53 protein-coding genes and 2 pseudogenes are annotated in these 57,446 nt (G+C 57.3%); 39 read left to right on the plus strand and 16 right to left on the minus strand.

The genetic code is table 11. The annotated features are described in order from the left end of the window. Nucleotides 1-628: 628 nt before the first annotated feature. Nucleotides 629-1,654 carry a LacI family DNA-binding transcriptional regulator gene (locus tag PMI11_RS00860; RefSeq protein ID WP_007812303.1) on the minus strand — a complete coding sequence of 342 codons (1,026 nt, stop codon included), beginning with the start codon at nt 1,652-1,654 and terminating at the stop codon, nt 629-631. Nucleotides 1,655-1,849: 195 nt separating this feature from the next. Here PMI11_RS00860 and PMI11_RS00865 point away from each other — a divergent pair, with 195 nt between their 5' ends. From PMI11_RS00865 to PMI11_RS35905, 6 genes are all read left to right on the plus strand, one after another. Next, the gene (locus PMI11_RS00865) at nt 1,850-4,144 is read left to right on the plus strand and encodes an alpha-L-rhamnosidase (RefSeq protein WP_244430519.1); all 2,295 of its coding nucleotides are present in this window, start codon (nt 1,850-1,852) and stop codon (nt 4,142-4,144) included. 37 nt (nt 4,145-4,181) lie between these two features. Then, nucleotides 4,182-5,477 carry an ABC transporter substrate-binding protein gene (locus tag PMI11_RS00870; protein ID WP_007812308.1) on the plus strand — a complete coding sequence of 432 codons (1,296 nt, stop codon included), beginning with the start codon at nt 4,182-4,184 and terminating at the stop codon, nt 5,475-5,477. A gap of 62 nt (nt 5,478-5,539) precedes the next feature. Next, nucleotides 5,540-6,454 carry a carbohydrate ABC transporter permease gene (locus PMI11_RS00875; protein ID WP_007812310.1) on the plus strand — a complete coding sequence of 305 codons (915 nt, stop codon included), beginning with the start codon at nt 5,540-5,542 and terminating at the stop codon, nt 6,452-6,454. After that, nucleotides 6,451-7,278, plus strand: a complete 828-nt coding sequence (locus tag PMI11_RS00880; protein WP_007812312.1) for a carbohydrate ABC transporter permease — start codon at nt 6,451-6,453, stop codon at nt 7,276-7,278. Before PMI11_RS00875 ends, PMI11_RS00880 begins: the two co-directional genes overlap by 4 nt. Before the next feature lie 3 nt (nt 7,279-7,281). Continuing rightward, the gene (gene ugpC / locus PMI11_RS00885) at nt 7,282-8,373 is read left to right on the plus strand and encodes an ABC transporter ATP-binding protein (RefSeq protein WP_007812314.1); all 1,092 of its coding nucleotides are present in this window, start codon (nt 7,282-7,284) and stop codon (nt 8,371-8,373) included. A 40-nt stretch (nt 8,374-8,413) separates the two neighbouring features. Continuing rightward, nucleotides 8,414-9,367, plus strand: a complete 954-nt coding sequence (locus tag PMI11_RS35905) for an aldo/keto reductase (RefSeq protein ID WP_007812316.1) — start codon at nt 8,414-8,416, stop codon at nt 9,365-9,367. Between the two features lie 76 nt (nt 9,368-9,443). Here the strand turns inward: PMI11_RS35905 and PMI11_RS00895 are convergent. Next, nucleotides 9,444-9,734: pseudogene (locus tag PMI11_RS00895) on the minus strand (IS110 family transposase); the annotation flags it as partial. A gap of 128 nt (nt 9,735-9,862) precedes the next feature. On the opposite strand from PMI11_RS00895, the gene PMI11_RS00900 reads away from it, so the two are divergent. Further along, the gene (locus PMI11_RS00900; RefSeq protein WP_007812319.1) at nt 9,863-10,888 is read left to right on the plus strand and encodes an IS110 family transposase; all 1,026 of its coding nucleotides are present in this window, start codon (nt 9,863-9,865) and stop codon (nt 10,886-10,888) included. A gap of 300 nt (nt 10,889-11,188) precedes the next feature. Here PMI11_RS00900 and PMI11_RS36140 read toward each other — a convergent pair whose 3' ends face one another. The 9 genes from PMI11_RS36140 to PMI11_RS00940 form a co-directional block, all read right to left on the minus strand. Further along, the gene (locus PMI11_RS36140) at nt 11,189-12,832 is read right to left on the minus strand and encodes a carboxylesterase/lipase family protein (protein WP_007812321.1); all 1,644 of its coding nucleotides are present in this window, start codon (nt 12,830-12,832) and stop codon (nt 11,189-11,191) included. A 32-nt stretch (nt 12,833-12,864) separates the two neighbouring features. Continuing rightward, nucleotides 12,865-13,506: a 3-isopropylmalate dehydratase small subunit gene (leuD, locus tag PMI11_RS00910; RefSeq protein WP_007812323.1), complete on the minus strand. Its 642-nt coding sequence runs from the start codon at nt 13,504-13,506 to the stop codon at nt 12,865-12,867. Beyond that, on the minus strand, nt 13,503-14,936 hold the full coding sequence (leuC, locus tag PMI11_RS00915) for a 3-isopropylmalate dehydratase large subunit (RefSeq protein WP_007812326.1): 1,434 nt from the start codon (nt 14,934-14,936) through the stop codon (nt 13,503-13,505). The genes leuD and leuC overlap by 4 nt, the downstream gene beginning before the upstream one ends. Then, entirely contained in the window at nt 14,933-15,793 is an 861-nt protein-coding gene (locus PMI11_RS00920) for an isocitrate lyase/PEP mutase family protein (RefSeq protein WP_007812329.1), read from the minus strand. Before PMI11_RS00920 ends, leuC begins: the two co-directional genes overlap by 4 nt. 153 nt (nt 15,794-15,946) lie before the next feature. Further along, nucleotides 15,947-16,495, minus strand: coding sequence for a flavin reductase family protein (locus PMI11_RS00925; protein WP_007812331.1), 549 nt, complete (start codon nt 16,493-16,495; stop codon nt 15,947-15,949). After that, the gene (locus PMI11_RS37175; protein ID WP_157179569.1) at nt 16,470-16,751 is read right to left on the minus strand and encodes a hypothetical protein; all 282 of its coding nucleotides are present in this window, start codon (nt 16,749-16,751) and stop codon (nt 16,470-16,472) included. The genes PMI11_RS00925 and PMI11_RS37175 overlap by 26 nt, the downstream gene beginning before the upstream one ends. A 55-nt stretch (nt 16,752-16,806) precedes the next feature. Continuing rightward, nucleotides 16,807-18,129: an LLM class flavin-dependent oxidoreductase gene (locus tag PMI11_RS00930; RefSeq protein WP_007812333.1), complete on the minus strand. Its 1,323-nt coding sequence runs from the start codon at nt 18,127-18,129 to the stop codon at nt 16,807-16,809. Between the two features lie 106 nt (nt 18,130-18,235). Then, on the minus strand, nt 18,236-19,063 hold the full coding sequence (locus PMI11_RS00935) for an amino acid ABC transporter ATP-binding protein (protein WP_007812334.1): 828 nt from the start codon (nt 19,061-19,063) through the stop codon (nt 18,236-18,238). A gap of 1 nt (nt 19,064) precedes the next feature. Then, complete coding sequence (locus PMI11_RS00940; protein ID WP_007812336.1) at nt 19,065-19,961, minus strand: amino acid ABC transporter permease; 897 nt, start codon at nt 19,959-19,961, stop codon at nt 19,065-19,067. A 446-nt stretch (nt 19,962-20,407) separates the two neighbouring features. Here PMI11_RS00940 and PMI11_RS00945 point away from each other — a divergent pair, with 446 nt between their 5' ends. The 23 genes from PMI11_RS00945 (at nt 20,408) to PMI11_RS01055 (ending at nt 45,100) form a co-directional block, all read left to right on the plus strand. Then, nucleotides 20,408-20,860, plus strand: coding sequence for an SRPBCC family protein (locus PMI11_RS00945; protein ID WP_007812337.1), 453 nt, complete (start codon nt 20,408-20,410; stop codon nt 20,858-20,860). A gap of 218 nt (nt 20,861-21,078) precedes the next feature. Next, nucleotides 21,079-21,405 (plus strand): XdhC family protein, encoded by a 327-nt coding sequence (locus PMI11_RS00950; protein ID WP_007812339.1) that lies wholly within the window; start codon nt 21,079-21,081, stop codon nt 21,403-21,405. Then, nucleotides 21,405-22,103 (plus strand): XdhC family protein, encoded by a 699-nt coding sequence (locus PMI11_RS00955; protein WP_007812342.1) that lies wholly within the window; start codon nt 21,405-21,407, stop codon nt 22,101-22,103. The genes PMI11_RS00950 and PMI11_RS00955 overlap by 1 nt, the downstream gene beginning before the upstream one ends. Further along, complete coding sequence (locus PMI11_RS00960) at nt 22,103-23,728, plus strand: NTP transferase domain-containing protein (RefSeq protein WP_007812344.1); 1,626 nt, start codon at nt 22,103-22,105, stop codon at nt 23,726-23,728. Before PMI11_RS00955 ends, PMI11_RS00960 begins: the two co-directional genes overlap by 1 nt. Before the next feature lie 273 nt (nt 23,729-24,001). Further along, nucleotides 24,002-25,024: a 2,5-dihydroxypyridine 5,6-dioxygenase gene (locus PMI11_RS00965; protein ID WP_280110095.1), complete on the plus strand. Its 1,023-nt coding sequence runs from the start codon at nt 24,002-24,004 to the stop codon at nt 25,022-25,024. A gap of 21 nt (nt 25,025-25,045) precedes the next feature. After that, nucleotides 25,046-25,702, plus strand: a complete 657-nt coding sequence (locus PMI11_RS00970) for an isochorismatase family protein (RefSeq protein ID WP_007812348.1) — start codon at nt 25,046-25,048, stop codon at nt 25,700-25,702. A 31-nt stretch (nt 25,703-25,733) separates the two neighbouring features. Then, nucleotides 25,734-26,936 carry an FAD-dependent oxidoreductase gene (locus tag PMI11_RS00975; RefSeq protein WP_051034522.1) on the plus strand — a complete coding sequence of 401 codons (1,203 nt, stop codon included), beginning with the start codon at nt 25,734-25,736 and terminating at the stop codon, nt 26,934-26,936. A 19-nt stretch (nt 26,937-26,955) separates the two neighbouring features. Beyond that, nucleotides 26,956-27,993: an alpha/beta fold hydrolase gene (locus PMI11_RS00980; RefSeq protein WP_007812352.1), complete on the plus strand. Its 1,038-nt coding sequence runs from the start codon at nt 26,956-26,958 to the stop codon at nt 27,991-27,993. Then, nucleotides 27,974-28,849, plus strand: coding sequence for an FAD binding domain-containing protein (locus PMI11_RS00985; RefSeq protein ID WP_007812354.1), 876 nt, complete (start codon nt 27,974-27,976; stop codon nt 28,847-28,849). Before PMI11_RS00980 ends, PMI11_RS00985 begins: the two co-directional genes overlap by 20 nt. Next, nucleotides 28,846-29,334: a (2Fe-2S)-binding protein gene (locus tag PMI11_RS00990; protein ID WP_007812357.1), complete on the plus strand. Its 489-nt coding sequence runs from the start codon at nt 28,846-28,848 to the stop codon at nt 29,332-29,334. The genes PMI11_RS00985 and PMI11_RS00990 overlap by 4 nt, the downstream gene beginning before the upstream one ends. Nucleotides 29,335-29,485: 151 nt before the next feature. Beyond that, a complete protein-coding gene (locus PMI11_RS00995) occupies nt 29,486-30,697 on the plus strand; it encodes an ABC transporter substrate-binding protein (RefSeq protein WP_007812359.1) in 1,212 nt (403 codons plus the stop codon). A gap of 56 nt (nt 30,698-30,753) precedes the next feature. Then, nucleotides 30,754-32,634: an ABC transporter permease gene (locus PMI11_RS01000; RefSeq protein ID WP_162137066.1), complete on the plus strand. Its 1,881-nt coding sequence runs from the start codon at nt 30,754-30,756 to the stop codon at nt 32,632-32,634. Beyond that, nucleotides 32,631-33,383, plus strand: a complete 753-nt coding sequence (locus PMI11_RS01005) for an ABC transporter ATP-binding protein (RefSeq protein ID WP_007812363.1) — start codon at nt 32,631-32,633, stop codon at nt 33,381-33,383. The genes PMI11_RS01000 and PMI11_RS01005 overlap by 4 nt, the downstream gene beginning before the upstream one ends. After that, the gene (locus PMI11_RS01010; RefSeq protein ID WP_007812366.1) at nt 33,380-34,096 is read left to right on the plus strand and encodes an ABC transporter ATP-binding protein; all 717 of its coding nucleotides are present in this window, start codon (nt 33,380-33,382) and stop codon (nt 34,094-34,096) included. The genes PMI11_RS01005 and PMI11_RS01010 overlap by 4 nt, the downstream gene beginning before the upstream one ends. Before the next feature lie 151 nt (nt 34,097-34,247). Then, the gene (locus PMI11_RS01015; RefSeq protein WP_007812368.1) at nt 34,248-34,997 is read left to right on the plus strand and encodes a GntR family transcriptional regulator; all 750 of its coding nucleotides are present in this window, start codon (nt 34,248-34,250) and stop codon (nt 34,995-34,997) included. A 245-nt stretch (nt 34,998-35,242) separates the two neighbouring features. Continuing rightward, nucleotides 35,243-36,121, plus strand: a complete 879-nt coding sequence (locus PMI11_RS01020) for a transporter substrate-binding domain-containing protein (protein WP_007812370.1) — start codon at nt 35,243-35,245, stop codon at nt 36,119-36,121. A gap of 31 nt (nt 36,122-36,152) precedes the next feature. Further along, entirely contained in the window at nt 36,153-36,998 is an 846-nt protein-coding gene (locus PMI11_RS01025) for a GntR family transcriptional regulator (RefSeq protein WP_202803138.1), read from the plus strand. Nucleotides 36,999-37,113: 115 nt separating this feature from the next. Then, complete coding sequence (locus tag PMI11_RS01030; protein ID WP_007812373.1) at nt 37,114-39,480, plus strand: xanthine dehydrogenase family protein molybdopterin-binding subunit; 2,367 nt, start codon at nt 37,114-37,116, stop codon at nt 39,478-39,480. Nucleotides 39,481-39,760: 280 nt separating this feature from the next. Continuing rightward, nucleotides 39,761-41,068, plus strand: coding sequence for an LLM class flavin-dependent oxidoreductase (locus PMI11_RS01035; RefSeq protein ID WP_007812375.1), 1,308 nt, complete (start codon nt 39,761-39,763; stop codon nt 41,066-41,068). Between the two features lie 68 nt (nt 41,069-41,136). Then, nucleotides 41,137-42,189 (plus strand): ABC transporter substrate-binding protein, encoded by a 1,053-nt coding sequence (locus PMI11_RS01040; protein ID WP_007812377.1) that lies wholly within the window; start codon nt 41,137-41,139, stop codon nt 42,187-42,189. Beyond that, nucleotides 42,174-43,142, plus strand: coding sequence for an ABC transporter permease (locus tag PMI11_RS01045; RefSeq protein WP_007812379.1), 969 nt, complete (start codon nt 42,174-42,176; stop codon nt 43,140-43,142). The genes PMI11_RS01040 and PMI11_RS01045 overlap by 16 nt, the downstream gene beginning before the upstream one ends. Before the next feature lie 19 nt (nt 43,143-43,161). Beyond that, a complete protein-coding gene (locus PMI11_RS01050) occupies nt 43,162-43,959 on the plus strand; it encodes an ABC transporter permease (protein WP_007812382.1) in 798 nt (265 codons plus the stop codon). Between the two features lie 49 nt (nt 43,960-44,008). Further along, nucleotides 44,009-45,100: an ABC transporter ATP-binding protein gene (locus tag PMI11_RS01055; RefSeq protein ID WP_007812384.1), complete on the plus strand. Its 1,092-nt coding sequence runs from the start codon at nt 44,009-44,011 to the stop codon at nt 45,098-45,100. Nucleotides 45,101-45,217: 117 nt separating this feature from the next. Here the strand turns inward: PMI11_RS01055 and PMI11_RS36200 are convergent, their stop codons facing one another. Next, nucleotides 45,218-45,793 (minus strand): NAD(P)/FAD-dependent oxidoreductase, encoded by a 576-nt coding sequence (locus tag PMI11_RS36200; protein ID WP_007812386.1) that lies wholly within the window; start codon nt 45,791-45,793, stop codon nt 45,218-45,220. A gap of 54 nt (nt 45,794-45,847) precedes the next feature. Continuing rightward, on the minus strand, nt 45,848-45,940 hold the full coding sequence (locus tag PMI11_RS37945) for a hypothetical protein (RefSeq protein ID WP_244430520.1): 93 nt from the start codon (nt 45,938-45,940) through the stop codon (nt 45,848-45,850). Between the two features lie 301 nt (nt 45,941-46,241). Here PMI11_RS37945 and PMI11_RS01065 point away from each other — a divergent pair. Next, a pseudogene (locus tag PMI11_RS01065) lies at nt 46,242-46,756 on the plus strand (aldehyde dehydrogenase family protein); the annotation flags it as partial. Here PMI11_RS01065 and PMI11_RS01070 read toward each other — a convergent pair. After that, complete coding sequence (locus PMI11_RS01070; protein WP_037070508.1) at nt 46,752-47,768, minus strand: substrate-binding domain-containing protein; 1,017 nt, start codon at nt 47,766-47,768, stop codon at nt 46,752-46,754. The pseudogene PMI11_RS01065 and the gene PMI11_RS01070 sit on opposite strands and share 5 nt — an antisense overlap. A 248-nt stretch (nt 47,769-48,016) precedes the next feature. Here PMI11_RS01070 and PMI11_RS01075 point away from each other — a divergent pair, with 248 nt between their 5' ends. From PMI11_RS01075 to PMI11_RS37180, 8 genes are all read left to right on the plus strand, one after another. Further along, a complete protein-coding gene (locus PMI11_RS01075) occupies nt 48,017-48,880 on the plus strand; it encodes a carbohydrate ABC transporter permease (protein ID WP_007812392.1) in 864 nt (287 codons plus the stop codon). Further along, the gene (locus tag PMI11_RS01080) at nt 48,877-49,977 is read left to right on the plus strand and encodes an ABC transporter ATP-binding protein (RefSeq protein ID WP_007812395.1); all 1,101 of its coding nucleotides are present in this window, start codon (nt 48,877-48,879) and stop codon (nt 49,975-49,977) included. The genes PMI11_RS01075 and PMI11_RS01080 overlap by 4 nt, the downstream gene beginning before the upstream one ends. A gap of 93 nt (nt 49,978-50,070) precedes the next feature. Further along, on the plus strand, nt 50,071-50,763 hold the full coding sequence (locus PMI11_RS01085; RefSeq protein WP_051034523.1) for a sugar phosphate isomerase/epimerase family protein: 693 nt from the start codon (nt 50,071-50,073) through the stop codon (nt 50,761-50,763). A gap of 10 nt (nt 50,764-50,773) precedes the next feature. Beyond that, nucleotides 50,774-51,943 (plus strand): Gfo/Idh/MocA family protein, encoded by a 1,170-nt coding sequence (locus PMI11_RS01090; RefSeq protein ID WP_007812399.1) that lies wholly within the window; start codon nt 50,774-50,776, stop codon nt 51,941-51,943. 133 nt (nt 51,944-52,076) lie between these two features. Next, nucleotides 52,077-53,225 (plus strand): ABC transporter substrate-binding protein, encoded by a 1,149-nt coding sequence (locus PMI11_RS01095; RefSeq protein ID WP_157179570.1) that lies wholly within the window; start codon nt 52,077-52,079, stop codon nt 53,223-53,225. Between the two features lie 45 nt (nt 53,226-53,270). Next, the gene (locus PMI11_RS01100) at nt 53,271-54,158 is read left to right on the plus strand and encodes a carbohydrate ABC transporter permease (RefSeq protein WP_007812402.1); all 888 of its coding nucleotides are present in this window, start codon (nt 53,271-53,273) and stop codon (nt 54,156-54,158) included. 436 nt (nt 54,159-54,594) lie between these two features. Beyond that, on the plus strand, nt 54,595-55,512 hold the full coding sequence (locus tag PMI11_RS01105; protein ID WP_007812405.1) for a TolB family protein: 918 nt from the start codon (nt 54,595-54,597) through the stop codon (nt 55,510-55,512). Nucleotides 55,513-56,421: 909 nt separating this feature from the next. Continuing rightward, on the plus strand, nt 56,422-56,577 hold the full coding sequence (locus PMI11_RS37180) for a hypothetical protein (protein ID WP_157179572.1): 156 nt from the start codon (nt 56,422-56,424) through the stop codon (nt 56,575-56,577). A gap of 7 nt (nt 56,578-56,584) precedes the next feature. Here the strand turns inward: PMI11_RS37180 and PMI11_RS01115 are convergent, their stop codons facing one another. Together PMI11_RS01115 and PMI11_RS01120 are read right to left on the minus strand one after the other, a co-directional pair. Beyond that, nucleotides 56,585-57,070, minus strand: a complete 486-nt coding sequence (locus PMI11_RS01115) for a cytochrome P460 family protein (protein WP_007812409.1) — start codon at nt 57,068-57,070, stop codon at nt 56,585-56,587. A 118-nt stretch (nt 57,071-57,188) separates the two neighbouring features. Further along, complete coding sequence (locus PMI11_RS01120) at nt 57,189-57,377, minus strand: hypothetical protein (protein ID WP_162137067.1); 189 nt, start codon at nt 57,375-57,377, stop codon at nt 57,189-57,191. Nucleotides 57,378-57,446: the final 69 nt, after the last annotated feature.

Raw genomic sequence — 57,446 nt, forward strand, 5'->3', positions numbered from 1 at the left:
GGGTGTCGCGATGTGCTTCGAGAAATTTTGAAACCGGTCGCGATCCTCAGATCGACCAAAAGATAAACACCAGACGAGACTTGGCGATGCAATACCTGAAAGGACCGGATGACAGTTACATTTCCATTGAGCGCAGACCGAAGTGTTGCCGAGTTGGTCGAACACTTGAGATCTTATAACCTCACTTATCCCGGAAACTGCTCCGTTTCCGTCAAAGCCTATGTCGCACACGTGTCTTCCGCTCACACATTTGCACTCGGTTCTGCCAGGACCGCTTGGTAACCGGATGCTCGGTGGGTCGGCTTTTGAGCCGAAGCGGGCAGACCGAAGGCGACGGGCTTGGCGAAAAAGTTCGGTTTCGTTATGGATTCCAATTGGCAAGCAGGCGCCGGTCTGCGGTCTCAACACGGTTGAAATCAAGTCAAGGTCCGCGCTTCCGCGGACCTAGCCTGCGTCGCTCACACTTCGCCTCGTCCCGATCTTATGGCCTCTTCCAATCTCCAAGCGAGCCGCCAGGTCGTAGTCAATATCGTCCTTGAAGGGTGGGGGATGCAGGGCCGGGTCTTCATGTCTATGACGCGGTGCCTCCGTGCCTCTCAGCAAAAGATGATAAGGATAAAGGATAGGGTTACTCGTGGCTCTTGGAAGCCACCGCACTACTTCGCCGGCCGACTAGACGAGGATGAACGGTAAAATGCTCTGTCTTCTGTCGTCCCTCGATGCGTTCGATGAGGAGACGGGCCGCCTGCAAGCCAAGCTGCTCGCCTGACTGATCAATGCTTGTCAGGCTGTTTTGCCGGAAGTCGCAGTAGATGGTGTTGTCATGCCCGACGATCGCGAGGTCGGACGGGATTGCAAGTCCCGCGTTTTGTGCCACGCTGATGACTTCAAGTGCGACGAAATCCGTCCAGCAGAAGATCGCGTCCGGACGATCAGGCGATCCCAAGATCGCCTTGGCGGCGACCTGGATCTCGCGCAGAGACTGTGAGACCCTCACCACCCGAATTTCATCGTGCAGACCAGCATTTTCCATTTCCGCCCGGTAGCCCGCCTCGCGACGCTCGATCACGGTGCCGTTTTCCGTATCAAGGCTCAGCATCAGGATCTTGCGATACCCTTGTGCGACCAGGTGACCGACCACCAGTCTGCCACTGATCTCATCGTCGTTATTGACGGTGTCAAAGCCCTTTATGTCAGGGAGGTGATGACCGATTGCGACGAGGGGTTTTTTCTGTCCAATCGTTGAAAGAAAGTCAGCGCTGGCTGTGCTGCCAACGAGGATAAGGCCGTCCATCTGCATGTCGATCATCGACTGGATGAGAGAAGCCTCGGTTGAGTGGCGGGCGATGCCTTGAACGGACTGGTAGGAGGTACGCTCCAGTGCAGCGCTGATCCCCGCGAGAATGTCGGCAAAGAATGGGTTGCGCATGTCGGGAAAAATGACGCCGATCACAAAGGTTCGGCCTCTCATCGCGCGCGCGGCCGTATTCGGCGTATAGCCGAGCTTCTCGATCGAAGCGTTGACTTTTGTGCGTAGGGCATCACTGACCCCATAGGCATTGCGGACAACTTTCGATACCGCCGCAAACGAGACATCGGCGTCCCTGGCAACGTCGAGGATCGTGATGCGCTTCTGCTTTTGTTGCTTGGTCACCTGGCGCTCCTGGGGTGGATGATCGTGCAATATCATCAGCCCGAGATTTTTCAAAAAGATTCAGTTGCAACGGCATGGAGAATGTACAACATTGCACGTACAATGTTGTACACGGCGAGGAGGCTGATATCCGTGGATCAATACGTGCATCGCAACAATGCGGGTCCGCAGTCTTCTCCGGCGTGGGATGCAAAAATGATCAGGCCGTTGTCAGACCAAGGCGTCGGCGGCCCCGGCTCTTTCGTCCAGAAAAAATTCGAGGTTGAGAGACTTTCAGGGGCAGAAACGCTGCGTATTTCTGCCCTAGGTCTCTACCGAGCATTTATCAATGGTCGCCGTGTCGGCGATGATCAGCTGACCCCCGGCTGGACCAGCTATGATCGCCGTCTTTCCTATCAGATGTACGATGTCGCCGAGCTTCTGACAGAGGGCGAAAACACCATCGAGATCTGGCTTGGAGACGGATGGCTGCGCTCGCCGCTCATGTGGACCGGCTTTGGCAAGGCAAACGTTTGGGGTGATCATATCGCAGCGATTGCTGAATTGCGCGCGCGTCCTGATGGCCATGTCATTGCCGCGACTGACGAAACTTGGCGGAGCGGGGAGATCCCGGTGCGCAAGTCGGGCATCTATTTCGGGGAGACCTACGACGCGCGGGTTGTCCCCGACGTAAGCGCCGCCGTTGTTGCCATGGTATTCGACCATTCGACACTTGTTGCGCATGAATGCGGGCCTGTGCGGGAGCTGGGCGCCTTGGCCCCTATCAAGTCGTGGGTTGACGACGAGGGGCGTACGATCTTCGACTTTGGCCAGAATGTCGGTGGCTACGTAGCCTTCACCGCCACGGGCGACGCCGGCGCGGTCATCCTCGTCGAACACGCCGAGATCCTCGATCAGCAAGGTCGCTTCTACAACGTCAACTATCGCAGCGCGGAGGCGAGGATCGAATATACGCTAGCTGGCAAGCGTGAGGAGCATTATCGCCCTTGCTTCACGTTTCAAGGCTACCGCTATGCCCGGGTGACAGTCACCGGTGCTGCCAAGCTCAACACAATTGCGTCCATCCCGATCACGTCGGTCCCCGAGCCTAAAGCCACATTCTCCTGCGCCAATGCGCTTGTGAATCGCCTGGTCGAAAACACGATCTGGTCACAAAGAGCAAACTTCATCGAGGTTCCGACCGATTGCCCGCAGCGCGACGAGCGCCTGGGATGGACCGGAGATGCCCAGGTTTTCGCTGCGACGGCCTGCTATCTTGCAGACAGTAGGGGAATTCTGACGAAGTTCGTGCGCGATATGATGGTCGACCAGGCAGACGACGGTTCGATTGCGCATGTTTCGCCCAACCCCTTGCGCCTCAAGCCGTCGCCCGAGTTCAACACTTGGACCGGTTCCACCGGGTGGGGGGACGCCATCAGCGTGATCCCCTGGACACTTTACCTTCATTACGGCGATGCCACGATCCTCGGAGAAGCTTTCGAGGCCATGACGCGCTGGAATGACTTCGTTTGGTCGATCAGCGAGGGACCGATCGTCCGCCCTCCCGCAAAATGGGACGGCCGAGGCTTCACATTCGGTGACTGGCTGCAGCCGCAAAACGACTTTCTGAAGGCCGTACCCACGATGGGCGACGATGCGGCGGCGACCATCTATCTTTATATTTCCTGCACGCAGATTGCTGAGATCGCCCGCCATATTGGCAGAGCCAAGGAAGCGGAAAAGTTCAACGAGCGCGCAAGGGCAGTCCGGGATGCCTTCCAGCAGGAATTCATCACGCCAGCGGGGCGCCTCCTCTACGACGACCAGAGTTCATATGCGCTGGCCTTCCTGCACGACCTCATCCCGAAAGAGCATATCCAGGCCGCAAAAGCCTATTTCAAAGCGGCGATCGAGCGATCGCACGGCCGGATTGGCACCGGCTTCATCGGCACCCCCGCCTTGCTACCGGCGCTGGTCAAGGTCGGCGAGCCAGCTCTGGCCGCAAGTGTTTTCCTTCAGGAGGAGGTACCCGGCTGGCTGGCGCAGGTCAAACGTGGCGCAACGACAATCTGGGAACGTTGGGATGGGATCAAGGCTGATGGATCGATTTTCGAGCCAGCAATGAACTCCTACAACCACTATGCCTACGGCGCGGTTTGCCAGTGGCTCTTCGAAGCGATCGCAGGCTTTCGTCCAGATCCGGGTGCGCCAGGATTCAGGCACATCATATTCGAGCCGACCATTGTTCCGTCCCTGTCGCCAATCGTTGCAAGCCACGATGCAGTCGTCGGCCGTGTTGAGGCCGGGTGGACTGTAAATGGAGATGCCGTTGAATACACGGTCACGGTTCCCGAACTGACGGAAGGCGCGTTGGTGATGGCAGAAACCTACACGGACATCACGGTCGATGGCGAACCGCTTTCCGACAGGACGTCCGAAGGAAAGGCGCGCTGCCGGCTCGCGCCTGGAACGCACAAGGTGACGTTCCGCATCAGCCGGACTAACGACTGATCCGCACCCGCGGGACACGAAACTCGGGAGGAATTTTATGTCTCAAACAGTCAAAACCACGCGTTATGCGATGATGGCCGCTCTTCTTGTCATGACCGCCCTCGCTACGCCGGCGAACGCCGAACAGACGACGATTACTTTCTTCACTGGCAACGATGCCGCCACCGTGGCGATCTCCGAAGGCCTCGCAAAGGACTTCGAGGCGGCAAATCCGGATGTCAAAGTCGAAGTTGAAGTCGGTCCCGGCGGTACCGAACGCGACAATCTCGTTAGGTCTCGCCTGGCTACTCAATCCATGAACGATGTGTTCTTGTACAATTCCGGTTCACAATATCAGGCTCTCAATCCGACCCAGACGCTTGTTGACCTTTCGAATGAACCCTGGCAAGCCGATATCGACCCCGCGTTTAAACAGGTCGTTACCGCCTCCGACGGATCGGTTCGCGGCGCGCCCATTCAGACTGCCATGGGCGGCGGCTTTTTCTACAATATTCCGCTCTACAAAGAGCTCGGTCTTTCGGTTCCAAAGACCTGGAACGAGTTCATGGCCAATAATGCGAAGATCAAGGCGGCTGGAAAGGTCCCCGTCGTGCAGACCTATCGCGATACCTGGACGAGCCAGATGATGGTTTTGGCCGACAACTTCAACGTTCTCGCAAACACACCGGACTTCGCATCACAATACACCGCCGGAAAGGCCAAATTTGCCTCGACGGCTTCGGCGTTGCGCAGTTTTGAAAAACTCGCTGAGCTTCACGCTGCCGGCTATCTCAACGACGACTTCGGTGCCGCTACGCTCGAGGACGGGCTAAACATGGTCGCGACGGGCGAGGGGGCACACTATCCGATGCTGAGCTTCGCCTTCGGATCGATCGGGCAAACGGATCCCGACCATCTCAACGATGTCGGTTTCTTCGCAATCCCAGGAGACGATGCCTCCAAGAACGGGCTGACGATCTGGCTCCCGAACGGCATCTATGTTTCCGCCGCGAACCCACATGTCGATATCGCAAAACGCTTCGTGGCGTTTGTTGCAAGCGTCAAAGGTTGTGAATCACAGAGCAGGGCGGCGGCGGTCACCGGGCCTTATCTGGTAAAGGGTTGCGTTCTTCCCGCCGATGTTCCGCGCGGCGTTGCGGACATGCTTCCCTATTTCAATGACCAGAGCAAGAGAGCACCTGCGCTCGAATTCCTATCGCCGGTCAAGGGGCCATCGCTGGAACAGATTACGGTCGAAGTCGGCTCAGGCACGCGGGCCGCGGCAGATGGTGCGGCTCTCTATGATGAGGACGTGCGCAAGCAGGCACAGCAACTCGGCCTACCAGGCTGGTAACAGGCGCCAGCTGATCCGGGCGCCTCCTTGCCCGGATCGGTCCCTCATCCGGAGAAACTATTATGTCCGTCAGCCCCCAAAGTCTGGCGTTGGGCAGCACCGGTTCTACCCGTAAGCCTCGCCGACGATCTGCCTATCCCATGTGGTTCTTCCTGCCGGCTGCTATCATTTACGGCTTGCTGTTTCTGGCCCCGACCTGCGCGTCGCTCTATTTCAGTTTGACACGCTGGACATTGTTTAGCGCAACGTTCATCGGATTTGACAACTTTTTGCAATTCTTCCGCGAGCCTTTTCTCATCCAGGGCCTGGTCAACACCGTCATCTACGCCACAGTGACATCCGCGGCCAAGGTCGTGCTCGGGATGTTGCTAGCTCTCCTTCTGACCAGCCAGATCATCGGCCGCGGCTATCTGCGTTCTGTGATCTTCTTCCCCGTCCTCGTCTCGACCGTCGGCGTCGGAATCACCTTCACGGTGCTGATGCATCCGACGCAGGGCATGATCAACGAAGGTCTCGCGCTGCTTGGCATCAAGGGTCCGGGTTGGCTGACGGATCCGAAACTGGCGCTGCTTTCGGTTGCTTTGGTCGACGTCTGGAAGGGCCTGGGGCTTGCCACCGTTATCTATATTGCAGGGGTCGTCTCCATCCCAAAAGATTATTTCGAGGCTGCGCGCATTGATGGGGCAACGAAAATCCAGAATTTCGTCTATGTGACACTGCCGCTTTTAAGGCCCGCCACAAACACCGTCATCGTCCTGAGTTTCATAGGCGGGCTGCGCACGTTCGACCTGATCTGGGCGATGACCAAGGGCGGGCCGGGCTTTGCCTCCGACACCATCGCGTCGGTGATCTACAAGCAATACCAGGCGGGTTTCTATGGCCTCTCTACCGCCGGCAACGTCGTGCTCTTCCTCTTGATCGGCATTCTTGTAGTACCGCTCACGATGTTTCTCAACCGCCGCGAGGGACATGAATGACCGTCATCCGCAAATATGGCTCGAGCGTTCTGGCGATCGCCCTTTCAGCGATTGTCTTTCTGGTGCCGTTCGCCTTCATCATACTGATGGCATTCAAGGACCGACGACAGGCCTCGCGTATCGACTTTTCCTGGCCGGAGGGAAACCACCTCTGGGAGAATGTCGTCGCCGTTGTGACGACACGGAACTGGATGCTGCTGGGTGCCTTTGTCAACTCGACGATCATCACCGTTGCAAGCGTCACCCTTCTGGTGATCTTCGCCGCCATGGTCGGCTTTGTCCTGCAGCGCCGAAAAACGCGGTTCAACGGCCTTATCGAATTTCTGATCCTCACCGGCCTGATGATCCCGCCGGCTGTGGTCCCGACCATCTGGTTGCTCCAGGGGCTCGGCCTGTTCGGAAAGCTGCATGGTCTCGTCTTCATCGAGGTTGCCTACGGGCTCCCATTCTCGATCCTGCTCTATCGGGCTTTCATCTCCACGATTCCGCGTGAGCTGGATGAGGCGGCGATCATCGATGGAGCTCGACCGCTTGATATTTTCTTCCGGGTGATCCTTCCACTCCTTTGGCCGGTGACGGTGACCAACATTGTCGTCCAGTCGGTTGGCATCTTCAACGATTTTACCAATCCGCTCTATTACTTGCCGGGCAACCAGAACGCGACGGTTCAGCTGACGCTCTTCAACTTTCAAAGCCAGTTCAGCACATCCTATAACTTGCTCTTCACTAACATTCTCCTGATCACCATTCCGCCGCTGATCGTCTTTCTGTTCTTCAATCGCCAGATCGTCGCGGGAATGACTTCAGGTGCCGTCAAAGGATAAACAATGGCCGGCCTTACCCTAAAAGCGCTTCGCAAGACCTACGGTGCACTTGAGGTCATCAAGGGCGTCGACCTCGACATCGATCATGGTCAGTTTGTCGTCTTCGTTGGCCCCTCGGGCTGCGGAAAATCGACGCTGCTGCGAATGATTGCCGGATTGGAAGAGATCACGGGCGGCGATCTCTATATTGGAGACAAGCTGTGCAACGGCGTGGAGCCGCGCGATCGAGGCATTGCCATGGTGTTCCAGAATTACGCACTTTACCCCCACATGACCGTCTACGACAATGTAGGCTTCGGCTTGAAACTCGCGCGCACGCCCCACACCGAGCGCGATCGCAAGATCAGGGATGCGGCCAGGACTCTGCAGATGGAACATTTGCTCGAGCGCAAGCCCAGTCAATTATCCGGCGGACAACGTCAGCGGGTTGCGATCGGCCGGGCGATTGTTCGCAAACCGGAAGTCTTCCTATTCGATGAACCGCTTTCCAACCTCGACGCTGCACTCCGGGTCGATATGCGTATGGAACTGGCCCGCCTTCATCAAGATCTCGGCGCGACCATGATTTACGTCACCCACGACCAGGTCGAGGCCATGACGCTTGCCGACAAGATCGTGGTCCTGAACGGCGGCGTGGTGCAGCAAATCGGGTCGCCGATTGAACTATATCAGCGACCAGCGAATCTATTCGTGGCGGGCTTCATCGGGTCGCCGAAAATGAACTTCATCGAGGTAACGATCGAGGCCATGGATCCACAACATGTCATCGTTGCCGGCACAGATCTCGTGTCCAGAAAAGTTCGCGCCGAGACAACGGGGCTGAAAATTGGCGACAAGCTCACCCTTGGCGTCCGCCCTCACGGGCTGACGCCGGGTTCTGGCGCTGGGATTTCTGGCAGAGTTTCCCTTATCGAGCGCCTCGGCAACGAGACGAATGTCAGCCTTACCTTACCATCCGGACGTCCCTTTCTCGCTGTACTCGAAGGCGATCACGAGCTTCAAATCAGCTCGGATTTGACAATGGATTTCGGCCGCGACCAGGGGCGCGTCTTCGATAAGGCGGGTATGGCTAGATATCCGGGCCCGTCTCTTTGATGAATTGTCGCAGCCCACTCAAAGAAGACAAAGGTCTGACATGGCCCGAAACGACAAACAGCGCATCGTCCTCGGATCAAGCCATCTTGGTCTGGACGGTGGCACGGAGCACGCATTTCGCCTGCTTGACGCCTTCGTAGCGCTTGGGGGAACAATCATCGATACGGCGGCGGTCTACTCGGATTGGATCCCCGGAGAAAAGGGACGAAGCGAACGCATCATCGGAGACTGGCTGCAGTCACGGCCGAGACCACCCGAACTCCAGATAGCGACGAAAGGTGGGCATCCCTTTCTCGATTCAATGTCGACATCCCGGCTCGATGCGAACTCGATTTTGTCCGACATAGAGGGAAGTCTGCGCAGGCTGCGCGTTGACGAGATCGATCTCTACTACCTTCATCGTGACGATGAAGGTCGACCGGTGGAGGAGATCCTGAAACCGCTCGCGGACGCTCGCAGTCAGGGCAAGATCGTCGAGGTCGGTCTGAGCAATTGGAGACCCGCGCGAATTCTGGCAGCAATCGAGTCAGACCTCATTCCGATCGCAAGCAACCAGTTGTTCGGGAACGCCCTGAGTTTTGTCGCCGGGCCGCTCGCGGATGCCTCGATCATTCGACTGGATGGAGCTGCCTACCAGCAAGCGCGCCGACATTCGCTGTCTATGATGCTGTTTTCTTCACAATGCCAGGGCTTTTTCAACCGATGGAAAACCCGGCCGGACGAAGTCCCGTCTCATTATGGCAATCCTGAATGCCTCCGGGTGGCGAAGGACATTGCTGACGTTGCTGATGGATTGGATGCCGATCCCACGACGATAGCATTGGCTTTTCTTCTAAACTTTTCACCCCTTCTGTTTCCAGTCGTCGGTCCAAAATCCTCAGAACAACTTGAGGCGACACTCCAAGCAAGCGCCGTTCACCTGGATGACCAAACCTTAACCGCCCTCCGGTCTGTCACGGGTTACGACAAATTGCTCACAAACTCAGTTTTTTGATCACGACCGGGTTCCACAATCTTGACTAGGCTGCGCCTCAACGTATTGAGAAGCAATCGAAGCCACAAAAGGGTGAGCCGGCCTCGCAGCAGAAATACACGCGGTCAAACTTAGCAGCTATCCGCTGGATGATGCGGCGCATGCTGGTATCAGACGCATCCACCTCACCCCAAAAGCGGATCTCTCCCTCCCGACCGGATTCAGCGACGGCAATCGCATTCTTCAGTTTGGCGACGTCGATTCCAACAAAAGCTTCTCTATAATCTGCCACGGCTCGTCCTCCTGTGATGAGGATCGGCTCGGCCTGTCCGAGCAACCCTCGGAAGACCAGTGTAGGGCGAACCACCTCAGCCACGAAGACGGACATACATGGTGTAATCGCGGGCACGAGGCCCCTCCGGATCCGATCATGATCTTGGAAGGTGGCTGCTCCCCGATATGATGAGATACGGGCTCTCGACTGGACGCCGGGCCCAGCATCAATGGAGAACAGCCATGACAGAGTATATCGGTCTCGACGTATCAATGAAAGAGACAGCAATTTCGATCCGTCGCGCGGGCAAGCGGATCTGGCGCGGGAAGTGCACCTCTGATCCCGCCGCAATCGCCGAACTTGTCCGCATGCGAGCGCCAAATGCGGAGCGCGTGGTGTTCGAAACAGGCCCTCTCTCGGTATGGTTCTATCATGTGCTACGTGCCGAGGGATTGCCTGCCCTTTGCGTCGATGCGCGTCACGCCAAAGCGGCGCTCGACATGGCCGCGAACAAAACCGATGCCAACGACGCCGACGGGCTCGCGCATCTGGCAGAGGTCGGCTTCTTCCGCGAAGTCCGAGTAAAGGCCTTCGACAGCATGCTTTCTCGGACATTGGTCGCGGCTCGCACGAAACTGATGCGGACGACACTGGACGTTGCGAACCAGATTCGGGGATTGATGAAAACGTTCGGCCTTATCGTTCCGTGCAGTATGGGTGGCAAGTTTGAGGTGCACGTTCGCTCCCTCCTGGCCGACAACGCCGGTCTTTCGAGGATAATCCTGCCTTTACTCGAAGCGTGGCGTAGTCTGCGCCTCCAGGCGGCTACGTTGGGGAAGCAGCTTCTCGCCGAAGCACGTAGAAACCAGCAATGTCAGTTGCTGATGTCGATCCCCGGCGTTGGCGCGATCACAGCTACTGCCTACCTAACAGCCGTCGAGGATCCCGCGAACTTTAAGCGATCGCGCTCGGTAGGCGCATGGCTGGGGTTGACGACGCGGCGCTATCAGTCAGGCGAAGTAGATTATGACGGCCATATCTCCCGACGCGGTGACGCCCATGTGCGTTCGCTTCTCTATGAAGCGGCGGTGGTGATCCTGACCCGCAGCCGGGCCGACAGCGATCTGCGTAGATGGGGTATACAACTACGCGAGAAGATTGGCTTCAAACGCTCCGCGGTCGCTGTCGCCCGCAAACTCGCCGTCATCATGCATGCGATGCTGCGCTCCGGTGAGCTCTTCAACAGCAGGGCGACAGCCACCACCTAACCCTCAAGCTCTGTAACGCTCATGGCGTGAAGAGGCGTCCCTGCCGGGACCGAGGCTGGTCCATTCCGTTAAGACCGTTGCACCGCGAGTTTGCTCGGAGCGTGCGAGACATACATTGGAAGGACTGTCCCGCGAAGCACCATAATGCGGCGACCCAATGTCGACCGCGTAGACGACCATGCTCCCGGCAAACAGCCTCTCACACCTAAAAAGACACTTGCAAATCTCGCTATTAGACGACGGTCTTACCCTAAGCTAGATGGATCAACGTCAGCTTCGATTTTCGATACAACCGCTGCGTCACTCAACAGGCCGCCATCCGCGAATGGAGTTCCAGAAATCGCATTTATGAGCCTTAGCGAAATCGTTGAGCACTTTGATGCCGGCGGGTTCAAGTGAGATGACCAGATCATGATCTCTTGTCGTTGCCGGCAATTCTGACGGGAGTGAGCCGTTTCTCGCAAAGCTCGCCCAAACCTTCCGCATCTCAATGGAAAGCTCTGTCTGCGCTGGCGAAAAGTTCGGAACCTTGCCCTGGTAAACTCCTCTCCATCCAGCAAAGATATATTGGATTTCGTGTGTATGTGAGGCCAGAAGCTTGAAGGAGACGGCGGGCAAAATACCTGGCGAGTTTGGGTCGTTGAATTCGGCGGTATAGACCGGGACGAATTTTGATGCGTCGATGTTGAAACTGCGTGGCTGGCAGATCGCCCCGTAGTCGCTGCTTACGGCGGCCAATGCTTCGTCAGCGGACCCGAAATTGTTGAGCGGATAGGTTTGTTCGATGGCTTGAGCTTTATCACCATAAGCGGCCACGAGCGATGCCTGATACTCCTTCGCCTTTACCGGGGGCTTGCCGCTGGCTTCACCAAAGAAAGCTTGAAACCAGCGATTTTCATCATGATCGGTCACACCAAGAATGGGAACCTGATTGAAATGACCTGACCGGATGGCATCATATATGCTCATCGTAAGGATCTGGCCGTCATCGATGGGCAACATCGCACAACAATCGCCGCCGAATGATCCTTGTGCTGCAAGGATTACCTCGACGGGGAGCCCCCTGAGGCAATCGGCCGTCTGAGAGGCGCAGCCAACTGCTGCTGCAAATGCTTTACCTTTTTCTTCCGCGTCAGCTAACGGGACCAGCGGAGAGAAATAGCGTGCCGGGCTTTGGAGAATTGCGCGGTGGAAAAGGCCCTTGGCGCGAGGCGAGATGAGATGAAAGAGAACATCTGTTGCGCCGGTCGATTCTCCGAAGATGGTGACATTGTTCGGATCGCCTCCGAAGTTATGAATGTTGTTGCGGACCCATTGCATCGCGAATTGCTGGTCACGCAATCCATAGTGTGTGGTTGCGCCTTGTCCATCCAGTGCGGGATGCACAAGCGCACCCAAAGCACCCAATCGATAGTTGATTGTGACAACGACAACCTTCTGTTCGCGCACGAGAGCACTTGCGTCATAACTGTCACTCATTCCCGTCGTGGCGCCGCCATGGATCCAAAACATGACTGGATGTCCCTGACCGCTGTCAGGTGCAAAGACGTTCAGATAAAGACAATCTTCATCAACGCTGGAATTCGCGAAGTCGCCCAGTTCCTTTATCTGCGCGCAGAATTTTCCATATCTCCTCGTCTCTCTGACACCTGTCCAAGGATCCGGAGCGACCGGGTTTCTCCACCTCAGCTCTCCGACGGGTGGTTTCGCGTAAGGAATTCCGAGAAATTTCTCTATGCCATCCTGGTGCAAACCACCGACCAAACCCGCTTCGCTTTTCACAATAGGGGCATCCTGCGCGAGAAGCGGCACAGACAGGGCAAGAAGAGTAATCGCAGCTGTAGCGAACACAAAAAATGCAACTAAAGGATCGGGGAGGCTCCACGTCTTTCCAGCCGCAAGTTCCGGATCAAAGACAGGGCATATGGACGATCGTGAAAACATAAAAGCATCCTTTTAGTGGGGGGACTGACGATTTACGGCATGCCTTTAAATCGGCCACTATCCTCCCCAAAAAGCCAAGGTTGACGTTGCCGATGGAAGCGCTCAAATTCCGAAATCCGAGCCGTTTCCGTGTTGAGAATGACATCCATCTCATCCCAGCCGTTGGCGTAAGCTTTCAGAGCTGCGTCCGTCAGATCAAATTCGCAGAGTTCTTGCCCATCAATCGAGATCCGGCGGGTTAACAGATCGATCTTGAAAACGCGCCCGCTGTCGGCATGGACGGCTAGCCTTGCCAGGGTCTCTGAGTCCGTTCGAATGAGCAGCATGCCGTTCTTCGGGGCGTTGCCAGCAAAGATATCGCCAAAATCAGTCCCGATGATTACGCGAATGCCGTAATCCACCAACGCCCACACGGCCTGTTCCCGCGAGGAACCGCAGCCGAAAGCCGGGCCTGCGATGATGATCCTCGAACCTTCATAGCCTTCCCTGTTCAATGGAAAATCAGGGTTGATCGTGCCATCCTGGTGAAAGCGACGATCATGGAACAGACATTCGCCCATACCGTCACGGTCGATTTTCAGCAGATAGCGTGCAGGAAAAATGATATCCGTGTCGATATTTGCGTCAGAGAGGACGACTGCACGCGAATGGACCTGTACGAGTGGCTCGATCATTCGAGGATCTCCTTCAGTTTGCGCGGATCGGTCAGATGACCTGACACAGCTGCTGCAGCCGCCAAGGCCGGCGAGACGAGATGGGTTCGACCGCCCCGACCCTGACGGCCTTCGAAATTGCGGTTGGAGGTTGAGGCACAGCGTTGTCCTGGCTGAATGGTATCGCCATTCATCGCGACACACATCGAACAGCCGGCGTCTCGCCACTCGAAGCCGGCCTCCAGAAATACCCTATCGAGGCCGGCGTCTTCAGCCGCCTTCTTCACTGTGCCCGAACCAGGAACGACAATTGCACGGACATTTTCGTGAACGTGGCGGCCTCTAAGGATTTCGGCTGCGGCTGCGAGATCCTCCAGCCTGCCGTTGGTACAAGAGCCGATGAACACGACGTCGATTGGCGTGCCCTCCAATGTCTGACCAGGGTGCAGACCCATGTAATCCAGGGCTCGCGCCATTCGGGCCTTGCGTTTCGGTTCCGTCAGCGTTTCCGGGTCGGGAATTGCAGCGTCAATGGCGATCGCCTCTTCGGGCGACGTACCCCAGGTCACATGCGGCGCAATGCGACTGATATCCAACACGACGGCCCGGTCATATTCGGCGCCCTCGTCGCTGGGCAATGTTTTCCAGTAGGCAAGGGCCTTTGCCCACATGTCTCCGGTCGGCGCCATAGGCCGGCCCCTGATCCAGTCGAATGTTGTCTGATCGGGAGAGACAAGCGCAATGCGGGCACCGGCTTCGATGGCCATGTTGCAAAGCGTCATTCGCGCCTCCATCGAGAAGCGGCGGATCGCCTGACCGGTGTATTCGATCGCATGTCCGGCTGCGCCATTTGCGCCGACTTTGGCAATGAAAGCGAGCGCGACATCCTTTGCAGATACGCCCGACTCCGGCTCGCCTTCGAGCCTCACTTCCAACGTGCGGGCCTTTTGTTGAACCAGAACCTGCGTCGCCAAAACGATTCCGCATTCGGAAGCGCCGATGCCGAAGGCAAGCGCACCAAATGCGCCATGGGTCGATGTGTGGCTGTCACCGCAGACCAGCGTTATTCCGGGAAGCGTAAAGCCCTGATCAGGTCCGACCACATGCACGATACCCTGACGAACATCGTCAAGCGGGATGTACGGGATGCCATGCCGATCGACGTTTTCGGCCAGCCGGGCGGTCTGCGCCCGTGCTTGCGGATCCGCGATCAATTGATCGCGGTGTCGGGTGGGAACGGCGTGGTCGGGCGTGGCGAGGTTTGCCGCGGACCGATGTGGCGATATCCCGCGCCGTTCCAGCGCTATGAAGGACTGTGGCGTTGACACTTCATGCAGAAGATGTCGGTCGATATAGAGGATAGAGGCACCATCTTCGCGTTCGCGCACGACGTGAGTGTTCCAGAGCTTTTCGTAAAGAGTGAGCGGCCGTCCGGGGAGGGGAGTGGTCATTGCTCCGCCCACTCTTTATCGAAGGCCCAGACGTCTTCGAACCCCATCAGCCTGTTCATGTCAGAAAATGAATAAAGGTCGATATGCGAAGAGGTATGGCCGTTTCTTAAGAGGTCGCCATAGGCAATCTCGAGCGATCGGGCCGCAGAAAGGAAGCCGACAGCCGGATGCAGGGCAATGGCGTAGCCCAGTTCGGCGAGGCGATCGGCCGCTACCAATGGCGTGCGTCCGCCGTTGACGATATTGGCCAGCAGGGGGGTCTTGATCTCGGCGGCGGCGAGCTCCAACTCCTCTTCCGTTTCGGGAGACTCAATAAAGATGACATCCGCACCGACCTCGGCATAGGCCTTGCCACGGCGGATCGCCTCGTCGAAGCCGAGTGAGGTGCGGCTGTCGGTCCGTGCGATAATTTGCAGATCGTCGGATTTGCGCGTTTTCAGCGCCACCTCGATTTTTCGCTGCATGTCCGATGCCGGAATCACGCGACGAAACGGCGTATGCCCGCATTTCTTCGGAAACTCCTGATCTTCCAGTTGGATGGCCGAGACGCCCACGTCCTCATAGCCGAGGACGGTTTCCCGCACGTTGAGAAGCCCGCCATATCCAGTGTCGGCATCGGCGATGATCGGGGTCTTTGTCCGTTTGCAGATCTGGCCGACACGCTCGACCATATCGCGATAGGTCGCGATCCCAGCGTCGGGAATGCCGAGATAGGAGGCAACAGTGCCATATCCCGTTACGTAGAGAGCACGGAAACCCATGCGATCGGCCATCAGGGCCGAGATCAGATCGAAAACGCCTGGAGCAACAATGAAGTCCTTATTGGCCAGTGCTTGTTTTAGTTCCGGGGTAGCCATCTATTTTCCATTCGTGGAAGAAGTTCGCGAAATCGATGTGGCCTCCGCCTGGAAGCTGGCATCGACGATAAAGTCTTGTCGCCGTCGAAGCTGGATGTCCCGACGATCTACGGCGACGGAGTGTTTCACGCGTGCCTGGCGGAAAGGCGAATGTCAGACGGCGATCTCGTTGAAGCGACCATAGCGGCCATCACAGTAGAGCAGTGGATCGTTGCTGCAGTTTCCGATCGCATGCACGACATTGGCCACGAAGATCGTATGCGTGCCGTAATCCAAGGACGTTTCGATCGTACAAAAAAGGGTCGCCTGCGTTTCTGCAAGCCAGGGCAGCCCGTCAGTCGTCTCGCCTGTTCCGGCAAGGCGGTTCCAATTGCCGTGGAGAAAGCGTTCCGCGCTTGCCGCCGTTGCAATCGCACGGCCGATAACATGGCTCCTCGACGGCATGATCCCGAGCGAAAATGCACCACGCGCCTTCAAAGCGGGATAGGCAGATGCGGACCTGTTGACGCATACTAAGAGGGAGGGTGGATCCATGGAGACCGACGTCGCGGCCGTTGCCAGCATGGAATGTCGGCCGCCCTCGTATTCTGTGGCGATAAGGGCGACGGCGGATCCAAAGCTTCTCCAGAGGTTGCGGAAAACACTTGCGTCCGCAAGCACCACCTCCGGCGTCAGGTCATTCGGTTTCAAGTCGGCTTTCAATACGATTCTCCCCAAGTGTTCGACCGGCCTGAACAAAGGCCGCCAGATACCGCGCCGGGTTCATGCCGTCCGGCGTTGTCATGATGTTTTCAATCAGTGCGTGGCGTCCGCGCGTATCGTTGCGCTGCCTCGGTGTGCCGATGGCGAGGATGCGCCCACCGGCCCTTCTCTTTACGTGCGGTCCGCGCGATGACGTTCGCTTACGGATCTGGCCTCTTGGCCGGGCCAGAAAGGTCCGGCCCAAGGGTGCTGCCATTCCATCAGTCCCAGAGCGTACACTCCAGGTTGATGAGACCGCTGGCTTTGTCGTCCTAACCGGCTTTCGCCATTTGGAAGGGCGAGGCAGGGCGGACGAGGCCGAGATGTTCACGCAGCGTCGAACCCTCGTACTCCCGTCGGAATAGTCCTCGCTCCATCAGGATCGGCACCACCTCGTCGACGAACCGCTCAAGTGGCTGCGGCAGATAGGGATTGAGGATCGCAAAGCCGTCCGCCGCCCCGCTGCGGAACCATGATTCTAGATCGTCGGCGATTTCTTCGGCAGTTCCAAGCAGCAGCCGGTGACCCGAACTCATGGCGCCGATATCGCGTAGCTGCCGCAAGGTGAGCTTCTCGCGCTTGACGAGGGAGATAAGCTGGCGCGCATGCCCGACCGAGCCAGTTGAAACGAGTTCCAGTTCCGGCAGCGGTTCGTCGAGCGGCAGATGGCTGAGATCGTAGCCGATACGGTCGATCAATGTGCGCATTGCCGCCGTTGGGTCCGTCAGTTCACCAAGCTTGCTGACGATCGACAGCGCCTCTTCGTGCGTCGAGCCGACAATCGGGCAGACGCCGCACATGATGCGTATCGCGTCACGAGGGCGTCCGGCAGCTTCTGCCGCATCGCGCAGTTTTCGCCCATATTCCAGCGCCTCCTCCTGCGTCTGCTGCGCGGTAAAGACAACTTCCGCTGTCGCACCGGCAAACGCGATCCCGCGAGGGGATGCGCCAGCCTGGAACGTGACCGGATATCCCTGCGGTGGACGGACCATGTTGAGAGGTCCACGAACTGAGTAGAACTTGCCCTTGAAATTGATGTCGTGCATTTTTCCGGTGTCGACGTAAACGCCCGACCCCTTATCGCCAACAACTGCGTCTTCCTCGACGCTGTCCCAGAGCTGGTGCACGACCTCGACATATTCCTCGGCCATGTCATAGCGGCTGGCATGATCGGGATGCGGCTCCTGTCCGAAATTCTCGGCCGAACCATTGTCGGTGCTGGTCACCACATTCCAGCCGACCCGGCCCTTGCTTATGTGGTCGGCCGAGCCGAGGAGGCGTGCAATATTGTAGGGTTGCGAATAGGTAGTCGAAACAGTAGCGACAAGGCCAATGCGCGACGTGGTCATGGCAAGCGCCGAGAGCATGGTCAACGGCTCAAGGCGGACGATAAAGGTCGGTGCCAGGGTGCGGGTCGTTGCCACGGCGTCGGCAAAGAAGGCGAAGTCCATTTTTCCGCGCTCGGCGGCATGGACGGTTTTCTGGATATGTTCGAAATTCATGGAGCCGAACTCGGCGTCGAACATGCGCCATCCGCCGACGTGGCTTCCTGCGCCGCTGACGAGGGTTCCCAGATGCATCATTTTTCTACTCATCAATCTTCCACTCCTTGAGAGCCAACGACGACAGGGCTTACGACCCGGTCGGCATCCAGCAATATCGGGCATCGGTCGGCGCTTGGCGGCGCCGTTCGGGTTCAACTCAGCCCTGAGCCTCCATTGGCAACGAGCGCGCAAGAAACGACCGTGTAACGGGATGCTTGGGTCTCGAAAGAACGTCGATGGCGGCACCGTGCTCGATGATCTCGCCATCCGCCATGATGGCAACCGTATCGGCAATGTCCCGCGCAAATTGGACCTCGTGGGTGACGATAATCATCGTCATCCCGGTCGATGCGAGATCCCTGATCGCATCCAGCACCTCATGGGTCAGATGCGGGTCAAGCGCCGAGGTAGGCTCGTCGAAGAGCATTACCTTGGGGCGCATGGCCAAAGCGCGCGCAATGGCGACGCGCTGCTGTTGTCCGCCCGACAAATGGCGTGGGTACGCATTCACTTTGTGGTCTAGCCCAACTTGCTTCAGCAGAACATGGGCGTGCTCGACCGCAGCCTCGCGGCTTTCGCGGCGAACCCGGACCGGAGCGTCGATAATGTTTTCCAGCACCGACATATGAGGGAAAAGGTTGAAGTTCTGGAATACCATACCGATGTCGGCGCGCTGACGTGCGACGTCACGCTCTCTCATACGCACGAACCCGTCCTTCTGGGGTTTGCAGCCGATCGGCACGTCGTCGACGTAGACGACGCCCCTGTCGGCCAATTCGATCGCATTGATGCAGCGTAACAGCGTGCTCTTTCCGGCGCCGGACGGGCCCAGCAGACAGGTGATCTCGCCATTCGATATCTGCAGGTCGACACCTTTCAAAACGACATTCTTCCCGCGGGATTTCCAGATTTTTTCCAAACGCACAAACGGCTTGACCTGTGGATCGGGTTCCGGGCGGCTGTGAAGTGGATTTGCTACCGTCATGTCAGTGCCCTCCAACAGGTTGACGCCAGCCACGCGAATAATGCCGCTCGACGAAGTATTGGAAAATCGAGAGTATGCTGACCAGGAAAAGGTACCAAAGTGCCGCCACTATCAGCATCGGCACCGTCTGGAAGGTGCGAGCATAGATCACTTCGACCGAGTGCATCAGTTCGTAAAGGGCGACAGTGCTGGCAAGCGAGGTGAATTTGAGCGTACCGATCAGCTGATTGCCGGTTGGTGGGATGATTGCTTTCATGGCCTGGGGCAAAACGACCTTGAAGAAGGTCTGAGTCGGGCGATGGCCAAGCGCCTTGGAAGCCTCACTCTGGCCTGGATCGACCGAAAGAAGACCTGCCCTGACGATTTCAGCCATATATGCGGCTTCGTTCAGACCGAGCCCGAGCATGGCGGCGGTAAACGAGGAAATCGCAATCGTTGAGGAAATCTCGAAGAATTTCGGTCCTCCAAATGGGATCCCCAACGCGATTTCGGGAAACAGCGTGGCGAGATTGTACCAGAAGACCAGCTGGATCAGCACCGGGGTTCCGCGGAAGAACCATACGAAGGAATGGGCAACGAAACCGAGAAGCGGGTCACCGGACATGCGCATCACGGCAATGACGATGCCCACAGCCGACCCGATTAGCATGACCAATACGGTCAATTGCAACGTCATCAGAACTCCGCTCAGCACGGACGAATCGAGCAAGTATTCGCCGACCACGTCCCATTCGAAGCCGGGGTTTGTCAGGATCTGATACACAATCCAGGCAACGATCAGGACGATTAGGATTGAACCAAACCAACGCCCCATTCGAGGTGGCGCAATAATAAGCGCCGCATCCGTATGCCCAGGCGTAACCGCCGCATCCATGTCCCGAGATAGTGCCACTGTCATTTTTTATCCATTTGAGTTGATTCCCCTCTCGTGCGGCTGCACGATGAAATTCCGATCTACGTCGTTGCCTGATGGACCATTCTCGTCAGCCGTGTCGGCGGCTTGAAATGACGTTTCTGATATTTCTATCTCATATTGTCCGTACTTTTGCAACTGGGTAAAATTCGCGCCGATTTTTGGCTTTGATTGCACCACACATTTTTGCCTTCGCCGCGAAAACGCTTTCTAATGCGTTGTTATATAGGAATATTTGTTTGATTTCAGGGTGATGAATCTGAAGGCGCCTAACTATTTCAACTTTCAAGCTCGATCATTCCAAGGGCAAGGAAGGACTATGAGTTCGCGTAATTCCATGAAAGTTGGTGCCTTCTCATATTTTTGTATGGACAACTTTTACCGTTCAAAATATTCGTTGCATTCAAGATAAACGGAAGGGAACTCAGTGAATGGCGATGGAGATGAGTGGTACCGAGCGCATTCTTGCCTCGAACGATAAGGTTTGGGCCGCCCTGAACGATCCGGAAATCCTCAGCGCATGCATTCCGGGGTGCGAGAGCGTGGAACTGATTTCTCCGACCGAAATGACGGCGAAAGTCACAATCAGTATCGGCCCGATCAAGGCGCGTTTCGGCGGTGCGATCAAGCTCGATAAAATAGTCGCCCCGAAATCATACACCATCGTCGGCGAGGGCAAGAGCGGCATCGCCGGATTTGCGAAAGGCGGGGCAGATGTTGCCCTCGAGCCCGAGAGTGATGGCGTGACCGTACTAACTTATAGTGTCAGAGCGGATGTCGGCGGAAAAATCGCGCAGTTGGGCAGCCGCATGCTCATGTCGACGGCGCACAAGCTCGCTGGTCAATTTTTCGCAAAGTTCAATGAGACGGTAAGCGAAGCTTAGCGGAATTGACGCTCCCCGGGTGCTTTGCGGGCGGCGCGGCCTGAACTGAAGTTTTGAGCATCTGTAATGAACGGTTCATTCTGTTGGGCACCGCGCATCTGCGCCATGGGCCTTTGACATTCGCAGCAGTCTCTGCCGTCGGTTCCGCCGGCATTTGGGGGCGACGGCCTGGCAGTGTCGCCACGGCTGCAAGGTTGAAGTTTTGCGGGAGCATTTTGATGGCCATATCTGAACCTCTCGACCCACTTCTAACTGCCGAAAGCTGGAAAAAGCACGGCCGCGATTTGGCAATCGCTACGGTGATCGAAACCTGGGGCTCTGCACCCCGCCGGGCCGGCAGTCACCTCATTATCGACAGCGATGCAAATTTCGACGGCTCGGTTTCAGGCGGATGTGTCGAAGCTGCGGTCATTACCGAGGCGCTCGAAGTCATCGCCTCTGGCCAGCCGCGCATACTCGAATTCAGCGTGGCGAACGAAACTGCCTGGCGCGTCGGCCTTTCGTGTGGTGGACGGATTCGTGTCTACGTCGAGAGGCTCTGTTAATGCAGGTGGCATTGCTAGAAGCATTGAACGTGGCAAGACGTGCTCGCCGGGTGGCCGTCGCGATCACCTATCTCGCCGACGGAAGATCGGAACTCGTCGTCGAAGGTCAGTCGATAGCGGTCCAGCTGGACGAGCTTGTTTCCACAGCGATCCGCAGCGGCAAGGCCGCAATCGTTGACGTTGGTGGAGAGCCTGTTTTCCTCAATGTCCATCTCCCGCCGCCACGAATCGTGGTGATCGGTGCGGTGCACATCAGTCAGGCACTTGCGCAAATGGCCCCCATCGCCGGTTATGATTTGACAATCATCGATCCGCGTACGGCCTATGCGACGGCGGAGCGATTTCCGGGCGTGGATCTTGTCCCTGACTGGCCAGAGGATGCCCTAAGAGACAGGCCGCTTGATGCCTATACGGCACTGGCCGCACTCACCCATGACCCGAAGATCGACGATCTTGCCCTGTCGGAGGCGCTGAAGGCTGGCTGCTTTTATGTCGGTGCGCTGGGCAGCCGGAAGACCCATGTCAAGCGGATCGAAAGGCTGCGGGCCATGGGCCGCACGGCCGAAGAGATCGACCGCATCGCAGCCCCGATCGGCATTGATATCCGCGCGGCCAATCCGGCGGAAATTGCGCTAGCGACATTGGCCGAGATCGTTCAGGCTTTTCGTCGACGCGCGCTCGACGCCGGGGGGGATTGATGCGTTACGGCGATTTTCCGATCGCAGAAGCCGAAGGTATCGTCCTTGCCCATGCGATTCAGCTGGCAGAAACACGCCTGTCCAAGGGTAAGGTCTTGTCGCGCGCCGATCTTGCTCTGCTGGCCGGGATTGGCCTTTCCAGGATCACCGGTGTCAGGCTCGATATCGACGATGTGATCGAGGATGCCGCGGCGGCGGCGATCGCTCATGCAATAGCGCCCGACAACCTGCGTTTCTCCGAACCGACCACCGGCAGGGTCAACATCTATTCGCGCGTCAACGGCTTGTTCGTCGTCGACAAGGCAGTTGTGGATACACTCAATCGGATCGACAGCGCTATCACGCTCGCCTGCCTCTCCGATCACGTCGCAGTGCGAGCGGGGGAGATAGTGGCGACAATCAAGATCATTCCGCTCGCCGTGCCAGGCAGGGCAGTGGGGGCCGCCGTGAGATTGCTCGCCGGTTTGACGGCTTTCGCAGTCAAGGCCTTTCGCGCCCATGCGGTAACGCTGATTGCAACCGAGCTTCCGTCGCTCAAGGCATCGGTCATGGACAAAACGACCAGATCGTTGGCGCAGCGGCTAGCAATGTCCGGCAGTTGTTTACTGCAGGAAATCAGGATCCCGCATCAAACGGAGGCGCTTGCTCAAGCCCTTCGAGGGCTTGATTTGGCGGGACGCGAGAAACCGGTGATGGTTGTCGTCTTCGGCGCCTCCGCGGTTGCCGATTCTGAGGATGTCATACCGGCTGCGATCCGGGCTGCAGGTGGCGTCGTGGAGCGGGTTGGCATGCCAGTCGATCCGGGCAACCTTATGGTGCTTGGCAGCATTGGTGGCGTCGCGGTCATTGGCGCCCCGGGCTGTGCACGTTCACCGAAGGAGAATGGCTTTGACTGGATCCTTCATCGGCTGATGGCGGGTGAGCGGCCGACATCCCTGGGCGTTAGCGGTATGGGTGTCGGCGGGCTTTTGATGGAAATACCGACACGGCGGAAGCGTGGTGACGGATTTGGAGCCGTTTTGGCGGTCGGCGGGATTCTTCTGGCGGCCGGCCAGGCACGCAGGATGGGAAAGGATGGACCGCACAAGCTTCTCGCCGAGTTCGACGGTAAATCACTGGTTCGTCATTGCGCTGAACGCTTGTTGGCTGCAGACGTTTCGCCTGCGGTGGTCGTTACAGGTTACCGCCGCAATGAGATCGAAGCCGCGCTATCCGGTCTCGGTCTCGACTGTCGGTTCAACCCGGATTACGCGATGGGCATGTCGACATCTTTGATTGTCGGTATGTCTTCTCCAGGACTTCTTGGATGCGATGGCATTCTTGTCACGCTGGCGGACATGCCAGGCATCACGACTGCACACCTCAACAGATTGATCTCAGCCTTCAAAGAATGCGGCGGCAGGGCAGTGGTTCGCGCCGTTTCTGAAGGCAAACGAGGTAATCCGGTGATTCTGCCGCGCGCTGCCTTCAACGCCGTATTGCGGCTGGAGGGCGATATCGGTGCGCGTTCGATTGTTGAAAATTCCGGTCTCGCCGTCATCGACGTCGAAATCGGCCCTGCGGCCCACCTTGATGTCGATACGCCGGAAGCCGTCATCGCCGCGGGTGGCAGGTTGCGCAACTGACCGCCGGCAAGATGCAATCGCGGGGTCGTTTCTAGCCTGTGACTGTCGAATAAGAGTGGATGGGAGCTCGTTTATCAAGATCGTTCAGCAGATGATATTGACCAAACAAATTCAAAATAAATATTTACAATGTCCGTACATCTTGGTAGCGTTTAGTCACCAGCCCCGCAGACCTCGGAGACATCCGGTAGGTCTTCGCTCTTTTGAAAAAGGAGAATTTGTATGCCGGTCGGTGATTCTGAACTTTTGGATATGTTTGAACACGTATTGAAGATGTCACGCGTGGATGAGACGCAGGGAGTTGCTGTCCTGAAAAGCATCAACTCAAACCCTCGTCTCGTTTGGGCTGCGATGACGGCCGCCGAGCGCCTCGGCGCCAAGGTCTTCGGTCTTGATCTGCCAGCCACAAACAATCTGCGCCAAATCGGCTTTGATCCGACGGGCTATGTCGGTGAGACGTCTTTGACCGGACATTGGGCAGCAAAGAAAGCTCTCGAGGCCGCAGACCTCATTATCGACACCGTGCTTCTCCTTCATTCGCCCGAGCAGAACCAGCTTCTGGCCGAAGGTAAGCGAATGCTTCTGGTGATCGAGCCGCCGGAAATCCTGGCGCGCCTGCTGCCGACCGAAGATGACAAGCGTCGGGTTCTGGCGGGCTGCAAGCAGCTGGAGGCAGCGAAGAAGATAGAGGTCTTTTCGAAGGCTGGGACAGAAATGTCCGCCTTGCTCGGCGAATATCCGGTCATTCCGGAGTACGGGTTCTCGGAGGAGCCGGGCCGCTGGGACCATTGGGGCAGCGGCTTCTTGTTCACCTGGTCGAATGAGGGTAGCACCAACGGGAAAATCGTCATCGACACAGGTGACATTCTCTATCCGTTCAAAACCTACGCGCAGTCTCCGATCGCGCTCGACGTGAAGGATGGCAGGATCGTCAAGTTCTCGGGCGGTTTCGATGCCGAGCACCTGGAGAGCTACATGACTTCCTTCAACGATCCGGAAGTTTTCGCAATTTCGCATATGGGTTGGGGGCTGCAGCCGCGCGCCAAGTGGAGTGCCCAGCTTCTGTATGATCGTTTCGAGTCCGTCGGTATGGACGGGCGCTCTTTCTATGGGAACTTCCTGTTTTCAACCGGCCCGAATACCGAAGCTGGAGGTACGCGCAATACCGCCTGCCACATGGACATCCCACTGCGCCGATGCAGCGTGCTGCTCGATGGAGAAGCCGTTGTCAGGGATGGTGATGTCGTCGCTGAAGATCAGATCGCGCCCGCTCTGATGCGTGCCGCTGCTGAATGAGCATCGAGCAGAGTCAGTGATATGAATGTTCAAAACCCTGAGGTTCTGGACCTCAACTACAGCTCGACCGGCTTCAATACGAGGCTCGGTTACGGAAAAAAACCGGCGCTGTTGCTGATCGATCTCGCGGAAGCTTACTTCCGCGAGGGCACGCCACTCTATCATCCCCGCTTCCGGTCTGCTCTGGAGTCATGCGTCCGCCTCCAGGAGGAAGCTCACGCCAATGGAATCCCAGTCGTTCTTACGCGCGTCGAGCTTAGCAGGAGCGGTGTCGATTGCGGTATATTCTTCAAGAAAAGCACCATTCCATTGCTTTGCTTCGAAGAAGGCAATCCGCTCGGCGATTTCAACCCTCTGGTGAAAGTTGCTGAAAAGGACATCGTGGTGACTAAGCGTTACCCGAGTTCGTTCTTTGCGACACCGCTCGGACCGATGTTAACCTCGATGGGAATTGATACGGTGATCATGGGTGGTGTCTCGACCAGCGGCTGCGTTCGTGCATCTGCAGTCGATACCTGCCAGTGGGGATTCCGTCCGATCGTCGTCAGGGAAGCGTGTGGCGACCGTCACCAAAGTCCTCATGAAGCCAACCTCTTCGATATCAATGCAAAATACGGCGACGTCGTGACCGAAGCCGATGCCATGAATTACATGGCGACTGTCGGCAAGAGAGCCTGACGCCAATTCCACGGGGCAGAAAGTCATCAGCATGTCATCAAAACCGAGAATTGCCGTTATCGGCGCAGGCCTGGGCGGCTTGACCGCCGCTATCCTGTTGCAGCGCGCTGGCTATGAACCGGTCGTCTACGAGCAGGCATCCCATATCAGCCGGATCGGTGCCGGCATCAACCTGTGGCCTAACTCCACCCGCATTCTCAAGGCGCTTGGATTCGAAAACGAACTCCAGAAGATCGGAACGACACCGGAGAAATGGCTTAATTGCGAGTGGGATACTGGACGCGTCTACTTCCGGCAACCGGCTGAAGAATGGCTTGAACATTACGGCGCGCCCCACCTGATTTTGCATCGCGGCGACCTCCAACAATACATGATCAATGCGCTGAAGCCGGGTACGATCCTGTATTCCAAGAGCCTGTCCGGGCTTGCGGAAAAGGCAGACAGGATCCAGATGACGTTCCGTGACGGTACCACTGAGGAGGCTGATATCGTAATTGGCGCTGACGGTATCAATTCGGTTGTGCGTGAAACCCTGCTTGGACCGGAGCCGCCGAAGTACACTGGCAATGTCGCCTATCGCGGCGTGTTTCCGTCCAGCCTTCTGGGTGACTACAAGCTTCGTTCGGACGCGGGCAAATACTGGTCTGACGACCGCCATCCGGCGCAGGAAGATCGCCATTTCATCTTCTACTATCTCACCAATGCCAAGGACGAGATCTATTTCGTGACGGGTTCTCCTGATCCGAACTGGAATGGCGGTGCCAATCCGGTCGATGTGGAGATGAGCGAGATCAAGGAGTGCTACAGGGGCTTCCACGAAGATGTCCAGCGGATTATCGACGCTTGCCCGAAGGCCACGAAATGGCCGCTCCTGACACGCGATCCGCTGCCGCTGTGGAGCCGCGGGCGCATCGTGCTCCTCGGCGATGCCTGCCATCCAATGAAGCCGCATATGGGGCAGGGCGCCGGCATGGCGATCGAAGATGCCGTCATTCTGGTACGCTGTATCGCCGCGGCGGAGAATGACTATGCGGGCGCATTTGAGCTCTACAAGGCGAACCGGATCGACCGAGCGACAAGGGTCCAGACAATCTCGAACATCAATATCTGGCTCCGATATCCGACCGATCCCACCTGGTGCTTCGGTTATGACGCGATGTCTATCCCCCTTCAATCCGTGAATGGGCGGTCGTTCGCGACAAAGACCTATGCGGAACTAGAGCTGGCCGTATGAGGCAGGAACATATTCGGACATGACGAACCAGCTCTACCGGACCGGGCCGATTTTCCTGCAATATGGCGGGCATCTTCCCGACGCCTATCTGTCCTACAAGACGTTTGGTACGTTGAATGCCGCAAAGGACAATGTCGTCTTGTTCCCGACATGGTGTGCAGGGACCCATCGTGATGTCGAGTGGATCATTGGTCCAGGAAGGGCACTGGATCCGGCGCGGCAGTTTATCGTGGCGATCGACATGTTCGGCAACGGCATGTCGTCGTCGCCGAGCAATACACCTGCGCCTTTCGATCGAACCCGTTTTCCACGGGTCAGCATTCTGGACAATGTCACGCAACAGCGGCGTTTGTTGCGTGAGATCTTCGGCATTGAGCGCATCAAGCTGGTCGTCGGACGGTCGATGGGCGCGCAGATCGCCTTTCAGTGGGGTTCATACTTCGCAGATGAGGTGGAGTGCATTTTGCCGATGTGCGGCTCGGCTCGAACCTCGCCTCATAATTATATATTCCTGGCGACGATGAAGATGGCCGTGAAAAGTTCGCCGGACTGGCTGAGCGGCGATTATCAGGGCAATGCGCTGGGCTCGCTCCAGCAGTTCTGGCTGAATGCCGATGCCTGGGGCTTTTCTCAGGCATATTATCGACAAGGCCTTCATTTGACAGAAAAGTACCAGAAAACGCAGGATTATCTGGATCGTCCTCTTCCCGAAAAGTGGGTCGATGCAAATGATCTTCTGGCACAGTTTGCGACCTGGGAAGTGGCCGACATCAGTGACAATGATAAGTTCAACAAGGACTTTCCGGCCGCGCTTCGCGCGATCACTGCCAAGGCCATCGTCATGCCGTCGCGCACGGACATGTATTTTCCTCCCGAAGACAGTGAGATTGAAGTCAGATCGATGCCAGACGCGGAACTGCGAGTCATTCCCTCGATCTGGGGGCACCGAGCATCTTCGCCAGGCAGCGATCCGTGCGATATACAGTTCTTCGAGAAAGCGATCACGGATCTGCTGGAAGCCAGAATGGACGTAAAGAATGAAGCCGCCACCGTTTGAATACCGAGCGCCGGAGCATTTGGATGAGGTTCTGGCGCTTTTGTCAGAGTACGGTCCTGACGCCCGTCTGCTTGCGGGTGGGCAAAGCCTCATTCCGCTGCTGAACCTGCGGATGGCTCAGTATGACCTGATCATCGACCTTAACCGTTGCGTGGAATTGAAGCAGATCACGTCTACGGACGACGGGTTGTCGTTTGGCGCCATGGTTCGCCAAAGCGATGCCATCGTCTCTCCGTTGACGACAGAGCTTTGTCCTTTGGTCGCGAAAGCCCTGGAGAGAGCGGGGCCGATCGCGGTCCGCAATCGGGCGACCGTCGGCGGCACACTTGCGCATGCCGATCGTTCCGCAGAATTGCCCGGAGTGGCGATGGCTCTGGAGGCGACATTGGTTATCTCCGCAAGCAGTGGTTCACGAGAAATCCCCGCCAGTGAATTCTTTGTTGGCGACATGACCACGGTCATCGAACCGGAGGAGCTTCTGATATCGGTCAAGTTTCCGTCCATCCCGAAAGGCGCCTATACCGCTTTCCATGAGACTGGGGTTCGCCGCGAAGGTGTGGCAATCGTCGGTCTTGCGGCAATGATCGAGTTCGACGAGGCGGGATCCGTTCGTGACTCGCGTCTGGCTCTGACCGGGGTCGAGCCTACTCCCGTTCGGCTCCACGGCCTCGAGGAAGCAATCCGCGGTGAACGCCTTTCACCGGGTTTTGTGGCCGAGGTAAGCGAGCAAGCCTCCGGGGTGATCGAGCCTCACGACGACGGCTTTTTTTCGGCCGACTATCGGCGGCGCGTAGCAGCCTCCCTTGTTAAGCGCGCGCTGCATGGCGCCAATGCCAAAGAAGGGGCAGAAGCGTGAGCCATTCGACGCACTCCATCACGGTCACAGTCAACGGCGCAAAATACAGCGAAGAGGTCGCCGGGCGCTATCTGCTTGCGGACTTTCTGCGCCATAATCTGCGGTTGACGGGCACGCATGTCGGGTGCGCACATGGCGCATGCGGGGCCTGCACCATCATGGTGGACGGCAGTCCGATGCGCAGTTGCCTGATGCTGGCCGTTCAGGCGGACGGAGCTGAAATCCGTACGGTCGAGGGACTAGCGGACGAGGACAAGCTCACATCACTGCAGGAAGAATTCCGGCGACATCACGCCCTTCAATGTGGCTTCTGTACTCCGGGCATGCTGATTTCCGCAACTGCGCTTTTGCAGGAAAACCCGAACCCGACCGAAGAACAGATCCGCCAATATATGGCAGGCAATCTCTGTCGCTGCACCGGTTATGCCGGCATTGTCGCCGCGATCGAGGCTGCGGCGCGAGAACTTGCTCGCGAGAAGGACTGAAGCTTCATTGCGCTGCCGCCGACATTGAGCCGTCCAGCGCAATCAAAAGCAGCTTGGTTCACGCCACAGGCCATCGTGCTCGCAATTATGCGGGCCGGCTCCTGACGTGCGCGCTTATTCCGTACGACCAGAAAACAAAAAGGGGAATACGATGAAAAAAGTCACAGCTGTTCTCGGTCTGGCGCTTCTTGCGACCATTCCTTTGTCGGCAACTGCACAGGATGTGAAACCGATCCGTATTGGTGAGGTAAACAGTTATAGCGGTGCATTGGCCGCTTTCACTGCTGGCTACCGCAAGGGATTTGATCTGGCAGTGGAAAATGTCAACGGCGACGGCGGAGTGTTGGGACGCCCGCTTGAGGTCATCTATCGTGACGACAATCTGTCTCCTGCCGATGCCGTGCGTGTTGCCAATGAACTGGTGTCGAACCAAGGGGTTGACCTTCTCGCGGGAACCTATCTATCTCCAAGCGGTCTCGCCATCGCCAACTATGCGGACCGCCGGAAAGTTTTCTTCGTTGCTACCGAACCGCTTTCCAATGCGGTGACCTGGTCGAAAGGCAGCCGGTTTGTATTCCGGGTGCAGACGCCGAGCCTTCTACTTGCCACTGCCCTTGCTGTGCAGGCCAAGGGCCTTCAATGCACCAAATGGGCCGGTACGGGTCCGATGTCAGAGGCGGTTACGGACATGGTTCGTGACTTTCAGGCTGAGCTGAGAAAGACACATCCGGATCTCGTCTGGGCGGACGACTCAATGGCTCCGGTCGGGCGGTTCAATGCAGGTGCAACGATCGAGCATTTGCAGCGACTGGGCGTCGACTGCGTATTTTCAGCGCATGTCGGCCCCGACATGATCTCGTTTCTGCGCGAGTCGAAGGCCCGCGGCTTTTATGACAAGGTCAAGGTTGTCAGCGTCCAGGCCGGCTTGCCGGAGTGGCTGAACAGCTTTGGCAGCGAGGCTCCGACCGGTTGGATAACAAATGGTCTGCCCTACGACGAGATCGACACGCCGCCGATGCGGGATTTTGTGGCGAAGTATCGCGCCAAGTACAACGAAGAGCCCATTTATGGGGCCTTCCTTGCCTATCTGAGTGTCGAGGGTATCGCATCGGGCATAAAACGCGCGGGTTCGACGAATGTCGAAGATCTGATCAAGGGCTTCCGAGGCGACGATTTCGACTGCGTCCTCGGCAAGTGCCGCTGGCGGGTGGACCACCAGCTGTCGCTTGGCGCTTGGGTCGGTTCTATCGCCGGTGCCGAGGGCAAGGCCAAAATGATTGGCTGGCGATACATTAGTGGCGACGAGGGGTTGCCATCGGAAGCAGACGGTCTCGCGATGCGTCCGGCCGCCGCAAACAACTGACTCCGAATATTCGAGGATCGGTCATGAATTTCATAGCTGATATTCCCGGCCTGGCCATGACCGGTCTCGGGATAGCTGCGGTTCTTTTCATCATATCATCGGGATTGTCGATCATTTTCGGTGTTTCCCGGGTCTACAATCTTTCGCACGGTTCACTCTATATGCTGGGCGCCTACATATGTTACTCGGTGGTCGCCCGCCTGCCCGCGGGTCCCGTTTGGTTTCTGATCGGCGTGGTGGCAGCGGCTTTGTTCGTCGCTGTCATCGGTGTCGCGATCGAGATGCTTATCATGCGGCGCATTTATGATGCGCCGCATCATCTGCAGATCATCGCGACCTTCGGTATCTTTCTCGTCATTCGCGACCTCACCTCGACCATATGGGGATCGACCCAGCTGCTGACTGAGCCGGTTGCCGGCTTTTCGTCGCCCGCTACCATCTTCGGACAGACTTTCCCCGGCTACTATCTCGTGATGTTGGCTCTCAGTCTGGTGATCGTCGCGTCACTGACTTTCGTCTTGCGAAGGACGCGTTGGGGCGTGCTCCTGCGTGCTGCAATCGAAGATCGGGAGATGGTCGCCGCTCTCGGGGTCAACCAGAACCTGCTCTTCACCTCGGTTTTTGCGCTGAGCGCCTTTCTTGCCGGACTGGCGGGCGGTCTGGATATGCTGCGCGTTTCTGCCAGCCTCGACATGGACATCAATCTTCTCATCGATGCCTTTGCAGTCGTCGTCATCGGCGGCATGGGCAGTGTTCTCGGAACGGCGATCGCCGCATTGATCGTCGGCTTCCTTTCTGCGGTTGGAACCGCCTACTTCAGTGAACTGTCCATGGCGCTGGTCTTTATCACCATGGCAATTGTTCTGCTCGTGAGGCCCCAAGGCTTGTTCGGTAAGGAAGTCGGCGGCGGCATGGAAGACGTACCGGACGAGATCGTACTTTCTCCAGCGGGGGGCCCAGAGCGTTGCTTCTGGATACTGGCCGTTGCGGCGCTCGCGATCTCGCCCTTCGTCCTGCCGCCCTACTGGCTGACCCTGGTCAACGAGATTACCATTTATGTCTTCCTCGCCTGGACTTTCTATCTGCTTGCCGGCATTTCCGGAATGGTCTCGCTGGGACATGCAGCCTTTCTCGGCATCGGAATGTATGTTCCAGCCATCCTCTACAGTTTCTTCGGCATTTCCATGCTGCCTTCATTGTTCATCGCCCCGATCGCGGCGGGTCTTCTTGCGATCGTCATCGGATCTGCCGCCGTCCGGCTGAGGGGTATTTATTTCGGCATGTTGACATTGGCGTTTGGCCAGATCCTGTGGTCGATTGCCTACCAGTGGATCGATGTCACCAATGGCGAGATCGGGATCATCGGTCTCTGGCCCGATGACTGGGCCGCTGATCCGGCGGTGTTTTTCCTACTGACACTTGCTGTCTGCACCGCAGGTATTCTTGCAATGCGACGCCTTGTTTTCTCTCCATTCGGCTATGGGCTCCGGGCGACGCGGGATTCAAGACAGCGTTCGAACGCGATCGGCATCAACGTCTATATTCAACGCTGGGTAGCTTATTCCATCGCTGGAGCAATGGCGGGAACGTCGGGCGTGCTCCTGCTGTATCTGAAAGGCGGGGCCTTCCCATCCTATTTGGATCTCACCACGTCTTTGGATATCTTCATCATGGCGTTGCTTGGCGGTCTGCAATCGATGAATGGTCCGATTATCGGTGCGATACTGTACCAGTTGCTGAAGACCTTGCTGCAGACGCAGATTTTACATTGGCACATTTTCCTTGGGCTTTTGCTCATCGGCCTTGCTCTGTTTATGCCGCATGGCATCAGCGGGCTCGCTAAGGACATTTCCATCAAATGGATTCCTCGGTTCAAACGTACAGTCCGGCTCCAAACTCGGAATGACGAAAGCCAGCAGTCGTGGGTGATCAAATGAGTGTCTTGAGCGTCAAGGGCTTGTGCAAGAGCTTCAACGGGCATCGCGCCGTGCAGGAGGTTGATCTGACGGTCGAAAAAGGGAAGATGGTCGCCCTGATCGGACCGAATGGTGCCGGTAAGACGACCTGCTTTAACCTTCTGAACGGGCAGCTTGCAGCGGACGCCGGTTCGGTCGAGCTGGAGGGGCAGTCTATTATTGGCCTGCATCCCCGCGAAATCTGGCGAATTGGCGTCGGTCGCACGTTTCAAATCACCCAGACTTTTGCGTCGATGACGGTGCTTGAGAATATCCAGGTAGCACTTATGTCGCAAAATGGCAGGCTGTGGAACATGATCGGGCGCGCCGGTCAGATGTACGAGGCGGAGGCGATGACGCTGCTTGAACTGGTCGGCATGGCGACGCAGGCACGGCGCGGTTGTGGCGTGTTGGCCTATGGCGACCTGAAGAAAGTCGAACTGGCTGTGGCGATGGCAAATCAGCCGAAGCTATTGCTGATGGATGAACCGACGGCCGGCATGGCACCTAAGGAGCGCATCGACCTCATGGGTCTGACGGCTACAGTTGCCAAGCAACGGAACATCTCCGTCCTGTTTACCGAACACGACATGGACATCGTTTTCAGCAGGGCTGACGAGATCGTGGTGCTTGATCGCGGTCGCGTCATTGCGCGGGGGACGCCCGGCGAAGTCCGGAACAACGAGAATGTCCGTGAGATCTACCTTGGCAGCGGGAACATGTACACATGACGTTCACGACACTGCTTTCCATCGACAAGCTCAATACGTTTTACGGCCGCGCACATATCCTCCATGATGTCGATCTTACGGTGAGAGCCGGCGAGGTCCGGGCGCTTCTCGGCCGCAACGGTGCCGGCAAGTCGACGATGATGAAGGCAATCATCGGACTGGTAAAGCCTGCCGGCGGTTCGGTCAGATTTGCGGGCAAAGAGATCACGGGCCATCGTAGCTACCGTATTGCAAGCGCCGGTATCGGCTACGTTCCGGAAGAGCGCCGTATCTTCAGAGATCTCTCGGTCATGGAGAACCTTGTCGTTGGAACACAGGCGCCCCGTCCGGACGTGCCGCATTGGACGCCGGAGAAACTGTTCGAGCTATTTCCCAATCTCGGCAGCATGCGCGATCGCCCTGGGGGCAAGATGAGTGGCGGCGAGCAGCAAATGCTGGCAATAGCGCGGACCCTCATGGGAAATCCATCCCTGCTGCTGCTCGATGAGCCGTCCGAGGGGATCGCACCCAAGATCATCGAAGAAATGGCCTATGCCATCCAGCGAGTGGCGCAGCAGGGCTTGACGATCATCGTCTCCGAACAGAACCTGCACTTCGCGTCGTTGATCGCAACGAGCGCCACGATTATCGAAAAAGGCGCGATCCGCTATGTCGGAACGATGACAGAGCTGAAAGAGCACAAGGGCATTCAGGCGGAGTATCTGAGCGTGTAACGCGCTCATCCGCTTTGCTGTCGTTTGCGAACTGTGAATAAGCCTCTTGCGCAGGTGGTCAATTCAACTATGTGGTCTGCCTAGCAAATTGCCCTGTACGCAGCACTTTGTTCCTATACGATAAAAATCAAACTGGATACCGGGAGGGGACATGCTGGCCGACGAGTACGCCGCGGAGCCAAAGAATCTACGCATCTCAAAGATCCTTCGCGACCGAATTCTGTCCCACGAATATGACGATACCGGCAGTTTGCCGCCGGAACTGACCCTCATGGAGGAATTTAGGGTCAGCAGGCATACCGTTCGGGCCGCATTGCAGAAGTTGGTTTCGGACGGGCTGATCGATCGCAAACGCGGGTCGGGAACAACGATTATTAAGCGCGGGCCTGCAGAGGCCACCTGGTCAGCAGGATCTCTGGATGTAATGATATCCAAATCCTACGACTCTGAACTTATCTCGGCCGATTATGTGGCGGCCCGGGAATATCCGGAAATAGCCCAATCCATGGGAATAGCGCCGGACAAGACACTTTTTCGCTTGATCACGATCATGCGCAACGATGGCCAGCCGATCATCCATTCGACGCTGCTGAGCCTTGAGGATCACGCCCGCCGAATTCCGAAGGAGATTATCGGCAAGGGGTTTTTCGTGAACCAGGTGGAGGAATTCGCAGGAATTCGCGCCATCCGAGCCCGCCAGGTCACCTCGGCCATCATCCCGCCATTTGATGCGGCAGCCAAGCTCGAGCTGCTGCCAGGGCAACCGGCGCTGCTATTAAACAGAAGCTTTTACTCTGCTGAGGGCAATGTACTTCACCACGTCATTATGGTCGTGAGGCCAGATACCCATCCGCAGATTGTAAACTTTTACCGGCAAGATGAGATGCAACGACGCTTTTGAAGTGCGCAGCGTGTTTGGGAGCTGATCCTGAGATCATGGTCGTGAGTGGCATCACATGTCCCGACCAGAAAAGCTTGTCACGAATAATAAGTTCGTACATTTATCGCTTGAATATTAAATCTGTCCGTATAAATTTGACTGACAAGGAGCAACACGGGACGGCCTTACCGCCTTCTGGATTGCCCTTCCCTCTTTCAGTTTGGCCGGCGGACACGTCCGCCAGAGACGGGCAAAGGATCTTTTCAATGAAGGCTGACTTCCTCAAGCGTATCCTCTTTGGAGCTTTCGCTACAACTCTTCTTTTCGGCGGCGCAAATGCAGCTGAAACGGACGAGGCCGCACGGGCGGCGCTGCCCGCGGGAATACGGGATGGTGGTGTTCTGAAGGTCGCAATCATGATGCAGTGGGCGCCTTTTTCTTATTACGACGCGGAAAAGAAACCCGCCGGCATTGATGTTGAGGTCGTTGACCTGATCGCTTCTAAGCTTGGGCTCAAGCCTGAATGGATCGACCTCAACCAAATTCCGGTGATGATTGGCGGTGTCGACAACGGCCGGTTCGATATTTCACCCTCGCTCGGAATTACCGCCGAGCGCAGCAAGATCATCGACTTCGTGCCGTATTTCAGATCCACCTATGCATTGCTGGTCAAGAAGGGAATGGCGGGGGTCGACATCAACAATTTGTGCGGACATCTGCTTGCTGTCACGCAAGGCAGCGCGCAGGTCAGCGTTGTCGATAGCTTGTCCAAGGACTGCCTCGCCGCCGGTAAGTCGGAAATCAAGACCGAGATATATCCCAACGGCAATGCCACGCAGCTGGCTGTCGCAAATGGTCGAGGTGAAGGCGTCATGGTTGGCAGCGCGGTTGGAAAGTATATCCAGACGCAGAATACCAATCTCGAAATGGCGCCTGGCCTTCTGGACAATCGGTATACAATGTTGGCCATGCTCGTCTCGAAAAAGCGGCCGGAGCTGAAAGAGGCGCTTATGCTGGCAATGGAGTCCGCGATTGCTGACGGCTCCTACGAGGCCATCCTCAAGCGTCTGGACGTGCCCGAGGCGACCGTCACTCCGGAAGAGTTGCGGCGTCCGGCGGAACAATATCTATCCCTGAACAAGTAAAATCATCTTGCCCGCCCTTGCGGAAGGGAGCTTGGCATCGCCGCGCGCCGCCAACTTCATCCGAAGGGAGCCCCGCTCTGCCGACGTGGTGCAAAAATACCAATGTGAGCCTATGGAAAACGCAAATATCGTCCTGGATGAGCGTCCGCGCTACATGCAGATACAGAAGGCGCTGGAAGAGCGAATTACCGCCGGTGCGTACCCGGTGGGAACACTCATGCCCACGGAGGTAGAGCTTACGCAGGAATTCATGGCAAGTAGATCCACGGTCCGGGAGGCTTTGAGGCAGCTTAGCAATCGCGGTTATGTCGATCGCAAGCAAGGCGTCGGGACGCGTGTGATTTCGAGCGCCACGCGCAGCAACTACCAGCAGGCATTCACGTCACTCGAAGAGCTGTTTCAGGTCTCCAAGGAAACCTATTTCGCTGTCCTGTCCGCCGAGGTGGTGAGACTCTCGCCTGAGATTGCCAGTCAGGTGGACGGATCATCGGGAGATGACGAGTGGATCTTGATCAGCGGGGTGCGATGGACCGAAGAGGGCGGGCGCCCAATCTGCTATGTACAGAGTTACATTCCCAAACAGTTCCTGCCCCAGATTGTCGAACTCACCGAGTATCAGGGTCCCTTCTTTGCATTCCTTGAACGTCAGTCGGGAATGCCAATCGAGCAGGTCGTTCAAGAGATCCGCGCAGTACCTATGCCCCCGGAATTCGGTCGTCATCTTGGCTTGAGACCCGGTTCATGGTCCCTGCAACTATTGCGACGTTACATCACGGCCAGAAATGTACTGATCGCCTCCTTCAACTGGCACCCGTCAGACCAGATGGCCTATGTCATGCAGATCCACCGCTCGCGCGATGACGATCAGGAGAACTAGCCAGCGTCGAGACATACAAGGGTTCGCCATCTGACTTGTCCTAAGGGGGCGCTTAACATTGCAACGGCTGGAGCGGCGGCCGTGTTTCGGAAGAGAAGAATGAAGAGGGTAGACAATGAGTGCGAACAATCCGAATTCATATACGGGCAATCCGGTGTTGCGTCGGGAGGACGAACGTCTTCTTCGCGGGTTCGGTCGCTACATTGACGACATCGAGGAGCCGCACGGAACCCTGCACCTCGCGATGCTTCGCAGTCCCTATGCGCACGCCCGCATTCTTTCGATCGATGTTTCGGCGGCCGGAGCCGCACCGGGCGTGGTTGCCGTTTTTACCGGCGTTGATCTGGTTCCGTTGACGAAGCCGATGTTGTCGCCGACACCGCTCGGTCAGCCGAAGCTTGAACGCAAGTGCATGGCGACGGATTTGGTTCGCTATGTCGGTGAAATCGTCGCGGTGGTTGTCGCCGAAGACCCATATTTGGCAGAAGACGCACGCGAACTGATCGAAATAGAATTTGAGCCGCTGCCGGCTGCGCTGACCATTGAGCAGGCTACGGCCGATGACGCGTCGCTTGTTCACGATTACCTCTCAAGCAATATCATCTTCCGCCAAGTCGGAGGCGCAGGGAATGCCAACGAGGTTTTCGAAACGGCGCCGCATGTGATCGGCGACGTCTTCACCAGCGGGCGAGTCTCTGCAGTACCGCTGGAGCCGCGGGGGTTCCTCACCCGCTATGACGCCGGCATGAATATGCTTGACCATACGTCCTGCGCGCAGTTTCCACACAAGATGCGTTGGGAACTCGCGGAGACTCTGAACCTTCCTGAAAAAAATGTCCGCGTCATCGCACCTAACATCGGTGGCAGCTTCGGTATGAAGGGCGTAACGCATTCCGAGGACGTGGTCGGGGCTGTGATCGCCCGCAAACTCAAACGCCCAGTCAAGTGGATGGCCGACCGACAGGAGGATCTGATCCTGCTTCAGGGACGCGACTTCCAGTTCGGCGTGGAGATCGCCTGTGACGATGACGGGACGCTGCTCGGCGTACGCATCAAGTCCTGCGTGGATATTGGCGCCTATCCACTTTGGATCAGTACGTCGGCGCTTGAGGCAGCGGCTGTCGCACATCACATGATGGGCCCCTATCGGGTCGAGAACTATGGTTTCGACGTGTTTACGGTTATTACCCACAAGCCGCCGACAACATCTTACCGCGGCGTCGCGGCGCCGATAAATGTATTCGCCATGGAGACGCTGCTGGAGCGGATGGCGGCGAAGCTTGCTATCGATCCCATCGACATCCGACGCAAGAATCTCATCCGTGAAGCTGATCTTCCCTATAGGAACGCTGTCGGTGTCGTTCACGACACAGCAAGTCATATCGAATGTCTCGAGCGGGTCTTGAAGCTCTCCGGCTACGAGCTGTTCAAGCAGACTACGTCGGGCCGGCTGGGGGCCGACGGTAAATATCGTGGCATCGGTATTGCGACAATCACCGACCACACGGGCCAAGGGACGTCGATAGCGCGCGCACGCGGGCAGGCGTCACGCTGGCCCGGTTATGACCGCGCCGTGGTGAAGATGGAGCCGGATGGCAAGGTCGTCGTTTATGTCAGCGTCGCAAGCCAAGGACAGGGACATGAAACGGTTTTTGCCCAGATCGTCGCTGATCATCTGGGCATGTCGATCGATGATATCACCGTCGACCAAGGCGATACGAACACCATGCCTTTCGGGACCGGCGCTGGCGCAAGTCGCGCGGCCGTCGTCTGTGGTGGGGCCGTCCTCAAGGCTGGGCAGAAGGTTGCCGAAAAGTTGCGGCGGATAGCGGCCCATCTCTTAGGTTGCCGGGCCGAGGATGTTGAACTGGCCGACGGTAAAGCCTCGGTAAAAGGTACGAACCTTTTCATTGATATTTCGGAGCTTGCCGCAACGGCCTATATGATCGGCCTCGGCAGCCTGCCCGAAGGGGAAACAGTCGGGATCGAAGTTCAGGAAGCGTTTGATCCGGCGACCTCTTGTTATTCGAATGCCTCGCACGCAGTCTGCGTCGCGGTAGAAGCCGACACGGGAAGGGTGGAGATCGAGAAATATTTCGTCGTCCATGACTGCGGTAAGATGCTCAATCCCATGATCGTGACTGGCCAGGTCGTCGGAGCGATCATACAGGGTGTGGGTTCGGTGCTCACCGAGAATGCCTCCTTCAGCGACGCGGGGCAGCCCCTCGCCACGACGCTTCTCGACTATCAGATCCCGACCTTTCTCGACTCTCCGAAAATCATCCTGGACCATGTCGAAACGCCCTCGACCAGCAATCCCGGCGGGGTGAAGGGTGCGGGCGAGGGTGGCATTGTTGGATGCGTACCCGCCATTGCCTTGGCCATCACCGATGCCCTTTCGAGCTTCGACGCGCGGTTCAACCGCGTTCCGATTTTCCCCGACGATGTGCTTCGCACGATGCATAGCCGGGAGCTGGCCTAAACCGGCGCTCGGTGGGCATTCCTGAGGCAAAAAATGCGTACGGAGTGATGCCGGACGCAATTTGGGATGTCAGCCCAACAGAGCGCAGTCTTCCACTTGATGAAATGACCGGACATACGAACTTTTTGTTTGAGTATTGTTCGTATATTTGATATCGATCCGCTATCAAGATTGATTGCAGGGCAAGGCTGAAAACCCGCCGACAAGGATGTGAGTCCACCCGCCAACATGCTGGCGATGCGATGAATTCAGTTTCACCCCGACGACGGGAGCTGTCTCCATGACCAGGAAGATGATGCATTTGATCGCATATATGAAGACTGGCCCGACAGCTCTTCATTCGGGCGGTTGGCGTCATCCAGATGCGGTGCTTCATGACATTCTTTCGCCCAGTCGATATGAAGACGCTGCCCGCACACTGGAGGCGGCGAAACTGGACGGCATGTTCTTTGCTGACTTCTTCGGCATCCCCGATACCTACGGCGACAGCCCTGATCTTTTCCTGCGCGTGGGTGGCCAACACAGCTACCTGGATCCGATGACAGTGCTGCCGATCATGGCGCGCGTTACCAAGAACCTTGGCCTCGGCGCGACGGTATCCACTTCCTTTTTCAACGCTTATCACCTGGCGCGTAGCCTCGCTTCGATCGATGTGCTGAGCGGTGGCCGTGTCGCCTGGAACGTGGTGACGTCGACCTCGAACCAGGAGGCTCAGAATGCCGGCATGGATGCCATTCCGCCCCATGATGAGCGCTATGAGCGCGCGGAAGAGGTCCTTGAGGCTTGCATGGCTCTCTGGAAAAGCTGGGCACCGGACTCCTTCGTGATGGACAAGGAACGGGGGCTGTTCGTCGATCCAGACAAGATCAAATATGTCAATTACGAAGGCCGGTGGGTTCGAACCAAGGGGCCAATTGCGACGCCTCCCAGTCCACAGGGACACCCTGTCATTATGCAGGCCGGCAGTTCGCCGAAGGGACGGGAATTTGCGGCCAAATGGGCCGAAGTCATCTTCACGCCGCAGGCTGGCATCGAAACCATGCGCGCCTTTTATGACGACATGCAGGCGCGGGTCGTTGCAGCAGGCCGTCAGCCCGGCAGCTGCAAGATATTGCCCGGGATCACAATCTTTGTCGGAGAGACCGATGCGATTGCGCGTGAGAGAATGGAGTATCTCGATACTCTTGCCGCTCCTGATTACGATCTCGCCTATGCATCGCTTTCGGTCGGCACGGATCTGTCCAAGATCAAGAACGACACCGAGATTGCAACTTCCCGCGGCAATCAGGGCGCGCACGGCATGGAGGCCGCACTTAAAGAGAGAGCCGCGGAACGCAAGCTTGGCCTCAAAGAGGCTGCCTCCGAAGGCCGCAAGGCGAATACGATTGTCGGATCGCCAACTACCGTGGCCGACCGGCTTCAGGAGATTTTCGAGGCTGGCGTCTGCGACGGCTTCGTGCTGATGCCGTCGATTTTTCCGGTATCGCACGAAGCGTTTTGCCGCTCTGTCGTGCCTGTGCTGCAGCGGCGTGGGATTTTCCGAACCGAATACGCCGCATCAACGCTTCGCGGCAATCTCCTAAGCTAAATTCCAGCCTGAAACGCATTCCGGCGGAGGGATAAGCATCCGCATCGATCATAAAAGGGGAAGTCAAAATGACCTTCGATCGCAGATCCGTATTGATGATGGGGGCAGGAGTAGGCGCGAGCTTGTTGTTGCCTCAACTGGGCCGAACCGCTCCGAGTTTCGCTGGCCAGAAGCTCGTCTATGCGACGTGGGGCGGTCAGTATGAAGAGGCGCAACGGGAAGCCTACGTCAAGCCGTTCGTGGCAAAGACCGGTGTCGACATCCTTGTGGATGGCCCCGTCGATGAAACCCGCCTGCGCGTCATGTTGGAGGCGGGAAACAACGACTGGGATGTTGTCTGCACCAACGAGCAGATGATGGTCGGCTTCGGCGCGGAGGGGTATCTCGCAAAGCCGGACCCTTCTATTGTCGATATGTCTCGCATCGCGAAGGATTTTCAATACGATTACGGGGTTGGTGTCGAGAGCGGGGCCTTTACTATCGCCTATTCCGAGTCAGCCTTCGAAGGCAAGGAAAGTCCCAAAACCTGGGCCGATCTCTACGATCTCGATCGGTTCCCCGGCAAACGCATGATGAACAGTTCACCGAGCGCAACGCTCGAAGGCGCCCTTCTGGCCGATGGCGTCAAGATGAGCGAGCTCTATCCCCTGGACATCGACAGGGCGTTCAAGAAACTTGATACGATCAAGGATCAGACGATCTTCTACAGCACTCACGCTCAGTCGCAGCAGCTGATCATCGATGGTGCGGTTACCTGCGGTTATATGTTCTCTGCCCGTGCGTTCGGCGCCATGAAAAACGGCGCCAAAGTAGCCATCAGCTGGGAGGGCCACTTGCGTACAAACACGCCGGTCATCGTGCCCAAGAACGTTAAGAACCCCGAACTGGCATGGACGTTCGTCAACAGCATGCTGGAGCCTGTGAACCAAGCGAAGATGATTACCGGATTCATCAGCAGCCCAGCAAATCCTGCCGCCTTCAACTACGTCGACCCCTCTTACTTGGCATGGCTGCCGACGTCCAAAGAGAATTATCCCAAGGGCATTGGTATCGACGCCGCCTACTGGGGTAGCCGCCTTAAGGAAGTAACCGAGCGCTGGCAGGAATGGCTGTTGCTCTGATCTCGATCGGCGCAAGGCATCGCGTGTCGTTCATCTCGCGCAACGTCAACACGGACGCAAGGAGTAGCAGATTGGTCAATAGCGCCATCGGTGTGCGGTTTGAGAGAGCGAGATCTCTTCCATTGGTAAGGCTGGATTTGCGCATCTGGCTTATCCTACCGTCAATCCTGCTCATCGTTGTTGTCATGGCAATTCCTGTTGTCATGCTGCTGGTTCGCGGCTTTAGCGATCCGATCTGGGGTGTACAGAACTTCCAGAAAATTCTCGCGCAACCGCTGTATATTCGGGTGGCGCTGAATACTATCATCATCAGCGGCAGTGTGACGGCTCTTTCGCTGATCCTTGGCTATCCTCTGGCCTATGCGATTGCTAATGCGCAACCGTCCGTCAGGCGGGTTCTGATGCTGGCCATTCTGGTGCCCCTCTGGACAAGTTTGCTGGTACGCAGTTTCGCCTGGATGGTGCTGCTTCAAGATAATGGCATTATCAATCAGGCCCTTCAGTCCGCTGGATTAACGTCAGGCCCCATCGCGCTGATTTACAATCGTGCCGGTGTCTTGATCGCAATGACCCACGTTATGCTGCCCTTGATGGTGCTGCCGCTATATTCCGTAATGGTGCGGATTGACACGAATGTGGTGAAGGCTGCGTCGACGCTGGGGGCAGGGCCGGTGTGGACTTTCCTAAAGGTCTACCTGCCGATATCCATGCCCGGTGTGATTTCCGGTTGTACACTCGTCTTTGTCCTATGCCTTGGTTACTACGTCACACCGACCTTGGTCGGCGGGCGTGGAGACCTGATGATCGGACAGCTTATCGCCATCCAGGTTGGGCAGTTCGGAAACTGGGGCGTTGCTGGAGCTCTCTGCACGTCTCTGCTCATCGGCGTCCTGATTGTGTTCGCCCCGTTGTCCTTGTTGGCGCATTCCAGGCGCAAATGGGTCGGGCGATGATGGCCCAGGGGGAGAAACAATGAGGCAAGGCGGCTGGCTTTATCTGCGATCGCTGATCGTTGCGCTGATTGTCATCTACACACTCGCCCCACTGGTCATAATTGTCATTCTTTCATTCAGCTCGGCGCAATTCCTTACCTTTCCTCCGCCGGGCCTTTCGCTCCAGTGGTATGAAAGGATTCTGTCTAGTCCCAAATGGGCCTCTGCGCTCAAGACGACGGCACTCATTACAATTCCCACGACGATCATCGCGACCGTCGTGGGAACGGGGGCTGCGATCGGTATCGCCCGCAGCAAAGGGTCAAGTGCAGCATTTCTCTCCGCAATAATCATGTCTCCTTTGGTCATACCGACCATTATCGTGGGAGCAGGCGTGTTCAGCATATTCAGGTCATGGGGGTTGGCCGGAACCTACACGGGGATGATTCTCGCGCATGTCATGTTGACCATCCCTTATGTGTTTTCCGTCACGCTTGCATCGTTGCGAACCGTAAATTCGAATCTCGAAGGCGCTGCCCTTACGCTGGGGGCATCGCCGCTTCGGGTGCTATTGCTGGTGACGGTGCCGATGATCGCGCCTGCAATTTTATCCGGTTTCCTATTTGCGGCGGTCATGTCGTTCGACGAGCTGGTGATTTCGATGTTCCTGAATTCGCCGACGGTTCGGCCAATCACTGTGCAGATGTGGGCTGATGTACGCGGCGAGGTCGATCCAACGATTGCCGCGATCGCGTCATGCCTATTCGCATTCACCTTGATCCTGTTGCTCGCCGATCATCTCGTTGCTCGTCGCAGGGCCGGAACGAAGACGTACTGAAGCCAGCGCAACCGCCGCGAGGCGTCAGAAGGAAGAGGATAGACCTCAAATGCCCCATCAAATTCTCGAAGCATTGACGCTTGGCAAACGCTATGATCGATTTACCGCCGTTGACAACGTCTCTTTTTCGATGCGCGAGGGCGAATTCCTGACACTGCTCGGCCCGTCCGGCTCCGGCAAGACCACTACGCTACAGATGATCTCTGGACTGATCCTGCCGACCGCGGGTTCAATCCTATTGGACGGTTTGCCGCTGGATCCTTTGCCTCCCTATAAGCGCAACATCGGCATGGTTTTCCAGAACTATGCGCTTTTCCCACATATGACTGTGTTTAAGAACGTGGCCTTTCCCCTGGAAGCGCGCCGCATGAAGTCTGATGAAATCCAACGGCGCGTGAAAGATGTGCTTGACGTTGTCGGCCTGCCGGATGTGTACAACCGCTATCCAGCGCAACTATCCGGCGGGCAGCAACAGCGTGTTGCCCTCGCGCGCGCGATGGTTTTCCAACCGCGCCTTCTTCTGATGGATGAACCGCTTGGCGCGCTCGATAAAAAGCTGCGAGAACAGATCCAGATCGAGCTCATGCGCCTGCACCGCAAGAATGGGATATCGATCGTTTATGTGACCCACGACCAGGAGGAGGCCTTGGTCATGAGCAACCGGGTTGCCGTCTTCAATAAGGGAAAGATCGAGCAGCTTAGTACGCCACAGGACATATACGAGAACCCTGGTTCGCTCTTTATCGCCGACTTCATCGGAGAATCGAACTGTCTGCCGGTTTCCGTTGTCGGGAGGGAAGGAGGCGACTTCATCGTGGACGGCGCGTCGCGAATGCGTGGCCGTGCGCAATGTGCGCTTTCCCACGGCGAGAAAGCCGTCTTGGTCGTGCGGCCGGAGCGGATACGCGTTAGGGCGCCTGGCGCCGTCCCGACATCTGCCAATGCGATGCGGGGTCGCATCAAAAGCATGATTTACCTCGGCAAGTCTCGCAAATACGTGGTGATAAACGATGCGGGGCAGGAACTCGTCGCCCTCGAGCAGTGCATCGAGGGCCAAAACATGCCTGAACTCTGCGAGGGATACGAAGTCGTAGCATTCTGGAGCAATCGCGAGAGCATCGTTCTGGCGGATTCGCGTTAAGCGATCCCACAGCCAAAACCAGGACGTGAGATCCCTTATCCAGTGCCGCGCATTCGGTCCCGACCGATACCACGGCTCGACGATGGTGCCTCATTCGTTCGAAGCAGTGCTTAGTTCCTAGCGCATTTCTTCTCTCTCGTCCCGCCCACGAAACCGGTCGATCCGAAAGCCATGCACGGGTGTTTCGGTCGAGCCGGTCGAAATCAATTCCGCCATTACGTCACCGACGCCCCGACCGAGCTGAAACCCGTTGTCGCAAAACCCGAAGGCATGGAAAAGGCCAGGCGGCGTCGCCGATCGTCCCATGACGGGAAGGCCGTCGGCGACAAAGCCTTCGCAACCGGACCAAGTGTGGATCACGGAGACACTGGCGAGAGCCGGAAGGATCGGCAGGAGGGCGCGCAACTGCCCCGGAAGTCGGGCGGGGTACGCCTTAGCATGGCCGGTATCGGGCGAAACGTCGGTTCGTTCCGCGCTGCCACCGAATATGATGCTTCCGCGCTCGACCTGGAGCAGGTAACCGCCGCAGGGGTCATGCGCCCAGACGCCGACGACCGGTAGTATGCGATGCGGTAGCGGCTCGGTTACCCCGCATCCTGCGGCCCCTTCGCGACTATGGGGATAGATTCCCCGAATTGCGCAGAGATCCGGGTACCCCAAGCACCGGCGGTGTTGAGCAGCGAGGCAAAGCATGGCTGCGGTTCGACGTCTCGACCTCGAAGCCGTAAGCGCTCCGCCGGATCGCCTTCACATCCACGTGTCGCGGCCGCCGCGGCGGATATTGCCGAAAGAGGCGACCGTTGCGCCGCTGCCCACCCGGTTCCGCTCGATGAGCGTCACACGCAAACCGCGCCGAGCGAGAAAATAGGTCGACGCGGCCCCATCAGGCCACCCAGCACGATCACCTCCATAGGTCCTTCTCCGCAATATTTCTCATCCTTGCCACCATTCCGGTGCGGTCGACCGGTGTCAAAGTCGAGGTTTTTCGTCCTTCCATAAGCCGGACCTATGGGACATCTGGGAAGGGGGCATAAGCGACACTTATGGGCGGTGGCTTTTTCGTTCTTAGACCAGCCTCGTCTATCCGCGCCAGCTTCATGGCAAGCAGCAGGAAAGGGCTAATGGACATGGACAGTGCGCCGCCGAATTCACGCCTTATTCAGCGCTGGCGCTCGGCGTCCTCGCACAAATGGCCGGCATTCCGGCAGCAGTCGTCAATATCGTCACGCCGAAGGAGATCGGCGACGGGATCATGGCCAACACGACCATGCGCAAGATCTCGTTCACCGGCTCCACGCCGCTCGGTTCGCTGCTGTGCGCGGCGCGGCCGACGCGTCAAGCGGTTGTCGCTCGAACTCGGCGACAACGCGCCCTTCATCGTCTTTGACGACGCGGATATCGATCTTGCCATCGAAGGGGCAATCGTTCAAAATTCCGCAATGGCGGCCAGACCTGCGTCTACGCCAACCGCTTTCTCGTGCAGGCGGGCATCTACGATCGCCTCGCCGAGAAGCTCACCGCCCGGTCAACGCGATGAAGGTGGCCCGGGGACGGAACCGGGCGTTTCGATTGGTCCGGATGATCAACGACGGGGCGATCTCCAAGATCAATCGCCACGTCCAGGATGCGCTCGCCAAGGGTGCCAGGATCGTCACGAACAAAACCGGGTCGATTTGCGAACAATCAAGCGGTGAGCCAAATATTCGACGGCTGTTTGCGGTTCCTCGCCTCTGATGGCCTGGAGCAGGCAGTACATGCCTCGCTCGCCAATCTCGCTGGCGGGCTGCGCGATCGTCGTCAATGGTGGATTGGCGACGTCGGCATAACGGGTGTCGTCGAAGCCCACGACGGAGACGTCCTGCGGCACGCGGATCCCACGGGACTGAAGCTCGGCCATGGCCCCCAGCGCCATTTCGTCATTCGCACAGATTAGTGCCGTCGGAACGATTTTTGCGTTCAGAAAATCCGCAATGGCCCTGCGCGCAGGCTTGATGGTGAATTGACCGTTGCATAGCCAGTCTTCCGCAATTGTGATGCCGGCTTGCTTCATTGCGGACCTAAAACCTGACTCGCGTTCATGAAGATTGATCGATGCGATCTCTCCGCGCATGAAGCCGATTTCCCTGTGTCCCAGACCAATGAGGAAATTGGTCAATTCCGCGGCCGCTGCAAATCCATCAATCTGAAAACGAGGATAACCGAGCAACTCGGGATCAGATGTTTCACCGCAGACCACAATCGCTGGCCTATTTCGGATTTGATCCGTCCTGCGGGACGCTGGAAAAGGACCCGCGTCACCCAGGACAATGATGCCGTCGGCCTGTCTTGATGCCGCTATGCGATCAAGTTCGCCCGCCGCAAGCTTGCCGGGCTGAACTTCTTGGACGCGTACGCCATATCCCTTGGTGTTTGCCACCTGGATGATGCCAGCGATGACGTCACCATAGAAGGCGTCGCCAATGCTTGATGTCAGGACGAGCACGATGCCTGTGTTGCCGAGGCGAAAGCTCTGTGCCGACGCGTTCGGCGCGTATCCAAGTTGATCAATGGCCTCACGGATCTTGTTACGCGTCTCCTCATGAACTCTGTCGGGCTGATGAAAGTATCTGGATACGGTTCCGTTCGACACACCTGCCTGCTTTGCGACATCCTTTATCGAAGCCATCATTCCTCACTCGGTTTCGCGCAAACAAGTTCATCAACCACTCGAACTTATTTTGCCGAACAGGCAATTGACAATGTTGATTTGTCATGCAAACGTTTTAATAAATTAACAAGAAAAAAACAAGAAAAGAGTGGGAAGGTGCAAAAATATGCTTATTTGTCTTATTTCGCATGCTTTTGACGATAATATCGTTCGCATTACACCTTACCCAAGCATTCGTCCCGCATGGATCCTGCGCGGGAGATCGTCCGATGCGACGGCGTGATCAACAGCGTGTCGGGCGCATAGGCCTTTGGCTTTTCATCCTGGTCTCGGTGCTGTTTTTTGTTGTGCCGCTTTATGTGATGATCGTCACATCACTGAAAACAATGCCGGAGATTCGTGAGGGCGGAATCTTTGCTCTTCCTCGAAACCTGACCTTCGATCCATGGGTGGAAGCCTGGTCGACGGCCTGCACGGGGCTTCGCTGTTCGGGTCTGAGCGGCGGCTTCTGGAACTCGGTTAAGATCCTTGTTCCGAGCGTTGCGATCTCCGTGCTATTCGGGGCGGTGAACGGCTATGCGCTTTCCTTCTGGCGGGCCAGGGGAGGGGAGGTCCTGTTCGCGCTATTGATGGTGGGCGCTTTCATACCCTACCAGTTGTTCATCTATCCCCTGTCGCTATCGTTCGCAGCCGCCGGCATCGGCAGCTCCCTCACGGCCGTCGTGCTGATCCATGTGATTTTTGGACTGCCGATTACAACCCTGGTCTTCAGGAACTACTATTCCGGCCTGCCGATTGAGCTCATCAAAGCGGCGCGGATCGACGGTGCGGGCTTTTGGCGCATCTTCGTATCAATCCTATTACCCATGTCGGGGCCAATCACCGTGGTGGCTCTCATCCTGCAGGCAACCGGCATCTGGAACGACTATCTCTTCGGCCTCATCTTTGCCGGTCAGGGCAACCAACCGATGACCGTCCAGCTGACGGCCTTGGTGAATACGCGCCTCGGCGAGCGACCTTACAATGTTCACATGGCAGCAACGATTCTCACCGCGCTTGTTCCACTGTTGATCTATCTCTTCTCAGGACGCTGGTTCGTCCGCGGCATTGCGGCTGGAGCCGTGAAAGGATGACCATGTCTTCTCCTGTAGCAAACTCGGTATCGGTCGCCAATCTGACGGTTGCCTACGGGGCGGCAAAAATCCTCGACAGACTTTCGCTCGATGTCCCCAATGGCGAGTTCCTGGTGCTTCTCGGTTCCTCGGGATGCGGCAAGTCGACCTTGTTGAACGCGATTGCCGGTCTCCACGATGTAACCGATGGCCGGATCGAGATCGCTGGCCAGGATGTCACCTGGAGCGAACCGAAGGATCGCGGCATCGGCATGGTCTTCCAGTCCTATGCTCTTTATCCGCGCATGAGCGTCGCCCAGAACATGGGCTTCGGCCTCAAGATCAAAGGTATGAAGACTGAGGAGATCAGCGCGCGTGTCGAGCGTACGGCCAAGCTCCTTCAGATCGATCACCTGTTGAAGCGCAAGCCGGCCGACCTTTCGGGCGGCCAGCGCCAAAGGGTCGCGATCGGCCGCGCGCTGGTCCGCGATGTGGATGTGTTCCTGTTCGACGAGCCGCTATCCAATCTCGATGCTCAGCTGCGTGCCGAATTGCGCGTCGAGATCAAGAAGCTCCACCAAAGCCTCGGCAACACGATGATCTATGTGACGCATGATCAGGTGGAGGCAATGACGCTTGCGGATCGCATCGCGGTGATGAAGGCCGGGCGCATCCAGCAGCTCGCCCCACCCGCCGAGGTCTATGCCCGGCCGGCTAACCTCTTCGTCGCCGGTTTCCTCGGCACGCCCAAGATGAATTTCATCGAGGGCGATATCCTGCAACTGGAAGGCGCACAGATCTTCCAGGCGGGGGACTTGCGTTTCCCGCTGCCCAGCGGGGTCGGCTACCATTCGGGCGGCGCCATATTCGGCATTAGGCCCGAGCATATCCATCTCGTTGACCAAGGAATGGACTTCGAGGGCCTGGTGATGCAGGCACAGGTTTCACTCGTCGAGCCGCTCGGCCCCGAAACGATCGTGTGGGTCCAACTGGCTGACATTCAGCTCTCGTTGCGCACTGCGCCGGAAATGACGCCTACGGCCGGCAACTCCATTCGTATCGGATTTGCGCTCGAAAACGCATCGTTTTTCGACGCTCAAACGACGGCGCGCATCTGAAATTCATTCCGAGAAAGTACATCGATGCCATTGCAACACATCCTCTCATTTCAGCTCTATTCGTCCCGGGCGTTTCCGCCGATAGGTAAGCAGTTGAGCGAACTGGCGGCCCTGTCATATACGAATGTTGAGCCTTATGATGACCTCTATGCGGATCCGGAGGCTTTCGCCGCTCTTCTCATCGGCAATAGTCTGACGGCGATCAGCGGCCATTTTTCGCTTGCCGTGCTGGAGGCGGATCCGGAAAAGGCGATATCAATCGCTCAAGTGCTCGGCATGTCGATCATTGTTGCCCCCTGGCTTGATCCGAAAGATCGTCCTATGGACGCTTCAGGCTGGAAGGCGCTCAGTCGCCGGCTGTCGGCAGTTTCTGCGCGCCTTGCAGACAGCGGGCTTCTCTTTGCCTGGCACAACCACGATTTCGAGTTCGTTGCATTGCCCGATGGCTCTTACCCCATTGAGCATATGTTCGAAGGAAACGACGTCGGCTTTGAAATCGATGTCGCCTGGCTCATCCAGGCGGGTGAGGATCCGGTTGCCTGGATGACGCGCTACAGCGACCGCATCGTCGCGGTGCACATCAAGGATATCGCGCCGCAAGGCGAAAATCTGGATCAGGATGGCTGGACGGACATTGGTAAGGGAGTGATCGACTGGAATGCCCTTTGGCCAGTCGTCTCATCGACCGCCGCACGGCTCACCGTCATTGAGCATGACAATCCGGCAGATTGGCTCGGTTTCGCGCGCGATAGCGCCGCGACCGTGAGGCGCATCGCGTCGGCGTGAGGAGAAGATCATGACCCTGAAGGTTGGAATCATAGGCTGCGGCAATATTTCGGATACCTATCTCGGCAACAGGTCGCTGTTTCGCGATCTTTGCTACACGGCCTGCGCCGATCTTCGGCCTGAAGCGGCCGCAGCCAGGGCGGAAACGTTCGGGCTCCAAGCCCTATCGGTCGATGCGCTTCTCGCCCGTGACGATATCGATATCGTTCTCAACCTGACGGTGCCGGCAGCCCATGCGGAAATATCGCTGCGCGCCATTGAGGCCGGAAAGCATGTCTTCAGCGAAAAACCTATGGCAGTCAGCCTGTCCCAGGGCCGGGCCATGCTTGAAGCTGCGGAAGAACGGGGGCTGCGCGTCGGAATGGCACCCGACACCGTACTCGGTCCCGGGCTGCAAATCGCGCGTCGCCTTGTCGATGAGGGCCGGATCGGAAAGGTGGTCAACGGTCTCGCGGCGGTATTGTCGCATGGCATGGAAGACTGGCATCCCAGCCCTGAATTCTTCTTCAAGCAAGGTGGTGGTCCAGTCCTCGACCTCGGCCCCTATTACATTAGTGCCCTCGTCCAATTGCTTGGCCCCATAAGGCAGGTGCAGGCCGTCGGTAGCATCGGAAATACCGAGCGCATCGTCACCGCAGAAGGGCCGATGAAAGGAAGGTCGATCAAGGTCGAGACCTTCACGACGCTGAACGCCTTGTTGAGCTTCCATTCGGGTGTCGACATTCCGTTCCTTGCCAGCTGGGACGTCTGGTCCTCGGATCTACGACCGATCGAACTGCATGGCGCGGAAGGATCGCTGCGGGTACCGGATCCAAACGGCTTCGGTGGTGTCGTCGCCTATTGCGGGCGCGGTGGCGACTTCACCGAGATTGATACCTCGGGCATGCCTTTTGGGGCCGACAACCGTCTCTGGAACGGACAGCTTCCCTATAGCTGCTATCGTGGGCTTGGTATGGCAGACATGGCCAGCAGCCTGAAGTGGGGCGTTGCACACCGTTGCTCAGCGGAACTGGGCTTCCACACGCTTGAAGTTCTGCTCGCGCTGGAAGAGGCCGCCCGGTCGCATCGGGCAGTCATCGTGTCAAGCACTTGCGAGCGCCCGGAAATCCTGACCATGGACGGCGCCACCGCTCTCATGAGCGGCAGCGGAGCAGACGTCTGCAGCGCAATTGTCTCATAGGAAAAGCGAAGCATTTGACCAGCAAAAAAGGGGAACTGAAATGTCCAAGCGAGTGACAGCATATCTTGCCTTCTGTGCAGCCGCAATTCTTGCCACGTCCCCTGTACGGGCAGAACCTGTCAAGGCGGAAGTCATGCACTGGTTGACCTCAGGTTCGGAAGCGGCGGCGATGAAAGTCCTGTCTGATGCTTACAGCAAGGCGGGCGGACAGTGGGTCGACAACGCCGTGCCTGACTATGACAGTGCGATTGCAGCAGGCACCACCGCTATCCTGAATGGCAATCCTCCCGCGGCGCTGATGTTCAACGCCGGAACGCAGTTCCAGGATCTCGCCCAGCAAGGCTATCTCGCCGACCTGTCCGGCTACGCCAGCGAACAGAAATGGGCCGACGCCCTGCCGTCCTCGCTGCGCGAGGCAATCACCTACGAAGGCAAGATCTTCGGCCTGCCCATCGACGTCCAATCAGAGAGCTGGGTCTTCACGTCCAAGGCAGCTTTCGCCAAGGCAGGGGTGGAAATGCCGACGAAATGGGACGACTTTTTCCCGATGCTGGACAAGCTGAAGGCTGCCGGGTTCGTTCCGATCGCCCATGGCGGCGAGTCCTGGCAGGAGCTGGAGCTTTTCTACACCGTGATGATGTTCCGCGGAAACCGCGATCTTTACGAGGGAATTTTTATTAAAGGCGACGAGGCGGTTCTCACCACACCGGAATTCAAGGAATTTTCCGAGGATTTCAAAAAGCTTACCAATTATATCGATCCCGGCGCACCCGGACGGAAGTGGAACGATGCCGCAGCCATGGTGATCCAGGGCAAGGCAGGCATGCAGTTCATGGGTGACTGGGCGAAGAGCGAATTCGTCGCGGCCGGCCAGAAGCCGGGTGTCGACTTTGATTGTTTCCTCGGGCTTGGCGGCAACGAAAACTACGTCATGATATCCGACGTCTTCGTGCTGCCCGGCGGCAAGGGGCTGGAGGCGGCCCAGAAGCTACTCTCGTCGACGATCATGTCTCCCGCGGTCCAGGTCGAATTTAACAAGGTCAAGGGGGGCCTGCCGGCCCGCATCGATGCGGAGAATGCAGCGACAGATGTTTGCTCGGCGAAAGGGCAGGCCGCAACCCGGGCAGCCGGGGTCCTGGTCGCCGGTCCGGAGATCTCCATGTCGGCGGACCGCTACGGGTCGATCATGGACGCGATCTCCCAGTATTGGAACACGCCGGACATGACTGCCGACATGTTCATTGAGACCATGCGACAGGCAATCCGGTCCACCGCCGGCTAAGCGCCGGCGTCATACGATCTCCTAGATAGCGCCGAAGGGAACCCCATGCCCGTAGCAAAAGCCAGGACCGCGAAGCTCACCGCTGCAGGCATGACCCTCTGGCCGAGTTGGATCATAGTCATCATTGCCTATATCGGCACAATCATATTTACGATTGGCATATCGTTTACGAATTCGCGTCTCGTCCCGGTGGCGAGTTTTGTCGGCCTTTCGCAATACGAACGCCTTTTCAATACTACGCGCTGGCTGCAATCCATCGAGAACATGTTCGTTTTCGGCGTGCTCTTCATCGTCGCATGCATGGTCATCGGATTTCTGATGGCCGTTTCCCTCGATCAGAAGATCCGCTTCGAATCGACCTTCCGGACGATCTATCTCTACCCATACTCGCTGTCGTTCATCGTCACTGGCGTCGTATGGCAATGGATGATGAATCCGACGCTCGGAATTCAGAAGGCCGTTAACGACCTGGGGTGGACGTCCTTCAGGTTCGACTGGGTCGTCGATCCCGATATGGCGATCTACGCTCTGGTCCTGGCTGCGGTATGGCAATCCGCCGGCTTGGTTATGGCGCTAATGCTCGCCGGCCTGCGGGGGATCGACGGCGACCTCTGGAAAGCGATAAGGGTCGATGGCATTCCGACCTGGCGTGCCTACGTGTCGATCATCCTGCCGATTCTGAGCCCGGTCGTTATTACCGCGACGGTGTTGCTCGGTATCGGCGTGGTCAAATCCTACGACCTCGTCGTGGCAATGACGAATGGGGGGCCAGGCACCGCTACAGACGTGCCGGCGAAGTTCATAATGGATTTCCTCTTCGTCCGGGCAAATATTGGCCTTTCCGCTGCAGGCGCGACGGTGATGCTGCTTGCAGTAACGGCCGCACTCGCGCCATGGATTTACGCAGTCTACATGCGTCCGCCAAAGCGCTGACCTGAGGATCCAACAACAGATGAAATAAACCGATCAAGGGACCCGTGATTTATTGCGCATCTGCGCAAGCAACCGCTTTGAACGAACAGCCGTCCGCCTCTGGTGGTGGAAGGTCAGAACGTCTCGCGGTTTATTCCTTTCGATGAACAGATCTAACTACGCGCAACGGCGCGAGTGCGGGTCTTCTTGCGGCCATGGAAAGCGCAATCCGGCGGGCAATCTCACGCCCTCGGACCCCTACCTAAGCCGTTCACGCCATCCCCCAGATGCGGGCGACGCCGTGTTCGGATCATTGACGATGGGTGGGTGGCGTCGTCGGCGTGGCATTTTCAGACGGAAGGCAGTCTGGGTGTTGACGTCGGTTTGACACCCTAAGCCTTTGCCGAGCGAGCGACCCATTTGTGCCCATCTCATTTTTGCATGGAGATAGTTGCTCATGTTTCTTCCAAGGCCGTATGGCCGAGAACTCGCCGTGGGGCAGCGCTCGGAGCTGAGGGTTCTCGACGTCGACGGGGGGGCGTCGCGCCTCGTATACTCGACCGAGTTTCTGATCGAGGCTCCGAATTGGATGCCGGATGGAAAAACGTTGGTCTTCAATGCTGGGGGGGAAATCTGGAAGCTATCCCTCTCCGGCGGTGAACCTCAGCGGATCGACACTGGGCCTCTTCAAGATCTCAACAATGATCATGTTGTGTCGCCGGACGGTCGGTTCTTATATTTGAGTTCCGACGACGGCCATTTATATCGCGTTCCTGTCGCCGGAGGGAATCCGGTGCGGATCTCCAACGCTCATGCGGCACCATTTCACTACTACCTTCACGGTATATCGCCGGATGGTCGAGAACTTGCTTTCGTAGCCTTAGAAAAAGATGGGACCCGGACGCGCGCCAATATATTCACAATCCCTGCCGATGGCGGTTTGGATCGCCGGCTGACTGACATGGCGGAGCCTTGTGATGGACCAGAATTCGCCCCCGACGGAAAGTGGATCTATTTCAACTCGGAGCGCGCCGCGCGCAGGCCAGGCCACGCCCAGATCTTTCGGATGGCACGCGATGGCTCCCGTCTTTCGCAATTGACCAGCGACGAACGCGTCAATTGGTTTCCCCACATCTCGCCCGATGGCAAAAACATCGTCTATCTGAGCTATCCGCCCGACACGACTGGTCACCCCGCTGACTGCGATGTGATCCTACGACTCATGCAGATTTCAGGAGGAGGCAAACGCGACCTGGCCCGGTTCAACGGGGGTCAAGGAACAATCAACGTCAACAGCTGGTCGCCTGATAGTCGCTCTATTGCGTTTGTGATGTTTCCTTTCTGCACCGCCCCCTCGTGCCTTCGACTCCCTTGATAAGGTCGACCGACAATGATGGCGCTCCGAATCGCTCCTAGATAAGACGCTTGACCGCTAGTTCGACGTCGAGGCTCAGGACAAGGCCTGGGACGCAGAACTGACACTTGACGGGCTTCCATTCGTTTCCAGAGCCACCTCCAGGTAAGAACCATGCGTCAATCTGCGACGGGACCGACGGAAGGGCGGTAATGCAGGCTGGTCTGGACGCGCGCGGTCAGTGTTTCGCCTTTAGGGTAACGCCATCCGATGGACGCCTCCTGGGTGGGCTTATCGACGTGGCGCCATGCGTCCGACGCCAGGCGGCACTGAAGGTAGGGGATGCCCACGCAGAGCACCACCTGCGCGAATGTAAACGCGTAGCGGGAGATCGAGCATCGCGATTGAAGGGGCTGATCCTCAGGATGATCCGACGCATCAGGAAAGATCCGTGGTGCGCCGCGCATGCATAAAGTCCGATGATTGCGGCGATGCGCAGGAAGAAGCCAACGGTGGACTCATTGAAGTCCCAGAAATCCATCGAGACTTTCATCAGTAGCCTGTCCCTGAATCCCAGGTCCATGCTGCTGCGCGACCCAAAGATTGCGATCACAATTGCGAGAGCTTTGAGCAGCAGTCTCCTGAACTGATTGTCGGAACTGATGTCGAGCAGATGGCGTACGACATGCGACTACCGTCCAGCGATAGCCGATATGCAGGGAAACGATCACCAGCATCCAGTACGCTACCGCGATATGGATCTGCGGGGCATTAAAGCCACCGTTGAACGGTAAGAACGCCCCGAGCAGGCGGGAGATAATGACGCTCGTCGAAAGGAGAGTCACCACGGCAAGCAGGAACGCGAGATTGATCAGGTAATAGGCGAGCGCAACCGCCCCTGAACCGACTTTTTACCGCCGATGACCACCAATGGCGGTTCAAGATATTGTGACAAACGGCCAGCGCCGCAAGCGCGAAGCCGCCGACTTCATGGAACGTGTCGCCGAGCCAATTAATATGCTGGCGCGAGGAGAAGAAGGCATGTCGCGCAAGCATCGATCGGGAGACGAAGGGAAAACGTGCTGATTGTGACTCAGTTCACGGGCGTTCCGTGGAAAGCCTCGATCTCGCTGGCTGTGAATAGGAAGTCCCGGTCGCCGACCCCTTGGTGGCACGACTGGCAGCGGCTTGTGTTTTCCGCCGTGTTGACGGATCCGTCCGCCCAGAACCACTGGAACTGCCAGTCGCCCGTTCGCCTCGCTTCGTCGTAGTCGGCGCCCCAGTTGACGCCTTTTTCCATCACGAAATAGCGATAGAGCTTCCCATCACGGTAGTCGATCAGAACAAACTGGGAGCCGGGAGGGACAGGCTTTCCAGCCTTGACCGTGTCTATAAGGGTCTGCGTCGCCTTGATATGAGTGACGGAGTCGCCACGCTCGCGGCCGGTGTAGTGCACCAGTTCGTCGAGGTTCGTAGGAAACTTTACGCGGTTGGTTTCGGCATGAACCTGCCAGGCGACGAATGTGGCCGACCCGATCACTGCGACGGCGCATAGTGCATGCTTGATAAACAGCTTCATCTGTTCTCCGGGACGCCAAAGTCGGCGAATTAGGGGAAGGTGAGGCCGGTCATGACCGGCGTCTCGACTCTCGCGCATCAGCCGCGTGGGCTTTCGAGCGTGCGACCGAAGAAGGGGTTCAGCTTGCCCATGGCGCTGTCCACGTACTGGGGTACCCAGCAAGTTTCGAGTGGGTCGCGTCCTCGCCCGCGACGTTTTCGGTAATCGCGCCGTCATAAGCAAGCGTAAAAGGCTTGTTGCCGTAATCGGCTGCGACTGCGCCGCTAGCGACGAAAGCGACCCCTGCTGCGAGTGCAATGAACTTCATTTTGATCTGCACCTGTATGCTCCATCGACAGCCTATGCGGCTGACCCGTGGGAAGGATGCCGCGGTCCG

The sequence above is a fragment of the Rhizobium sp. CF142 genome (genome assembly GCF_000281145.1).
GTDB lineage: Bacteria > Pseudomonadota > Alphaproteobacteria > Rhizobiales > Rhizobiaceae > Rhizobium.

Excerpts from the sequence above, each read along its gene's own strand:
- PMI11_RS00865 (WP_244430519.1), top strand. The coding sequence starts at position 1,850 with ATGATCAGGCCGTTGTCAGACCAAGGCGTCGGCGGCCCCGGCTCTTTC.
- PMI11_RS00870 (WP_007812308.1), top strand. The coding sequence starts at position 4,182 with ATGTCTCAAACAGTCAAAACCACGCGTTATGCGATGATGGCCGCTCTT.
- PMI11_RS00875 (WP_007812310.1), top strand. The coding sequence starts at position 5,540 with ATGTCCGTCAGCCCCCAAAGTCTGGCGTTGGGCAGCACCGGTTCTACC.
- PMI11_RS00880 (WP_007812312.1), top strand. The coding sequence starts at position 6,451 with ATGACCGTCATCCGCAAATATGGCTCGAGCGTTCTGGCGATCGCCCTT.
- ugpC (WP_007812314.1), top strand. The coding sequence starts at position 7,282 with ATGGCCGGCCTTACCCTAAAAGCGCTTCGCAAGACCTACGGTGCACTT.
- PMI11_RS35905 (WP_007812316.1), top strand. The coding sequence starts at position 8,414 with ATGGCCCGAAACGACAAACAGCGCATCGTCCTCGGATCAAGCCATCTT.
- PMI11_RS00900 (WP_007812319.1), top strand. The coding sequence starts at position 9,863 with ATGACAGAGTATATCGGTCTCGACGTATCAATGAAAGAGACAGCAATT.
- PMI11_RS36140 (WP_007812321.1), bottom strand. The coding sequence starts at position 12,832 with ATGTTTTCACGATCGTCCATATGCCCTGTCTTTGATCCGGAACTTGCG.
- leuD (WP_007812323.1), bottom strand. The coding sequence starts at position 13,506 with ATGATCGAGCCACTCGTACAGGTCCATTCGCGTGCAGTCGTCCTCTCT.
- leuC (WP_007812326.1), bottom strand. The coding sequence starts at position 14,936 with ATGACCACTCCCCTCCCCGGACGGCCGCTCACTCTTTACGAAAAGCTC.
- PMI11_RS00920 (WP_007812329.1), bottom strand. The coding sequence starts at position 15,793 with ATGGCTACCCCGGAACTAAAACAAGCACTGGCCAATAAGGACTTCATT.
- PMI11_RS37175 (WP_157179569.1), bottom strand. The coding sequence starts at position 16,751 with ATGGCAGCACCCTTGGGCCGGACCTTTCTGGCCCGGCCAAGAGGCCAG.
- PMI11_RS00930 (WP_007812333.1), bottom strand. The coding sequence starts at position 18,129 with ATGAGTAGAAAAATGATGCATCTGGGAACCCTCGTCAGCGGCGCAGGA.
- PMI11_RS00935 (WP_007812334.1), bottom strand. The coding sequence starts at position 19,063 with ATGACGGTAGCAAATCCACTTCACAGCCGCCCGGAACCCGATCCACAG.
- PMI11_RS00940 (WP_007812336.1), bottom strand. The coding sequence starts at position 19,961 with ATGACAGTGGCACTATCTCGGGACATGGATGCGGCGGTTACGCCTGGG.
- PMI11_RS00945 (WP_007812337.1), top strand. The coding sequence starts at position 20,408 with ATGGCGATGGAGATGAGTGGTACCGAGCGCATTCTTGCCTCGAACGAT.
- PMI11_RS00950 (WP_007812339.1), top strand. The coding sequence starts at position 21,079 with ATGGCCATATCTGAACCTCTCGACCCACTTCTAACTGCCGAAAGCTGG.
- PMI11_RS00955 (WP_007812342.1), top strand. The coding sequence starts at position 21,405 with ATGCAGGTGGCATTGCTAGAAGCATTGAACGTGGCAAGACGTGCTCGC.
- PMI11_RS00960 (WP_007812344.1), top strand. The coding sequence starts at position 22,103 with ATGCGTTACGGCGATTTTCCGATCGCAGAAGCCGAAGGTATCGTCCTT.
- PMI11_RS00965 (WP_280110095.1), top strand. The coding sequence starts at position 24,002 with ATGTCACGCGTGGATGAGACGCAGGGAGTTGCTGTCCTGAAAAGCATC.
- PMI11_RS00970 (WP_007812348.1), top strand. The coding sequence starts at position 25,046 with ATGAATGTTCAAAACCCTGAGGTTCTGGACCTCAACTACAGCTCGACC.
- PMI11_RS00975 (WP_051034522.1), top strand. The coding sequence starts at position 25,734 with ATGTCATCAAAACCGAGAATTGCCGTTATCGGCGCAGGCCTGGGCGGC.
- PMI11_RS00980 (WP_007812352.1), top strand. The coding sequence starts at position 26,956 with ATGACGAACCAGCTCTACCGGACCGGGCCGATTTTCCTGCAATATGGC.
- PMI11_RS00985 (WP_007812354.1), top strand. The coding sequence starts at position 27,974 with ATGAAGCCGCCACCGTTTGAATACCGAGCGCCGGAGCATTTGGATGAG.
- PMI11_RS00995 (WP_007812359.1), top strand. The coding sequence starts at position 29,486 with ATGAAAAAAGTCACAGCTGTTCTCGGTCTGGCGCTTCTTGCGACCATT.
- PMI11_RS01000 (WP_162137066.1), top strand. The coding sequence starts at position 30,754 with ATGACCGGTCTCGGGATAGCTGCGGTTCTTTTCATCATATCATCGGGA.
- PMI11_RS01005 (WP_007812363.1), top strand. The coding sequence starts at position 32,631 with ATGAGTGTCTTGAGCGTCAAGGGCTTGTGCAAGAGCTTCAACGGGCAT.
- PMI11_RS01010 (WP_007812366.1), top strand. The coding sequence starts at position 33,380 with ATGACGTTCACGACACTGCTTTCCATCGACAAGCTCAATACGTTTTAC.
- PMI11_RS01015 (WP_007812368.1), top strand. The coding sequence starts at position 34,248 with ATGCTGGCCGACGAGTACGCCGCGGAGCCAAAGAATCTACGCATCTCA.
- PMI11_RS01020 (WP_007812370.1), top strand. The coding sequence starts at position 35,243 with ATGAAGGCTGACTTCCTCAAGCGTATCCTCTTTGGAGCTTTCGCTACA.
- PMI11_RS01030 (WP_007812373.1), top strand. The coding sequence starts at position 37,114 with ATGAGTGCGAACAATCCGAATTCATATACGGGCAATCCGGTGTTGCGT.
- PMI11_RS01035 (WP_007812375.1), top strand. The coding sequence starts at position 39,761 with ATGACCAGGAAGATGATGCATTTGATCGCATATATGAAGACTGGCCCG.
- PMI11_RS01040 (WP_007812377.1), top strand. The coding sequence starts at position 41,137 with ATGACCTTCGATCGCAGATCCGTATTGATGATGGGGGCAGGAGTAGGC.
- PMI11_RS01045 (WP_007812379.1), top strand. The coding sequence starts at position 42,174 with ATGGCTGTTGCTCTGATCTCGATCGGCGCAAGGCATCGCGTGTCGTTC.
- PMI11_RS01050 (WP_007812382.1), top strand. The coding sequence starts at position 43,162 with ATGAGGCAAGGCGGCTGGCTTTATCTGCGATCGCTGATCGTTGCGCTG.
- PMI11_RS01055 (WP_007812384.1), top strand. The coding sequence starts at position 44,009 with ATGCCCCATCAAATTCTCGAAGCATTGACGCTTGGCAAACGCTATGAT.
- PMI11_RS36200 (WP_007812386.1), bottom strand. The coding sequence starts at position 45,793 with ATGCTTTGCCTCGCTGCTCAACACCGCCGGTGCTTGGGGTACCCGGAT.
- PMI11_RS01070 (WP_037070508.1), bottom strand. The coding sequence starts at position 47,768 with ATGATGGCTTCGATAAAGGATGTCGCAAAGCAGGCAGGTGTGTCGAAC.
- PMI11_RS01075 (WP_007812392.1), top strand. The coding sequence starts at position 48,017 with ATGCGACGGCGTGATCAACAGCGTGTCGGGCGCATAGGCCTTTGGCTT.
- PMI11_RS01080 (WP_007812395.1), top strand. The coding sequence starts at position 48,877 with ATGACCATGTCTTCTCCTGTAGCAAACTCGGTATCGGTCGCCAATCTG.
- PMI11_RS01090 (WP_007812399.1), top strand. The coding sequence starts at position 50,774 with ATGACCCTGAAGGTTGGAATCATAGGCTGCGGCAATATTTCGGATACC.
- PMI11_RS01095 (WP_157179570.1), top strand. The coding sequence starts at position 52,077 with ATGCACTGGTTGACCTCAGGTTCGGAAGCGGCGGCGATGAAAGTCCTG.
- PMI11_RS01100 (WP_007812402.1), top strand. The coding sequence starts at position 53,271 with ATGCCCGTAGCAAAAGCCAGGACCGCGAAGCTCACCGCTGCAGGCATG.
- PMI11_RS01105 (WP_007812405.1), top strand. The coding sequence starts at position 54,595 with ATGTTTCTTCCAAGGCCGTATGGCCGAGAACTCGCCGTGGGGCAGCGC.
- PMI11_RS37180 (WP_157179572.1), top strand. The coding sequence starts at position 56,422 with ATGGCGGTTCAAGATATTGTGACAAACGGCCAGCGCCGCAAGCGCGAA.
- PMI11_RS01115 (WP_007812409.1), bottom strand. The coding sequence starts at position 57,070 with ATGAAGCTGTTTATCAAGCATGCACTATGCGCCGTCGCAGTGATCGGG.
- PMI11_RS01120 (WP_162137067.1), bottom strand. The coding sequence starts at position 57,377 with ATGAAGTTCATTGCACTCGCAGCAGGGGTCGCTTTCGTCGCTAGCGGC.